This window comes from Aeromonas sp. R7-1 (genome assembly GCF_040908115.1).
GTDB classification, from domain to species: Bacteria; Pseudomonadota; Gammaproteobacteria; order Enterobacterales; family Aeromonadaceae; genus Aeromonas; species Aeromonas caviae.
This window is the reverse complement of the sequence record NZ_JBFODD010000054.1, coordinates 1-57,107: the sequence shown is the minus strand read 5'-3', so window position 1 is coordinate 57,107 and position 57,107 is coordinate 1. Positions and strand designations below refer to the sequence as shown.

The following is a 57,107-nucleotide window of genomic DNA, read 5'->3' as shown; positions in this document are numbered from 1 at the left end:
GGTGCCGGTCTGGCTGCTGGTATTGGCCCTGCCGCTCACCCCGACCCTAGCGCTCTCCGGCCTGTCCGACGGGCCTGCGCTCGCCGCCTGGCTGGCAGCGCTGCTGGCCTTGCAACAGCGCAAGATAGCGCTGGCGGGTTTGCTGCTGGGCCTTATGCTGGCGCTGCGTCCCTCCTACTTCGTGCTGACCCTGCTGCCCCTTTGGCTTGGGATGGCGCAGCAGGGCAACCGCGTCAGATTTGTGCTCCCCATCGCGCTGGTAGGGCTAGCCTGCCTGCTGTGTGTCTGGCAGGCCGACGGCTGGGCCTATTTTGCCGAGGGGCGGCGCTTTACCGACGGCCACTTTACCCTGTGGGGCAACACGGCGGCAGCCCACGGGGATCGACTGCTGAGCTGGGCGAATACCTTCAACGATCAGCTGACCCCACTCTGGCCCCTCTTGATGGGGGCCTTGCTGATACTGCCGCTCTGGCAACGCTCAAAGGATCACAATCCAGCCCCCTCCGTGCTCTGGCCCCTCTACTGGCTCGTTCTGCTGCTGTGGACCCTGGTTGGCCAGAATCCGGACAATCCCCGCCATCTCGCGCCCATCACCCTGCTCGGCCTCGTGCTGCTGGCAGGCTGGCTGCCACGCCGAGGAGTTGGGCTGGTCGCGTTGGCCGGATTGCTGCTGCTCGCGGTGACCTTCACCCCACCCCGCCCATCCGCCATGGTGCAGGCGGCCAGAGTCGCCGAAAAAAACTGCCCGGCGCTGGTGACCCAGTGGGGAGTGAGGCTGCTTAGGGAAACCACAACCCTGCCCGTCACCGACGGCTGGTACCGGGGGGATGCCGCCCTTGCGCTCACCCAGGGGGCCTGCCGCCTCAGCCGCCGCCCCCTGGGGGCAGAGGCGCTACCAGGCCCTTATGACACCCTCTGGTTTGCCCCCCGCTTTCACGCCGAACCCGGCCTCTGGCTCGCCCTGCCCCGCTAAACCGGGCACTTGCGAGGGCATCGCACGACTCGTCTACACTCACAGCCGGGTCTGTCAGGAACCAGTGCAATGGAAAGAAACACGAGCGGAACCGGGGAGGGGATACGGGTCGCGCTGGCCCTGTTGCTGGCCTGCGCCCTGCTGATGCTGCCGCTCTGGTGGCAGGGGGGCAGCCAGGGACACGATCTGTTTCATCACCTGCTCTCCGGCCACTACTTTGCCCGTCAGCTCTGGCAGGGGGAACTCTATCCCCGCTGGCTGATGGCCATGAACGGCGGCTTCGGCAGCCCCACCTTCTTCTTCTATCCCCCGCTCCCCTACTACGTCAGCGCCCTCTTTGCCGGGCCCGGTGCCCTCCCCCAGCAGGCCATCTACCCTTTGCTTGGCAGCGCCACCCTGGCCCTGCTGCTCTCCGGGGTGTTTGCCTATCTGTGGCTGCGTGCCACCACGCCCCCTGGCCGAGCCCTGGCCGCCAGCCTGCTCTATCTGGCGCTGCCCTATCATGTCGCCATGGATCTCTATGCCCGCTTCGCCCTGGCGGAGTTCTGGGCCTTCGCCTGGGCTCCCCTTATTCTGCTGGGGCAGGATCTCGCCCACCGCGAACGACCTCAGGGGTTGCCCCTGCTGATCCTGGGGCTGGCGCTGCTGGCCTTCTCCCACCTCCCCGGCCTCTTGCTCATGATGGGGCTGGTCACCTTGCGCGCCTTCTGGTTCGCCAGACGCACCCGCACTCTGACGCCCTGCTGGCAAGCCCTCGGCGCCCAGGGGGTGGGGCTTTGCATGGCAGCCGCCCTGCTGCTGCCCGCCCTGGCGGATCAGGGGGCCATCTCCATGGAGCTGATGCGCGGCGGCATGTTCGACTACAGGCGCAACTTTCTCGACCGCCTGCCCAGCGCCTGGGAGGACTGGCGTTTTCGCGGTCACCTAGCGTGGCAAAGCATGCTGACCCTGGCCCTGCTGCTCATCGCCTGGGCCGCCGCCCGGGAGCCGCGCCACCCCGAGCTGCTGTGCTGGGGGGCGATCGGCGTCGTCGCCTTCCTGATGATGCTGCCCCCGAGCCAGCCTCTCTGGAGCCTGCTTCCCCCCTTGCAGCGGGTGCAGTTTCCCTGGCGGCTCAACCTGGTGCTCGCCCTTGCCACGGTCGCCGTGGTGGCGCTCGGCACCCAGCCCCATCGTCTCTGGCAGGGGCTCTGGTGGGTAGTATTTCTGCTGACCCTCCTCTCCACCCTGGCCTATGTGCGTCACGCCCCCCTCACCCAGGCCCCCGAACGGGAAGCCATGGCATTCGAGTTCGACAGCAAGCGCAGTGCCCGGGAATACAGGCCAAGGCAGGTGCCGGGGGGCATGTTTGCCCCGACCCTGCTCGCCTGGAAGGAGGAATTCCAGCCGCCCGTCAGCGCCGAACCGCCAGGCGCAAGCTGGACCCTGACCCGCTGGCAACCCCGCGCCCTGGCGCTGGAGATCAAGGCCCGGGTGCCGACCCGGCTGGTCCTGCACCAATACCATTACCCCGGCTGGGAGGCCCGCCTCGACGGGCACCTGGCGCTGACGGTGAGCGCCAATCGCCAGGGGTTGATGCAACTCTGGGTTCCGGCGGGCCACCACAGCCTCACCCTGACCCTGGCGGCGCGCTGGCCGGAGCGCACCGGCAATGCCCTCTCCCTGCTCGGATGGCTTGCCTGGCTCTGGCTGCTCTGGCGCCACACCAGACAAAAGAGCATCGGGCAGGATGCACCTGATCGCGCCCGCCAAAACTGATAGACTCAACACCTGCCTCTTAACCCGGCCCAGCCCACGACTCGGATACCCTATGCCCCAAGCCAGCTCCCTCTCCCCCCGTTTCCTCTTCATCCTGCTCGGCGCCCTGGCGGGCCTGACTCCCCTCGCGGTGGACATGTATCTGCCCGCCATTCCCGCCATCGCCCGGGATCTGGCTACCAGCATCGACGGCGCCCAGCTCACCATCAGCGCCTTCCTGGGGGGCTTTGCCATCGGCCAGCTCTTTTACGGGCCGCTCGCCGACAGCTTCGGCAGAAAGCCGGTGATCCTGGCGGGCCTGACGATGTTTGCCGTGGCCTCCGTGGGCTGCGCCATGGCGGACTCCCTGCCTGAGCTCCTCGCCTGGCGTATGTTGCAGGCCGCAGGGGGCGCCGCGGGTTCCGTGGTGGTCAACGCCCTGCTGCGCGACCTGTTCGAGAAGGATGCGTTTTCCCGCGCCATGTCCTTCGTCATCCTGGTGATGACCCTCGCCCCCCTGGTGGCCCCCGTGGTGGGGGGGTATATCAGCGCTCACAGCGACTGGCGGGTCATCTTCTGGCTGCTGGTGGCCATCAGCCTGCTCATCTGCCTGGTGATGCAGTGGAAGATTGAGGAGACCCTCAAACCCGAGCACAAGCAGCCCCTGCGACTCGGGCAGGTGCTTCGCAACTACTGGGGGGTGCTCTCCCACCGTGGAGCCATGGGCTATGTGCTGTGCGGCGCCCTGTCGAGCTCCGGCATGTTCGCCTTCCTGAGCGCCTCCCCCTATGTCTACATCGAGTATTTCAAGGTGCCGACCGAGCACTACGGCTGGCTCTTTGGCCTCAATATCCTGCTGATGATGGTGGTCACCTTCGCCAACAGCCGGCTGGTGAAAGGGGTGGGTGCCGAGCGCATGCTGCGATACGGCCTGACCGTGCTGCCGCTGGCCGGGGCCCTGCTCATCTACAACGCCTGGAGCCAGACTGGCGGCCTGTGGGGCATCGTCATCCCCGTCGTGCTCTTCGTCGGCCACATCAGCCTGGTGGGGGCCAACGCCATGACCGGCCTGATGGGCCACTTCCCCCAGTCCGCAGGCACCGCCTCGGCACTGGCGGGCACCCTGCGCTTTGGCCTTGGGGCCCTGGTGGGGGTCCTGGTCAACCTCAATCCCCCCGAATCGCCGCTCCCCATGGCCATCGCCATCGCCGGCTGCGGCCTGGGGTCGGCCCTCAGTTACTGGCTGCTGAGCGGCAAGCGCGTCCCCTGATGCCTTGCAATGAAAAAGCCCTGTCCATGGACAGGGCTTTTTGCATCGGGGCGCAGGCCTCAGTCATCGGCCTGCAACCCACTGCGCGCCAGGATCTCGCTCTCCAGCCCGTCCAGGCTTAGCTGGTTCTTCTTGCGCCAGTAGGCCTCTATCCCCTCCTGCCCCTGGCGTGCCGACCAGTTGGCAAGATCCTCCCTGTCTCCCTGATAGTCAAACAGAGGCACCGACATGCCGCACGACGTCTGGACCCGTTCAATGTCCAGCAGGAAGATCTGGCGAGCCGCGACGCTTGGGGGGAACAGCGCCAGCAACGACGGCCACTGCGGATCAGTGCGGTGCAGCACCCGTGCCTGGCCATAGGCCCGCAGAATAAGCGGCGCCCCCTCGAAGGCGCAGAACATCACCGTCATGCGCGGCTGTTGCAGCACCTGGGCCGCGGACTCGTTGCCGCTGCCGGTCAGGTTGAGCCAGGCCAGGGTGTGGGCATCGAGGACGCGCAGCGAATCCCCGCCCTTGGGGGAGAGATTGACCGATCCCTTCGCGGCTGCCGTACCGACAAAGAAGATCTTCTGCCCCTCGATAAAGGTGACATGGCGCGGCGAAAGCGCCTCGAACAGTTGTCCCATCTTGCCTCTCCCTGGTGCCTGGAACCGGGTTGCCTAAAACAGGGCGCTGTTGAGCCACAGGTGCGCCCCTATGCCGACCATATAGCCAAGCAAAATGGCAGGCAACCACTTGAGGTGCCCGACGAAGGTATACATGCCCCTGGCCTGCCCCATCAGAGCCACCCCGGCGGCGGAGCCGACCGAAAGCAGACTGCCCCCCACCCCGGTGGTCAATGTCACCAGCAGCCACTGCCCCGTGCTCATCTGCGGCTCCATGGAGAGCACGGCGAACATCACCGGAATGTTGTCGATCAGGGCGGAGAGCAGGCCGATGGCGACGTTGGCCAGGGTCGGATCGCCGCCGTCGTAGAGGAAATGGGAGGCAAGCGCCAGATACCCCATAAACCCGAGGCCGCCGACGCACATCACCACCCCGTAGAAGAAGAGCAGGGTGTCCCACTCCGCCTTGGCAATCTTGTTGAACACATCGAACGGCACCACCGAGCCCAGACGCAGCAGCCTGGCCTCGTCCCCGGTGCGCTCATACAGCGCCCGTGCCCGGGCCAGGGTGACGGGCTGGGTCTTTCGCAGATAGAAACTGAAAAATTGCAGGTAGCCCAGCCCCATCATCATGCCGAGCACGGGGGGCAACCCCAGGAAGTGATGGCAGGCGACGGCGGTCACTATGGTGAGCACAAAGAGCAGCACGATGACAACGGCGCCGCGCCTTGGCACCACCATCTCGCCCGGCATGGCGGGCACCAGACGGGGCACCATCAGGCTCATCAGGGTGGCCGGCACCAGGAAGTTGAGCAGGGCGGGGATGAAGAGCAGCAAGAACTGCTGGAACGGCACCTTGCCCGCCTGCCACACCATCAGGGTGGTGATGTCGCCAAAGGGGCTGAAGGCGCCGCCCGCATTGGCCGCCACGACGATGTTGATGCAGGCCAGGTTGATGAAGCGGCGCTCCCCGTTGGCCACGTTGAGCACCACTGAACACATCAGCAGCGCCGTGGTGAGGTTGTCCACCACGGGGGAGATGAAAAAGGCGAGAAAACCGGTGAGCCAGAAGAGCGTACGCAGGCTGAAGCCCGCCTGCACCAGGCGTACCCGCAGCACGGCAAACAGCAGCCTGTCCTCCATGGCGTTCACATAGGTCATGGCCACCAGCAAGAAGAGCATCAGCTCGGCATACTCCAGCAGGTTGTGGCGAAACCCGGCCTGAGCCAGCTCGCTGTGCCCCTGCCCCGTATAGACCAGGCCGATGGCTATCCAGATGATGCCGGCGGCCACCAGCACCGGCTTGGATTTTCGCAGCTTCAGGTACTCCTCGGCCATCACCAGGGCATAAGCCAGGGCGAAGATGGCGAGGGCGAAGAGCCCGACCCCGCTGTGGGTCAGATCGAGGGGGCCGTTGCCCGCAGCGGCGGGGGCACTGAGCAGGGCCGCCCCGGGCACGAGGCGAAGGAGTCCAGACATGGCGGCATCTCCTGGCAGGCGTCTGGCATTGAGGCTAGCAGCGCAAAGGGAAGCCGCCTCTTTGTCATCCTGATGAGCGGCCCGCCGCGGGCACTCAGGCAAACATGAGCGAGGCCCGTTGCCGGGCCCCGTCATCAGGAGGTCTTCTTGCCAAAACCCGATTGCTTGAGGGTGTAGCCTGCGCTGTTTTGCCAGGCATCCAGCCCGCTTCGGTTGTTGCCCGCCACCAGGCTCGCGGCCAGGCTCGGGCTGTTGAAGAGCTGATCAGCGGTAAAGATGAAGCCCCCTTCGGGGTGGGGAACGAGCACCCCCTTGCCCAGCAGCTCCTGGCGCAGCTCGATCACCGCCTCGCGCAGGGAGGCCGCATCCTCGCCGTTGGCGGTGGAGCCCGCCTGGACCATGAAACCGGGGTTCTGCCGCTTGCCCACCGGATAACCATGGGCCTCTGCCCCCTTGCCGTTGAAGTGGTAGAGCTCGCGCTCCCCCGGCTTGTTGTCGGAGAGGGCCTTTTGCAGGGTCATCAGCTCGTTGTAGATATCGATGGGGACCACGGCAGCCTGCTTGACGCCCTTGCTGTCGACGATAAAACTGACTTGCTTGTGTAACATCCTTGCTCATCCTGTGACCCATGGAAGGCCCTATTCTAACCACCTCAGGCGAGCGGGATCCAGCGAGGATCCCCATCCCTTTTGCAGGCGCGATCACTAACTGGCATAGTGACGGACATTGTGAAAGCCATTGACCATCAAACGGTTATCCCATGCTTAGCCTGCGCAACCTCAGTAAACGCTTCGCCAACGGCGGCGAGACGCTCCCCCTGTTTGAGGGGCTGGATCTCGCCCTCACCCCGGGGGAAACCTGCCTGCTGCTGGGGCAAAGCGGCTGTGGCAAGTCCACCCTGCTCAACCTCATCGCCGGTCTCATCGCCCCGGACGAGGGGGAGATCTGGCTGGAAGAGACCCGTCTCGACACCCTGCCGATAAACGAGCGGGCCCGGCTTCGCGGGCGCCATTTCGGCATCGTCTATCAGGATTTCAACCTGCTGCCGACCCTGACCGTGGCCGAGAACCTCGCCCTGCCCCTTCAGATAAACAACCTGCCCCAGGACGATGGGCGCCTCGATGCCCTGCTCGCGCGCCTTGGCATGAGCCACAAACGCCACGCCTGGCCGGAACAGCTCTCCGGCGGCCAGCGCCAGCGGGTGGCGCTGGCCCGTGCCCTCATTCATCAGCCCCGTTGGCTGCTCGCCGACGAACCCACCGGGAGCCTTGATGAACACAACGCCGAGCAGGTGATGGCCCTGATGATGAGCGCGGTGCGCGATACCGGCGCCGGTCTCTTGCTGGTGAGCCACAACCCGGGCTATGGCGACCTGGCGGATCGGGTGCTGCGCCTTGAAGGGGGGCAGCTGGTCGAGCTCAAGGGGCGCCGCCATGGCTGACGTCTGCCGGGAGGCCTGCTGATGTTGCCGCTCAAGGCGCTGCTGCGCCTCTATCGCGCTCACCCCTGGCTGCTCTTGATGAGCCTGGCCGGGCTCACCCTCGGGGTCACCCTGGTGGTGGCCATCGAGCTCTTGAACCACAGCGCCCGCACCAACTTCGTCGCCGCCCGCAGCCAGCTCGCCGGGGAGGCCAACTACCGCCTGGCCCCCCAGGGTGGCTTGGATGAGCAAGTCTACGTGAGGCTGGTGCGAAGCCAGCCGAACCTTGACGCCATGCCAGAGCTTCACGCCTGGCTCAAGGACGAGCAGGGGCGCAGCTTCCAGTTGCTGGGGATGGATCTCTTCAACCCCGGCCCCCTGCGCCGCCTCTTTGGCGATGCGCCAGACAGCCAACCCGATGTCTCGTTGAATCGCGGCGACAGTGTCTGGCTGGCCGCCCCCGAGGCGAGGCGCCTTGACTGGCAACCGGGCCAGTCGCGAACCTTTGTGCTGGGGGATGAGGGGCAACGCCCCCTGACCCTGACCCTGGCGGGCACCTTCGAGCCCGGCGCCGTCCCCATGGAGCGGCTGCTGGTGACCGACATCGGCCTCGCCCAGCCCCTGCTTGGCAAGGAAGGCAGACTGGATCGCATCGTCTTCAAACTCAGTGAGCAAGAGGCCAATACCTTGCAAAGAGCCCTGCAGGCGGCCCTGCAATCCTATGCCCCCCATCAGCCCCTCTGGCTCGAGCCCATCAGCCCGGCGCTCGATGCCAGCCAGCTCGGGGATGCGCTGGCCCTGAACCTCACCGCCCTCTCCCTGCTCGCCATGGCGGTGGGATTGTTTTTGGTGTTCAACGCCCAGCGCTTCGTGCAGAGCGTGCGCCGTCCCCTGCTCGCCCAGCTCATCATCCTCGGGATGCCGCCGCGCCGGGTGCTGCGCTGGCTGACCCTGGAGATCCTGATCCTCGCCACCCTCGGCACCCTGCTCGGGCTGCTGCTGGGGAGCCTGCTGGCCCTCGCCCTGATGGGGCAGCTCACCCAGGCGCTGGCCGACCTTTATGGCCCCAACCCCATCGACCTGCTGCGCCTCTCCCCGACGAGCCTTGGCAAGGCGCTGGTGATTGGTCTTCTGGGGATGCTTGCCGCCAACCTGCCCGGCTGGTGGCAACTGCTGCGCCAATCCCCCCTTGCGCTGCGAGAGGGCAACAGTCGCCCGCCGGCTCACCCCTGGCAACGCCGGGGGCTTGCCATCGCCATCCTGCTGCTGTGCGCCCTGTGTCTGTGGCAGCCCTACACTGGCCTTGGCGGCGCCCTCTTCGTGGCCGGGGGCTGGCTGCTCGCCATGGCCCTCCTGCTGCCCGATGCCCTTCGCTCCTTGCTGGGGCGGCTGCGTGCACGCGGCCCCCTCACCGCCCGGCTCGGGGTGGCCGAAACCCTCTATCACCTGGATCGCACCGCCATCGCGGTGATGGCGCTGCAACTGGCCATCGCCGCAGCCATCGGCATCGGGGTCATGGTGTCGAGCTTTCGCTCGAGCGTGGAGATCTGGCTCGGCCAGCGCCTGGCCGCCGATCTCTACGTCACCGCTCCCAAGGGGGTGGCGGGCAGCAGGGGCGCCCTCGGCGAGCAGACCCTCAACACCATCCTCGCCGCGCCGGACGTGCGCGCCGCCTCCCGCCGCGCCGTGCTCCCCGCCCGCTGGCAGGGGCAGCCCATCGAGTGGGCGCAGATGGACTTTATTCCCGAACTCAAAGCCGCCTATCCCCTGCTGGCCGGGCGCTGGCCCGCCGCTCCCGACGAGGTGCTGGCGAGCGAACCGCTGACGGTACGCCTCGGGGTCAGGGTGGGCCAGCGCCTCGAGGTGAGCGGCGAGCAGGGGCCACGCACGCTCACCGTCACCGGCGTCTATCAGGATTACGGCAGCGACAAGGGACAGATACTGCACGCCTTCGAAGGGGGCAAGGTGCAATCCCTTGCCCTCTTCAGCCCGGATCCCGAGCGCCTTGGCGACAGGCTCAGGAGCCAGTTTGGTGAGCAGGTGAACCTGTTGCCCGCCCCCGCCATCCACGCCGCCGCCCTCAGGGTGTTCGACCAGACCTTCGTGGTGACCGAACTATTGAAGTTGCTGATCCTGGGGATCGCCTTCGTCGGCATCGGCTCGGCCTTCATGGTGCTGGGACTGGCCCGGCGCGGCGAGTTGCAGACCCTGCAGAGCCTTGGCCTGAGCCCCCGCCACTGCCGCCGGCTGCTGGTGTGGCAAGGGGCGGGATTGGGGCTGCTCACGGCATTGTTGGCACTGCCGGTGGGCTATGGCCTTGCCTGGGTGCTGATTGAGGTGGTCAACCCCCGCGCCTTCGGCTGGCGGCTGGCCTTCGAGGCCGCCCCCCTGCACGCCGTCACGGCGCTCCTGCTCGCCCCCGTCTGTGGCGCGCTCGCCTCCTGGTACGCCGCAAGGAGAGTGGTATGACATATCGGTTGGCGCTCTGGCTCAGCCATGGCTTGACGTTCCCATTGACCAGATCTCTGTCACCGCACTTGATTCAGCGCAGAGAAGCGCAGAGAGCTGCCGCGAACCATCCCCTCTCCCTTCGGGAGAGGGCCAGGGTGAGGGGGATCTTGTCCTCTTTACAGACCCTGTGGCTTGCAGCCCTCTTGATCCCGCTTGTTGCCATAAGCGGCCACGCGCAGGCCAGCGATCTGGGTGCCATCCTTGGCGGCGGCAACAATCACTTCAAAAAGGCTCTGCCGGGTCAGTCCATCCACCTGCCCACGGATCACGGTGCCCACCCCGACTACCGCTCCGAGTGGTGGTATCTCACCGGCAACCTCAAAGACGAGCAGGGACGCGGCTACGGCATGCAGTGGACCCTGTTTCGCCAAGGCATCGAGCAGGAGATAACATCCGACAACCCCTGGCTCACCCCCCAGCTCTGGCTGGCCCAGTTCGCCATCACGGATGTGAGCAAAGGCAGCCACCAGCAGGACGAGCGCACCAGCCGCCAGGGGCCGGGGCTCGCCGGTGCCAGCGGCGGTGAGTATTGGCTGAAAGAGTGGGTCTTGGCCTCTCAAGGAGAAGCGCTCTTTCCCGCCACCCTCAAGGTGCAGAGCAAGGCGGGGGATCTTGATGTGAAGGTGAGCGCCGCCAAGCCCGCGGTGCTACAGGGCAAAGCGGGTTACAGCGAGAAGAGCCCGGGCAATGCCTCCTTCTACTACTCCTACCCCCGCCTGACCATCAGCGGCACCCTGACCCTGGATGGCGAGACCCGCCACGTCAGCGGTGAGGGCTGGTTTGATCACGAGTGGAGCAGCTCGGTATTGGCCGAGTGGCAATCGGGCTGGGACTGGTTTTCGCTGCAATTTGAGGATGGCCGCGAGCTGATGCTGTTTCGCCTGCGCACCAAGGCAGGACGCACCGAGCCTGAGAACCACTACGGCATCCTGATCGAACGGGACGGCAGCAGCCGGGTATTAAGCCCAGATCGTATCCGTCTCACCCCCGGCAAGACCTGGCGCGGCCCCAAGGGGCAAGCCTACCCCATCGAGTGGCAACTGGAAGCCGCCGAGTTGAACCTGACGATCCGTGCCCGCCAAGCCAATCAGGCCATGACGGGGCGCTTTGACTACTGGGAAGGGGCGGTATCCGTCTCGGGGGATGCAAAAGGCGTCGGTTATCTGGAGATGACGGGGTATTGAACCCAAGGCCTGCCTCATTTCTCGCTGCGTCTCTTTGTGTGTTGCGGGGCGAAGTCTACGCCCCATTACCATCTCTACGGTTTGGTTCTGAGGCAACTTCCCAATAACAGCCAGCACCCAATATCCTGCCCTATCCAATTTCTGATCCCCATCAAAAATACTCACCAACCCACACCCAAAGTAAAACATTTTGCTCAACATATGCTGCTGTACTTGGTACCCTGTTTATGCGCCAGCCCTAAAGGCAGCCAGGGAGCGACTACGGTTCGTACATCCTCAATCAGTTAACCACAGCACAATGGAGGCTATATTCCGTGCGGTAGTCGTGTGATTTAGTGAGTAATGAAATATAACTGGATACCAGTAAACACCATTGTTTTATAGTTAGGCAGGGTTTATAAAATCGAGATTGAGTGTGTTATACGACATGACAATCTCAGTGAGATCCTCCTCTATGTAGAAAGCACCTAGGGATACAAGAATAAAAAATCATTTTCTTTGTCAATCCCTTGTTCATTAACACAGTCAATTCAACATTTGATACCCAGGGAAGAAAATGAAAGGGAAAGTTACTCAATGGAATGATGGCAAGGGCTTTGGATTTATTACGCCAGAGGATGGTTCAGAAAAAATATTCTTCCATATCTCTGCTGTGAACCCTAATGACAGAAGGCCACAGATTAATGACGAGGTGTTGTTTGAGACTGACACCGATAGTCAGCGACGGGTGAGAGCGACAGAAGTTTACTGTGAAGGTTGGACTCTTCGTCCTATCAAACAACCTTCCAAACAAAGCTCTCGTTCTAAGGGAGGGCCAAGTGATAAAAAAATCATACTTGAACCTGTCAGAAAAACACCTCTGGATTATGTTTTTTTAATCTTGGCTATAGTTTTGATAACTTTTACTGGCTTTAAATATTATAAAGAAAAAGACCTTGCGATATCACTTCCTATTGCATTGTTTGCAATGATATTACTTGCTCTCTTCAGTCGTCCCAAAAAACCTTCAAAAAAATTCTTTACCTGTTCTCGTTGTCGCTGCAATGCCCCGTTTGACAATCGCACCATTCGCGCTTGGAATACGGGAACAATGAAACTCTATTGCTCAAATTGCCATGCTGAATGGTTGAGTAACCGAGAAACAACAAATAATGATTTCCACTCATCATCAAACCGGGGTAGCGGCTGCCTTGGTGTTCTAGTAATGATGATCGTTATTCCAGTAGGGTTAGTGTCTATCGCATCTTGGCTGAGTTGAACATTACTTAATGGGAACTTGTCGTGAAGCAGTTAATGGCCAGATAAACTCCCGACTCTTGCACCTACTTCTTTATCTCACCACTTGATCAACCAGATGAGGATACTGTGATAGGGAATACTGTTACCACCTCATTTCTCAGGTGCAGCTGTATTCCATGGCTGCAGGCACGGCAATGGGGAACTCAGAAGTCATTAATCCCTCATCTTCTGTTTGTGCCAAAAAGTGAAAGTACAGGTGAACACTCCGGCATGGCCTTACAACCCTCTTTCGCTTTCTGCCTTGATGGCACCCAGTATCCGGCGCCGGATCAGGCCGCTGACGGGGCGGATCAGATACCAGTAAGGTGCGAACTTGAGGCGGCAGGCCAGATCCGGGCAGAACACCCTTGTCTGGGTGGTCAACCGGGTGGTGCCGTTTGGCTGGCGGCTGGCCGAAAACCCCAGGGCGAGCTTGGCGACGCCTGGCGCCGCAAAGTCCAGATACGCCTGACTGTCCGCCATGGTCACCAGACCAAAGTCCGGCCGCCAGAACCGGCCGACAAGGCCGTAGAGCAGCGTGTTGTCGTCCTGGCTGTCGAGCGGCACGAATCTGTCCAAGCCAAAGGGAGGCGGGCTGGCGCTCTGTTGGCGGCCAAGAAGATGCCCAAGGCGCATCGGCACTTCCCGCAAGCCGATCAGGTGGCGAAAGGCCGGATCCGCTTCCGGTCGATAGTTGGCCGCCGCCTGGATGACGGTGCGCGGGTCGGCGGCAATGTCGCGGGCGTGCTCTTCACAGAAGTGATAGGCAGGCAGATAGTGGTTTAGCGGCGTCATCAATTTTTCCTTACCATCGTTCGTATCAGTATCGGCCCCTTTCATAGCACGTAGCACCAGACAAGTCCCGTTTTTAAGCCACCTTGTTCACCCCATTGAAAACGGCAGGATAGTTATCCTGCCGTTTTTTTCTCTATCTCGCCGCCTGATCCACCAGATAGAGGATGCTGTGATAGGGAATGCCAGCGTGCTGGCTGAGCCCCATTTCACAGGTGCGGCTGTTGCTGAATCCCTGACGGCAATCCCTGGGCACCTGAGCGGGCAGGCAGGCAAGCGCCGCGGCGTTGAGCTCCGGGGTCATCAGCCCCTTGTCGCCGGCAAAGCCGCAGCACTGGATATGCTCAGGGACTATCACCTCCCGGGCACAGGCGCGGGCCACCGCCAGCATCTTATCCCCCAGCCCCATGCGCCGGCTGCTGCAGGTGATATGGAGCATCACTGTCTCATCGATGGGGGTCAGTTCAAGGTGGGGCAGCAGGTGTTCCAGCACAAAGGCAGAGGGCTCGAACACCCGAAGGCCCTTGCCGAGCGCCCCCGACAGCAGTCGCTGCACACAGGGGCTGGTGTCGAGCAGCACGGGCCAGCGCCCCTGCTCGCTTGCCTGCCACAGCGCCTCGGCCAGCTCAGTACGCTTGGCAGCGGCCACCTCGACCATCCCCTTGCTGTCATAGGGCATGCCGCAGCAGAGCCCCTCAACTCTCGCCGGCACGATGACCCGGCAGCCCGCCTTCTTGAGCAGAGATAACACCACATCCGGCAGTGAAGGGGCATCCTCCTGCTGGCCGAATACCCGGCTCGCGCAGGACGGCAGGTACACCACGGCGCGATCCTCTCCAATGTCCTCGCTGGATCCGCCATGGCTCCCCTCCCCTTGCGACCACCGGTAACGGCTCGGCCCCGGCAGGGTGGGCAGCCAGGCGGGCGTGCGCTGGCCGCTCAGATGGCGAACCCCGTTCACCAATCCTGCCAGCGCTTTTTCCCCCAGCAGCTTGCCGGCAATGGCTTTGAGGCCCAGCGCCCCACGGGCCGTGCGGGTGACCCCTACGAAGTGATCGGCGCTCCAGCGGGCAATGGGCACGAAACGCTGGTATTTGTCGGTGCGCAGCTTCTTGATCAGGCTGCCGGTGTTGATGCCGACCGGGCAGCGATCGGCGCACAGCCCAGTGGCGGCACAGGTCTCAATCCCTTGATAGTCAAACAGCCGGGCCAGCTCGCGGGAGGGCTCATCGGCACGATTGCGGCGGGCCAGTTCGCGATAGAGCACGATGCGCTGACGCGGCGACAGTGACAGGGTGCGCGAGGGGCAGACCGCCTCGCAGAAGCCGCACTCGATGCACGGATCCACGATGGCATCGCTCGCCGGCATGGGCTTGAGGTGGGCCAGGTGGGCCTTGGGGTCGTCGTTGATGATGACGCCGGGATTGAGCAGGCCGTCGGGGTCCAGCAGCGCCTTGATGCGGCGCATCAGCGCCATCCCCTCCGGCCCCCATTCCAGCTCCACATAGGGGGCCATGTTGCGGCCGGTGCCATGCTCGGCCTTGAGGGACCCGCCAAAGCGCACGGCGACCAGCTCCGCCACCGCATCCATAAAGGCGCCGTAGCGGGCCACCTGGGCCGGATCGTCGAACCCCTGGGTAAAGACGAAGTGCAGGTTCCCCTCCAGCGCGTGGCCGAAGATGATGGCTTCACCGTATTGGAAGCTATCGAACAGGGCTTGCAGCCCCACCACCCCTTCGGCCAGGCGCTCGATGGGAAAGGCGACATCCTCGATGATGACGGTGGTGCCGGTGGTGCGCACCGCCCCCACCGCCGGGAAAAGCCCCTTGCGAATGGCCCAGAGCCCGGCGCTGTCGCTGGTAAAAGGCACAGAGGCGACCTGGGCGAACTCGGCGGCCATGGCCGTCACCTGCTCGCAGCGATCCACCAGCGCCTCTTTCGATTCCCCATGCACCTCGACAAGCAGGGCGCAGGCGGCCAGATCCAGCGTCTTGATAAAGTCCGGCAGACCGGGCTTGCCCGCCACCGAGCGAAGGGATCGCCCATCCATCAGCTCCACCGCCGCCACCGGCGCACTTTTCAGGCGCGAGGTGGCCAGACAGGCCTGCTCGGCGTCCCGGAACACCAGCAGGGCCGAGGCCTTGTGGGGGTATTCGGGCACGGTATCGAGCACCACCTCGGCGATAAAGCCGAGGGTTCCCTCCGAGCCGATCATCAGGTGGGTGAGGATATCGACGGGATCCTCATGGTCGAGCAGGGCATTGATGGCGTAGCCGGTGGTGTTCTTGAGCCGGTACTTGTGGCGGATCTTGGCGGCAAGCTCGGCGTTCGCCAGCACCTCGGCGCGCAGGGCGGCAAGCCCCGTGAGCAGCTCCGGGCGCACAGCCGCCAAGGCGGCGCGACTGTGAGGGTCGCCACTCTCCAGCACGGTGCCATCGGCCAGCAGCAGGGTCATGGCGTGCAGGGTGTGATAGCTGTTATGGGCGGTGCCGCAGCACATGCCGCTCGCGTTGTTGGCGGCGATGCCACCGAGCTTGCAGGCGTTGATGGAGGCGGGATCCGGCCCAATCTTGCGCCCCAGAGGGGCCAGATAGCGGTTGGCATCGGCGCCGATCACCCCGGGTTGCAGGGCGATGCGCGCGCCATTGTCCAGAATGCGGTGGCCGCGCCAGCTGTCGGTCAGGGTGATGAGCACCGAATCGCTCAGGGCCTGGCCCGAGAGGCTGGTACCGGCGGCGCGAAAGGTGCACGGCAGGCCCAATTCGCGGCACACCGACAGCACGAAGCGCACTTCATCCAAAGAGTCGAGGCGCACGATGCGCTCGGGCACCAGGCGGTAGAAGCTGGCGTCCGTGCCGTGGGCCAGCCGAAGATCCGGGTCGCTCACCAGCCGCTCCGGCGCAATGCGCGAGAGCACGGCGGCGTCAAATTCATTCCAGCGCATCAGCAATCCTCCACCAGCACGACCAACAGGCGGCTCGGGCCGTGGGCGCCGTAGGCCAGGGTTTGCTGGATGTCGGCGGTCTTGGAGGGGCCGGAGACCAGCAACAGATTGGTGGGCATGGCCTGCTGCCAGCGCCCGGCCGCCACCAGCCCCGCCAGGTTGTCGGCGATGGTGGAGGCCGCCAGCAGGGCGATATGGCAGGGGGGCACCAGGGACAAGGTGCGCGGCTCACCGTTATCCGGCAGCAATACGAGCGTGCCGGTGTCGGCGATGGCGCCCGCGCAGTGGGTAATACCCGCCTGACAGACGTCGAACAGATCGTCCTTCCAGCTCGCGAACTCGCCTGCGGGGGTCAGCACAGATCGCCCGGCGCAAGCGGCCGCGACCTCCTCCTGCCAACGGCCGCCCTGACCACAGGCCAGATGCGTTATTGCTTCCCCATCCAGCCAGGCGGCCAGATCCCGGGCAAGGTTTGCCTGTTGGACTGTGAGGATCTCGGCATGGCTGGCGCTGATCCCGGCAACAAAGCGCTCACGCCGCGCGCCGTCATCTGCCCCGCGCCAGGGCTGCCAGCCATGGGGGGCGTGGGCCATGGGGGTAGCGGCGCCGCGCAGGCGGCTTAATATGGCCTCTTTGCTCGACATCTCAGGACTCCTTCTTCTTCTGGCGCAGCAGGGCGTGCAGGCTCTGGGGGGCGGGTTTGGGGGCTTCGCGGCACTGGGTCCAGGGGCCCAGGTGTTTGGGCATCAAGCCCCGCAGGCGACCGGCCACCCCGGTCGCGGCGTGATAGAGGCGCGGGTGGGTGGCGGCAAAGGCAAAGCCCTGCATGGCAAGGGTCTCGAGCCGGCTCTTGGCCGCCCCCTGCCCCGCCAGCGGTTCGTGGCCGGGCTGTGCGTCGTGCTTGGCCTCCCGGCGCAGGCGCTGCAACAGGTCGGGAATGGGGATGCGCACCGGGCACACCTCGCCGCAGGCACCGCACAGGCTGGATGCGGTCACCAGATCGCTCGTGCTTTCCAGCCCCAGCAGGTGGGGGGAGATGATTTTGCCGATGGGACCCGGGTAGATGGTGCCATAGGCGTGGCCGCCGATGCGGGTGTAGACCGGGCAGTGGTTCATGCAGGCGCCGCAGCGGATGCACTGCAAGGTCTTGCGCAGCTCCTCGTCCCGGTAAGCCTGGCTGCGGCCGTTGTCGAGCAGCACCAGGTGCACCTCGTCCGGGCCGTCCAGCTCCCCTGTCCGGCGCGGGCCGCTGATGACGTTGAAGTAGGTGGTGATGGCCTGACCGGTGGCCGAGCGGGTCAGGGCGCTGTAAAGGGGCGGCACGTCGGATAGGCACTCCACCACCTTCTCGATGCCGGTGATGGCCACATGGACTTTCGGCACAGTGGTGCACATGCGCCCGTTGCCCTCGTTCTCCACCAGACAGAGGCTGCCAGTCTCCGCCACCGCGAAGTTGACGCCGGAGAGCCCCATGCCGGCGCGGCGAAACTCTTCGCGCAGGGCCCGCCGCCCGGTCTGGATCAGGGCGTCCACGTCCGTGGTGGGGGTGAAATCCGCCAGATTACCGGCGAAGGTGTCGCTCACCTCCTGCTTGTTCTTGTGGATGGCGGGCATGATGATGTGGGACGGGGTGTCGCCGTCGAGCTGGACGATAAACTCCCCCATGTCGCTCTCAAGGCAGCGGATGCCGTGGCGCGCCATCTCGTGGTTGAACCCAACCTCCTCGCTCACCATGGACTTGCCCTTGACGATGCTGCTCACCCCGTGTTGCTGGGCGATACCGAGGATGATGGCGTTGGCCTCGGCCGGTGTCTGGGCCCAGTGCACCCGGATGCCGTTGCGCTCGCAGTTGGCTTCGAGCTGCTCCAAAAGGTCCGGCAGGCGCGAGAGACAGCGCTGGCGAATTTGCTCCGCCGCATCGCGCACCGCCGCTTCTTCCTGCGGGTCGGCGAAGGCATCCCGGCGCTTGGCGCGCAGGTAATCCATGGCGCCGCGAAAGTTCTGGCGCAGCACGGGGTCGGCCAGGGCCGCCTCGGCCTGGGGATGGAAGCGGCGCGGCGAATACTTGGCGTGATCAGACATGGGGCTGGGCCTCTTTGGTATGAGCCAAATCGCTAACAGCGGCGCCGTTATGAGCTATTTCGTCACTGTCGGGGCGGCTGTGGGCGAGCAGGAAGCTCGCCAGGTGGGTGGCAGGCAAGATCCTGCCCTGATAGGCCAGGGATCCCTTGATGTTCAAGAGGCACCCCCAGTCGGCGCTCACCAGGGTGTCGGCGCCGGTGGCCAGCAGGTGGCGGGTCTTGTCCTCCACCATGGCCTGGCTGATGTGGGGGTGGCGCACCGAGAAGGTGCCGCCAAAGCCGCAGCACTCGCTCTCGTAGGCCTGTTCATGCAAGGTGACGCCATCGAGCTGCCCCAGCAGGCTGCGGGCCGTGGTGTGTACCTGCATCTCGCGCCGGCCCGAGCAGGAGGTGTGCATGACGATGCTCGCCTCCCCCACCCCGTGCCAGCGCACCCGGCAGACCCGGGCCAGAAACTCGGTGAGCTCGAACACCCGATCGCAAAAATCGGCCACCTCGGGGCTCTCGGGGAAGAGGCGGCGGTAGTGGTGGTGCATCATGCCGCCGCAGGAGCCCGACAGCACCACCACCGGCCAGGGCTCGGGGAAGAGCGCCATCTGGCTTTGCGCCACCTTGCGCGCCTCCTCCTCGTGACCCGAGGTGTAGGCCGGCTGCCCGCAGCAGGTCTGTTTCTCGACAAAGTGCACCCTTATCCCTTCCCGCTCGATCAGGGCGATGGCATCGAGCCCCGCCACCGGGTCGAACAGGTCCACCAGACAGGTGGCGTAGAGATAGACATCGGCCGGCTTGGCCGGGTAGACCCGCATTACCTTCATCACTTGCTCTCCTTACTTGAGCTGCAGCAGTGCGTCCGAGATGTGGAAGCTGTACATGAGCGCCAGCCCGATAAGGCCGGTGACCAGCAGGTAGTAGAGGGTCGGCAGCGCCGTCTTGCGCAGCGTCGCCCCCTCACGACCGAGCAGCCCCACGGTGGCCGAGGCCGCCACCACGTTGTGAATGGCAATCATGTTGCCCGCGGCGGCGCCGACTGCCTGCAGGGCCAGCATGGCGGCGGTGGAGACCCCAAGGGTCTGGGCCACCTCGAACTGGAACTGGCTGAACATCATGTTCGATACCGTGTTGGATCCGGCGATAAAGGCCCCCAGCGCGCCGATGGTGGCGCTGAGGGCCGGGAAGAACTCCCCCACCAGCCCGGCGGCAAAATTCGCGGTGGTCACCGGCATGCTGGCGAGATCCGCCCCGTTGACGCCGGAGTTGATGAAGATGCGCACCATGGGCACGGTGAAAATCAGCACGAAGCCAGCGCCGATCAGGGTGCGGCTGGACTCCCCCAGTGCCCGCCCGAAGGGGGCGAGGGAGCGCGACTGCAGCCAGGTGGCGAGCAGGGCGCAGAGCACCAGCAGGCCCCCCGGCAGGTAGAGCGGCTCAATGGAGGCGCTGACCCCCGTCTCTCCCAAAAGGTCCGTGAAGGCGAGGCTCACCGACAGGAGGCTTGCCTTGAACTCCGGGCTCACCCGGCTCGCCACCAGCAGGAGCGCCAGCGCCACATAGGGGAGCCAGGCCAGCATGAGCGACATGGGGCGACCGGCGGCCTCTTTGAGATCGAGCTTGAGGGAACCCAGCCACTCGGCGGGCCACTCGTTCTCGGGGGCGAAATCCCAGGAGTTCTTGGGCACCAGAAAACCGGCTCGCGCCGCCGTCACCACCAGGGCCAGCCCCACCAGGCCGCCGATGAGGGACGGGAACTCGGGGCCGAGCAGCATGCCGGTGAGGGCATAGGGGACGGTGAAGGCGAGCCCGGCGAAAATCGCAAACGGCAGGATGGAGAGCCCTTCGGTCCAGCTGCGGTTGCGGCCGAAGAAGCGGGTCAGCATCATCACCATCAGCACCGGCATCAGGGTGCCGACGGTGGCGTGAATGAGGGCCACGTTGGTGGTCACCTGCTGCAGGTAGATGTCCCAGCTGCTGCCACCGGCGCTCAGGGTCTGGCCGATGGACTGGTTATCCAGCCCCTTGTGGATCCCCACCAGGATGGGGGTGCCCACCGCGCCGAACGACACCGGGGTGGACTGGATCATCATGCCGAGCAGCACGGCGGCGAGCGCCGGAAAACCGATGGCCACCAGCAGCGGCGCGGCGATGGCGGCCGGAGTGCCAAAGCCCGAGGCCCCTTCGATAAAGGCGCCGAAGCACCAGGCGATGATGATGGCCTGGATGCGCCTGTCCGGCGAGATGTTGGTGAAACCGCCGCGAATGGCGGTGATGGCACCGGTGTGTTTCAGGGTGTTGAGCATCAGGATGGCGCCGAACACGATCCAGAGCACGGTCACCGTGATCACCAGCCCCTGCAGGGTGGAGGCGAGCACCCGGGTCGGGCTCATCTGCCAGCCCCAGAGGGCGATGAACACGGTCAACAGGAAGGCGACGGGCATGGCGCGCTTGGCGGGCCAGTTGAGGCCGACCAGCAGCACGGCGGCCACCACGATCGGCGAGAAGGCCACCAGGGCCAACAGGGTGTCTGTCATCATTGCGTCCTTGTCCGAGCGGTGCAGAGGCGCACCTTGTTGTTGTTTTGTTAAGCGGACGTGACCTTACCCTGTTCTTTTTTCGCGATATATGGAAATAATGAACAACATTCGTTCCAAAAATCGATAAATATGGCCAGTACTGACGACCTCATCCTCTTCGCCCAGGTGGTGGAGGCCGGCTCCTTCAGCAAGGTAGCGGAACAAAATTCCCTGACAAATTCAGTGGTTAGCAAGCGGATCGGGCGTCTTGAGGAGGAGCTCGGGGTCCAGCTCCTCTATCGCACCACCCGCCGGCTCACCCTGAGCGAGGCGGGCAAGGCGCTCTATCAAGGTGCCAAAAATGTGAAGGCCGCCGCACTGGATGCCTTCGACGCGGTGGCGGGTTTTGGTGAAAAGGTGAGCGGTCATGTGCGGATGTCGGTGCCCACCATCTCCGGCGAGCTGCTGCTGGCCGATGCGGTGGCCGATTTTTGCCAGCAGCACCCCGGGCTCACGGTGGAGATGTCGCTGGACAACCGCTTCGTCAACCTGGTGGAAGAGGGGTTCGACCTGGTCATTCGCACCGGTTATCTGGATGACTCGAGCCTGATTGCCCGCCACATTCTCGACTCCCAGTGGGTCATCTGCGCCGCCCCCGCCTATGTGCGCCGCTTCGGGGCGCCGCGCGAGCCATCAGATTTGCTCACCCACAACTGCCTGCGCTACGCCTACCAGAGCACGGGGGCCTCGGAGTGGGCCTTCAAGGGGGAAGAGGGCAACTATCTGGTGTCGGTGTCGGGGAGCTTTTCAACCGACAACGCCGGTGCCCTGCGCAAGGCGGCGCTGGGGGGGCGCGGCATCGTCTATGTGCCGCGCTGTCTGGTCTATCACGACCTGATGCAGGGGGATCTGGTGGACTTGTTTCCCGACCGGGTGGGCAAGAAGCTCGGCATCTACGCCGTCTACCCCTTCACCCGCCAGCCGCCGCGCAAGATAAGGCTGCTCATCGAGCACATCCGCCAGCGCTATCTGGAGATTGGCCACTACTTCATCTGAGGCCCTTGTCGGGCTTCAAAGAGCGGACGACGCCGCCTGACGGGAGAGAAACGCCAGGGACTGGCGGTTGAAGTGATCCGGCTGCTCCACGTTGCAGACGTGGCCGCACTTTTCGATGATTTCGAGGCGGCTGTAAGGGTCGCGGGCCACCTGCTCACGCACCGGGGCGAGGAACATGTGATCCTCCTCCCCCATCACGTAGAGGGTGGGAATGGGCAGGGCCCGCTCGCGAAAGTAGCGCATCAGGGGGTTCACCTCGGTGGCGAGACGGAACCAGCGCTTGAACTCCTTCTGGCACAGCTTTCTGGCCTCGCGCACGAAGAGGTTGCGGGACTCCTGATGGTGCTGGCGCGGCATGATGATGAAGGCGAACAGGCGGTAGAGCCACATGTAGGGCAGGAAGTGCTGGCCGAGGCGGCCAAGCTGCACCAGCACCCGGGAGCGGATGTCGAGACGCAGGATGGCGCCGCCGAGCACCATGCTCTTGACCCGCTCGGGGCGAAGCTCCGCCAGGTGGCGGATGAGGATGGTGCCAAGGGAGATGCCGACAAAATGGGCGTGGGGGATGCGCAGGTGATCCAGCAGGCGCAGGATGTCCTCGGTCACGGCCCGAAAGCTGTAGTGCCCCTTTACCACCTGCTGCAGCTGGTTGGACTGGCCGTGACCGCGAAGGTCCAGCAGCAGCACGTTGAAGTGCTCCCGGTAGGCCCGCAACTGCTTGAACCAGATGGAGGAGCTGCCGCCCGCACCGTGCACGAACACCACCCAATCCCGATCGGGACCCAGTTCAAAGGTCTTGTGGTACAACATCTCATGGGCTCCCGGGGTGATGGGGGGTATACTCGGCGCGCATATTAACAGAAGGCTCACCCCGGTGAACATGCTTCCACCATGATCGGACCAGCCTGGAGTCCCCATGACCCTCGTTCAATTGCGTGAATTTTTGCTCAGCCAGCCCGGCGCCACCGAGGACACCCCCTTCGGCCCGGAGATCCTGGTCTACCGCATCGCCGGCAAAATGTTTGCCCTGGTGGACTGGCAGGCGGAGCCCCTCTCCATCAACCTGAAGTGCGAACCCGAGCTCGCCCTGCTGCTGCGGGAGATCCACCCCGAGGTGAAACCGGGCTGGCACATGAACAAGCAGCACTGGAACACGGTGACCCTGAGTGAAGGCCTGTCTGACGATCTCTGGCAGGGCTGGGTAGTCCACTCCTATGAGCGGGTGGTGGCGGGTCTGCCCAGGGCGAAGCGGCCCCAGGCCCCCCGCGCGACCATCAGGGAGGATTGATCCATGCCGTCTCCTTCTTCTCCTCGCATCGTCCCCCTCGAGGAGGCGCACATACCAAGGCTGCTGGATCTGTTCGAGCAGTCGGTACGCCGCCTGGGGCCTGCACACTACAGCCCGGAGCAGGTGGAGCAGTGGGCCAGGGGCGCCCATCACCCGGGGCTTGCCAGCCAGTTGCGCGAGCACCATGGCTGGGTCATCGAGCAAGACGATGTGCCCCTTGGCTTTGCCACCCTGAGCGATGACGGTCATCTCAGCCTGCTCTACGTGAGCGCGGATCATCCGCGCCAGGGGCTCGGCACCCTGCTGCTGGAGCGGGTGCTGGCAGCCGCCAGCCAGATGGGCCTTGGCAGCCTCACCACGGAGGCGAGCGCCTTCAGCCTCGCTCTCTTCCTGCGTCACGGCTTCCTGCTGACCGGATTGGAGACGGTGGAGCGCGGCGGTGTCCAATTTATCCGCCATCGGCTCCACTGCCGCTTGCCATGACGGGTTCAGCCACTAAAATACGCACCATTTCCCCAAGGCAATGAAGAAAGGGCAGCCATCATGGTGGTAGAGAGCGACGGTTACATTGCGCTGATCGAGTATCTGGTAGAGAGTCTGGGTCTGTTCGAGAGCCAGCAACAAGGCGGCGGTGCCCAGACCATCGAGGATCTGGTGAGCAGCCGGGTGGCCGACAACCTGATGGCCATCTGCGAGCAGAACCCCCAGCTCGACCCCAAGGTGCGCTTCCTGATCATGCAGGAGGCCGATGCCGTGGTCGCCGACCTGGAAGAGGTGCTCTCCGCCGTCTGGTTGTCCGCCCCCAGCGAAGCCCAGCAAGCCTTCCTCATCGAGTTCATCGACCTCATCAAGAACCTGTTCGACAGCACCATCAGCTGATCCCATCCCTGCCGTGACGGCAAGGGGACGAGATGCAATGAGGCGAGGAGTGAGGCGGGACGCCCAATGAAAAGGGCCGCCTCATCGGGCAGCCCTGCTTGCTAGCATTGTCAATTCATCGCGCTTGTCAGAGTAATGAATTTCGGGGCAAAAAAATGTGTCTGGTCTTGGCAACCATCCGTGGTCGCTACCCTGTTGGTCAGCCAGGGTTCAGTTTAGTTCCCCACCTGACGCATTTTTTTCAATTATTTTTCATCACAATGACACGGGGGCCTGATGGCCCCCGTGGTATGCAATGACGCCTCAGCGATTCAGGCTGGGAGGCAGGCAGACGCCGATGCCCCCCAGGCCGCAATACCCCTCGGGATTCTTCTCCAGATATTGCTGGTGATAATCCTCGGCATAGTAGAAGGGGGCCAGCGGCAGGATGCGGGTGGTGATGGTGCGCCCGTCACCGCTCGCCGTCATGGCCTGCTGGTAGGCGGCCAGGCTCTGCTGGGCAATCGCCTCCTGGGTGTCGTCCCCGACGAAGATGACGGAGCGATACTGGGTGCCGATGTCGCCACCCTGGCGCATCCCCTGGGCCGGATCATGGTGTTCCCAGAACAGCTTGACGAGATCCCCATAGCTGATGACCTTGGGATCGAACACCACCTGCACCGTCTCGGCGTGGCCGGTCAGGCCGCTGCACACCTCCTTGTAGGTTGGATTGGGGGTCAGCCCCCCCTGATACCCGGCGGCGGTGGAATAGACCCCGGGCTGCTGCCAGAACAGACGCTCCACACCCCAGAAACAGCCCATGCCGAACCAGGCAAGCTCCATCCCCTCGGGCCAGGGCCCCTGGGTCGGGTGACCGTTTACCGCGTGCACCTGGCCAATCTCCAGCGCTTCCCGCCGTCCCGGCAGCGCCTCTGCCGGTGAAATAATCTGCTCCATATGCCCTGTCCTTGTATAAAACCCCGCGCAATGCGGCTGACGAAAAGGAACACCGAAGATATCAGGTTATAAGCCCGGATCAACCAGGGAGCGGCCCCCGGGGCGACCCTCCCGCCCTCGCCTGCATCTTCCCCTCCCCGCCCGCACTGGTCAAAATGGCGACAAAAAAACATCAAGTCGATATTTAGTCTTGATTTGTGAATTTATTTTCATATATTGGGCGAATTGCTGCTTTTTTATGGAATGAAACACGTGCGTGAACGCGAACCCAGCCTGGTCCATGCCTTTCGGCAATCCACCCCCTATGTCAATGTGCACCGGGGTGCCACCTTCGTCCTGATGATCGGCGGGGAAGCCATTTGTCACCCCAATTTCGCCAACATCGTCAGCGACATCGCCCTGCTGCAGACCTTGGGGATCCGCCTGGTACTGGTGTTTGGTTCGCGTCCGCAAAATGACGAGGCCCTGGCCCGTGCCGGCATCCAGGCCCAGTATCACAAGCGGATCCGGGTCACCGACGATGCCAGTTTCGCCATCATCAAGCAGGTGTGCGGCGGTCTGCAATACGACATCACCGCCCAACTCTCCATGGGCCTCGCCAACACCCCCATGCAGGGGGCCCGCATCAGCGTGGTGAGCGGCAACTTCGTCACCGCCCAGCCGCTGGGTGTGGATGACGGCATCGACTTCTGCCACAGCGGCCGGGTGCGTCGCATCGATGTGGAGGGGATCACCCGCCAGCTGGATCAGCACGGCCTGGTGCTCATCTCCCCCATCGGCTGCTCGGTCACGGGCGAGAGCTTCAACCTGAGCTCGGAAGAGGTGGCCCGCCGGGTGGCGGTGGATCTCAAAGCCGACAAGCTCATCTGCTTCAGCAGCACCCAGGGGGTAATGGACAGGCACGGGGAGGCCATCTCCGAGCTCTTCCCCGAGCAGGCCGAAGAGCTGCTGGTGGCGCTGGAGCAGGCGGGGGAAGAGATGTCAGGCACCGCCCGCTACCTGCGCGCGGCCATCGCCTCCTGCCGGGGTGGCGTGCCCCGCTCCCACCTGGTGAGCTATCAGGACGACGGCGCCATGCTGCAGGAGCTGTTCAGCCGCGAGGGACTAGGTACCCAGATCGTGCGCGAAAGCGCCGAGCGGGCGAGGGCCGCCACCATTGAGGACATCGGCGGCATCCTGGATCTCATCCGTCCGCTGGAGGAGGAAGGGATCCTGGTGCGCCGCTCCCGGGAGCAGCTGGAGATGGAGATAGACAAGTTCACCATCATCGAGCGGGACGGCCTCATCATCGGCTGCGCGGCGCTCTATTGTTTCATGGAAGAAGCCATGGCCGAGATGGCCTGCGTCGCCATCCACCCGGAGTATCGCAACTCCAACCGGGGAGACACCCTGATCGCCAAGGTGGCCGAGCGGGCCAAGCGGCTCGGCATCCGTCGCCTGTTCGTGCTCACCACCCGCTCCATCCACTGGTTCCGGGAGCGGGGCTTCGATCCCCTGGAAGTCGAAGATCTGCCGGTGGAGCGCCAGCGCTTCTACAACTGGCAGCGTCGCTCCAAGGTTTTGTCCAAGACCATTTCGTAACTGATTGATCTTGTGCCTGGTTACCGTCAATTTTGTTCTTTTTTACGAACTCGATTGACAGTGCAATCCAGACCAAGGTATTTGTACATGCACGCCACCTGTCACAGGTGGCACCAGAAGAGGAGCGCTGCCCAGGCAGCCCAAGGGAGGACACCAGTGTCCGGTGAACTTGGGTCAGGGGGAGCAGCGCCGAGACGAGGCGAGTGACTGGACACCGCCACGTCGGCTGCGGGGGCTGAATCCCCCGGGTTGTCATCGGTAGTGGTCATCCCACACCGCGCCCCACTTGGGGCGGGTACGGGATGGGCTCTGCAGGTGGAGTGCTTCTGGCCGGGATCCTCGCGTTTTCCTGCCATTTTTTGCCTCCTCCTCTCTATTTGCCCGATGAAACCGGATTTTCACCTTGAGACAGGAGTATGCAATGAACCCGATCAATGTCGCCAAGTTTGGCGGAACCAGCGTCGCCAATGCCGCGGCCATGAACCACTGCGCCGACGTGGTGCTGGCCAATCCGGCGACCCGGGTGGTGGTGCTGAGCGCCAGCGCCGGCGTCACCAACCTGCTGGTGAGCCTGGCTCAGGGTGAACTGGACGAAGCCGGACAGGATGCCCAGCTCGCCAGGCTTGCCGACATCCAGCTGGCCATTCTGGCCGCCCTTGGCAACCCGAGCGACGTGAGCGCCCTCATCCATGCCCAGCTCGGCGACATTCGCACCATGGCCCGTCAGGCCAGTCAGCACACCGACGCCGAACTCGCCGATCGCCTCATCGCCTGCGGCGAGCTGATGTCCACCCGTCTCTTTACCGAACTCCTGCACCAGCGCGGCGTCAATGCCCAGTGGCAGGATGCGCGCCAACTGCTGCGCACCGACAGCCGCTTTGGCAAGGCCACCGTGGATCTCGCGGCGACCCGCGCCCTCTGCCAGCAGGCGGTGGGCCCGTTGCTGGGTGACAGCCTGGTCATCACCCAGGGCTTCATCGGTGCCGACGGCGATGGTCGCACCACCACCCTCGGCCGTGGCGGCTCCGACTACAGTGCGGCCCTCCTGGCCGAGGCACTGGACGCAGGCAGCATCGAGATCTGGACCGACGTGCCCGGCATCTACACCACGGATCCCCGCCTGGTCACCCGCGCCCGCCCCATCCCCGAAATCAGCTTCGTGGAGGCGGCGGAGATGGCCACCTTCGGCGCCAAGGTGCTGCACCCGGCCACCCTGCAACCCGCGCTGCGCCAGGACATCCCGGTGTTCGTGGGCTCCGCCAAGGATCCCGCCGCCGGTGGCACCTGGATCCGCGCCACCACCCGCAGCAACCCGCTGTTCCGGGCCGTGGCCCTGCGCCGCCAGCAGGTGCTGGTGACCCTGCACAGCCTCAACATGTTCCACGCCTACGGCTTCCTGGCCGAGGTGTTCGGCATCCTGGCCCGTCACCGCATCTCGGTGGATCTCATCACCACCTCCGAGGTGAGCGTCTCCCTGACCCTGGATCACACCGGCAGCCAGAGCAACGGCGAACCCATCCTGAACGACAAGGTGCTGGCGGAGCTCGGCCAGCTGTGCAAGGTGGAAGTGGAGACCGGTTTCGCCCTGGTGGCGCTCATCGGCAACCGCATGAGCGAGGCGGCCGGGGTGGGCAGCCAGGTGTTCGACGCCATCCGCGAGCACAACATCCGGATGATCTGCTACGGCGCCAGCGCCCACAACCTCTGCTTCCTGGTCAAAGAGGACGAGGCGGGCCACATCGTCAACTGCCTGCACCGGGAACTGCTCGACTGAGTCGCCCCGGCGCTGGCACACAGCGCGCCTCGTCCGCCCCATCACACCCGGGGCGGCCTTCCCCACTCAGCAAAGAGGGGCGCCGCGGCGCCCCTCTTGTCACTCTTCTTTCACCATCAGCTGGTGACCAGGGTGGCCCGGGTGGGCAGCAGATTGGCCCGGATCTGCTCGCGCAGCCCTCCCAGCCGTTGCAGCAACCCGGCCTGACCGAGCCCCGCTTCGTCAGGGGCCAGATTGTCCACCAGGGCCGGGAAGTGGTCCCGTACCGCCTGCTCCAGCCAGTCGAGGCGGCGCAGGGTGAGCGGGCCGCAGCTCTTGCCGCTGAGGTCGTCCAGGATGTCGAGCCGATGGCTGCGGTACATGTCGCGCCACCAGTTGGCCGCCAGCGCCTCGTCGCTTGCCAGCGCCGCACTCCACTCCCCCACCAGTCCCTGCATCCGCGCCAGCACGGGGGCGCTCGCCCCCTCCCGCGACAGGTATTGCAGCTCTCCCCTGGCCCAGGCGAGGCAGAGCTCCCGCCAGCGGCGAAACAGCGGCAAGGGATCCGCCTCGTCCAGCCAGAGCCCGGAGAGGGTGCGGGTTTCCAGCCGCTCAGGCACATGGAAGTCGGGATCGGTGAGGCCGTTGGAATTGAACTCGTGCAGGGGATCGAAGGGCCACATGTAGCCAAAATCGAACACCGAGATATGCTGGCCGTCATCCAGCAGGTTGCCCGGGCTCGGATCCCAGTCAAACCAGCCCCAGCGGGCCAGCTCCGCCTCCACCGCCAGCATCTGCGCCAGGTTGCGCTCGCAGAGCGTGCGCACCGGCTCCCCCCGCAGCCAGGGGGAGACCAGCACCCCGGCCCGGGCGGAGCCGAAACTGGTACAGACCACGTTGGAGAGGATGGTGGGGTGCAGCTCCCGCAGGCTCTCTATCTCCCGGCGCCGCTCCAGCTCGGTGAGAAAGGCGGTCTTGCCGTCCACATTGGCCACCAGAGAGTCCTGGCGGCAGCGTTTCAGGCACCAGTGGTGCCCCTCCACCTTGAGATGGAACACCTCGGCGGTGAGCCCGTGACCGTAGACCTTGACGACGTCCGGGTGATCTTCGGTCAGCCGGACGAGCTGGGGCAGCGGCAGGGGGCAGTCCCGCTCCCGCCCGATCCGGATCTCTTCTTTGCTCTCCAGCATCTGGAGCAATCTGGCCTGACGCGCCGCAACTTTGGGATTCATACATGTACCTCCAACCGTTACTGAGAGACTAAACAGCGCCCCCCTCCCAGACCAGCAGCAAAGGCTCATGATGACGCTTTCATCACAGAATGAGTGCCCCTGGCGGATCGGGATCACAAATTGCTTCACTGTGCTCATCACGGAATATTCATCTTGTTGTCATTAAATTGACATCAAGGAACAAGCCACGCACCATCGGGTCAAAATAGAGGCAGTCGTCGCTGCCATGACCGCTCCAAGGATGAGCCCTTATGAATGCCCCCGTCACCGGCCACCGCCCCGCCTCCCAGCCCCTGGCCGGGCTGTTGCTGGGTCTGCTGACCGCCCTGCTGCTGCTGACCCTCGCCCTGCCGCTGCTCAACCCCGTCAGCTGGCTCGGGCGTGCCGCCCCCCTCATTCTGGGCCCGGCGGATCAGCCCATCGCGACCCTCCATCGCTACAGCCTGCTCTACAAAAGTGACAACCGGGGCTTCTATCTGGTGGTGCGCAGCCAGTGGCAACTGCTCAAACCCCTGCAGGAGGGGGACAAGGTGCGGGTGGAGCTGCTCAACGACAAAGGGGTGCGCATCGACCAGCTGAGCCAGGCGGTGGACAAGCGCCAGAAGTGCCGCAAGGAGCGCTGCACCCTGAGCCTCAACAGCGCCCTGCGCGCCCCCGACGACGCCCTGGACAGCCGCTACCAGCTGCGCATCGGGCTGCTGCTGGCAGACAGGCCGGAGAGCGCCGAATACAGCCAGATCCTCCAGACCCTGCCGGAGCGCGGTTTCAACCTCCTCTACCTGATGACCAGCCTGCTGCTGGTGTTGCTGGTGAGCGCCGCCGTGCTCAAGGCCCTGCTGCCGAGGCTGCGCCGAAGCTACCGCGCCCGGGTGGCAGGCAGCCTGCTGCTCGGCAACCTCACCTTCGTGCTGCTGCACGGCTTCGTGGTGTTCAAGCTGGGGGAATTCCTGTTCTGGTCGGGCTTTCGGCCCGAGCACTACTACCTCGCCTGGGGCAGCATGGTGCTGGGCTGGAGCCTCTGCGCCCTCGCAGGCTTCAGCCTCTATATGGGGCTGCTCTTCACCGCCCTCTCGGGCATCGGGCTGCTCGCCAACTTCATGAAGATCGCCATCTACGGGGTGCCGCTGGGGGGGGACGATCTGGGCAACCTGCTGGCCCTGCTGCACATCCTGCTCGATCAGCACCCTGTGGTGCCGGTGCTCGTCGTGCTGGGGCTCCTTTTTCTGGTGTGGCGCTTCGCCCTCTCCCGCTGGATCCTGCGGGGCTTGCTGCGCACCGCCGCCGCCACCGCCGCCTTCTTCGCCCTCTGCGTGTTCGCCACCCAGACCGGCAACAAGCTGCTCGGGGCCAACATCCGCTACGTGGACAGGGCGGTGAACTACCACAGGGACATCATCCGCGCCGGCCCAGGCCTCTACCTGTTCAACCTGGTGGACGAGATGCTGCAAAGCGGCAACGTGTTTCGCTACCCCTTGCAGATCAACGAGCGCACCCCGGAGCTGAGCCTGCCCGCCCAGCCCAGGGCTCCCCGCTTCGATCTGGTGATCGTGCTGCAATACGAGTCACTCTGGCTTGACTGGCAGGGCCGTCTCTGCGCCCCCGCCCCCACCTTGAGCCTGCCCGCCAGCGTGGCCCAATGGCGCAAGACCATCCACTCCCCCACCACGGGGGGCATGACGGTACTGGCGGAGTTCGAGATGAACACCGGCCTGCCGGTGGGCCTGCTCAAACAGGGGGTGGTGCCCTACTACTACCTCTCGGACAAGGTGCCCGGCCTTGCGCGCAGCGCAGCCCAAAGCGGCTACCAGACCCTGTTCGCCCACCCCTATGTGGAGAAGTTCTGGGGCCGCGCCAAGGCGATCCCGGCCCTCGGCTATGAGGAGCGCTGGTTCGATACCCGCTTCACCGCCCTCGAGCACAAGGGGCTCTACATCTCCGACGATGCCCTCATCGATCACCTGCTCAAACGCAGCAACCAGGACGATCAGCCCCTGTTCGCCTACGCGGTCACCATGCAGGGGCACGGCCCCTTCGACGGGGATCGCTACCGGGCCCAGCAGCGCAGCGGCGCCTGCCCGGATCAGAGCCCGGCGGATACCCAGTTGCTCAACACCTACTACACCGGGGTGGTGGATGCCATGGCCTCCCTGGAGCGGCTGCTCAAGACCCTGGACAACTCCGGCAAACGCTACCTGGTGGTGGCCTTCGGGGACCACCAGCCCTTCCTGATGTCGGCGGGCAAGGGTATCCACGGCGCCAAACCGCCACGGGATGCCAGCTACCAGATCCCCATGATGGCCTTCAGCCGGGCCGGGGACGGGCTGGATCTCGCCCGCCAGTTCGACCCGGTGCGCCAGCTCTACCAGATGGGCCAGGCCACAAGGCAGCTGCTGGCGGGGGACCTCACCCCCATCCGGGACCAACCCCTGCTCCACCCGGTGCTCGGGGAGGAGAAAGGCTTCGACCCCTCCCCCCTGGTGCCGCAGATCCGCGCCAGCTTCCGGCCCGATGCATTGCCCTGATCGATTGAGACACGAGGGACACAGATCCTTGCAACACCTTCCGGCCCGATGCCCTGCCCTGATCCACAGCGAAGTAGCAGACGACAAAGAGGTCGCCCGGGCGACCTCTTTTTATGGGCGGGATGCGAGTACAGTGCCGCCTGCACCTCGCCATGTTCGTCCCGACCTGGGCTCTACGACCCCTGACAGGTCATTTTTTGTTTAGACATATCAAACGATAACTCATTATCGAATAGTAAAATTGAACAACTTTGCCGACCTTCAGGCCCTGTGCCCCCCCATGTTCCCGCACCTTCTCCGGGCCGGGCCGCTTTTTCTCTCATTCCCGACCAGCCCAGAACCATCGGGGCATTCGATACGTTCAGGCCTTGAGCCCCACTCACTTGCACCCACCTTTGCGCGCCACACCCGACAAAAAGCCGACCTCGGGGTCGGCTTGTGACGGGGCGTTTGGCCATGCAGGGCCGGGCACTGGCGGGCTAGATCACCACGGCGGTGCCGCTGATGCTGACCATCAGCATGCTGCCGTTCTGGCCCACCACCTCGTAGTCGATGTCGATGCCCACCACGGCGTTGGCCCCCAGCGCCTGGGCACGCTCCTTGAGCTCCTCGAAGGCAATCTCCCGGGCCCGGGCCAGCTCTTTTTCGTAGGCGCCGGAGCGACCGCCGATGATGTCGCGGATGCCGGCGAACAGATCCTTGAAGATGTTGGCGCCGAGGATGGCTTCGCCCACGACGATGCCGCGGTACTCGCGAATGGTCTTGCCTTCCAGGGTGGGGGTGGTTGAGAGGATCATGAGGTCTCCTGTGAGTTGGGCTGGGTGCGCGAAGCACCGTTGCCGTCATGGTAGCAAGGCGCTGGCCAAAGCATAAGCCCGGCGTGGCGGGGCGCCCCGTGCATCGTGCCCGCCACGCTCATCAAGGTGCCATCTATACTGCCTGTGTCGTGCCACTTTCCCCGGGAATGCAAGGATGGGCACCGACGCTGGGGAGAGGGCTTCTCAGCCACGATGAAAGAGGGACCTTGATGAAACGGACACTGCTGCTGTTGCCCCTGACCGCCATGTTGAACGCCCCCGCCGAGGGGGCCGGTCTCTACCTGTACGAAACCGGCACCAATGATCTCGGCCTGGCCGCCGCCGGCATGGCCGCCAGGGCCCAGGATGCCACCGTGCAACTGGTGAACCCCGCCGGCCTGACCCGGCTGGAGGGGCGCCACCTCACCCTCGGCGGGCAACTGCTCTACGGGGACCTGCCCTACGATCTGGACGATCCCGCGAAGGGGGATGTCGATACCGTCGTCGGCTGGTTCCCCGCGGCCTCCGCCTACTACAGCCAGCAGCTCGATGATCGCTGGTCGGCGGGCCTGGCGCTCTATGGCAACTTCGGGCTGGGGCTCGATTTTGGCGACTGGGCTGGCAAGCAGCTCATCAAGAAGGCCACCCTGATCGGCCTCACCCTGCAACCATCCATCGCCTATCGCCTCGACGAGCACTGGTCGCTCGGGGCCGGGGTCGGCATCAACTACGGCCTGTTCTCCCTCACCCGGGAGGGCAGTGGCGGGGAGCAGAAGCAGGACGACGGAGACTGGGCCCTCAATGCCAAGCTGGGGCTCCTCTATGAGCGCAATCCAGAGACCCGATTCGGGCTCGGCTATGCCAGCGAGGTGACCTACCACTTCGCCATCGACCGCACCATCACCTTCTCGCGCCCCAACCTGCCCGGCATCAGCGCCACCCTGCCCCTGTCCGGCATGGTCAACAGCCCCCAGCAGCTGATGGTGAGCGCCTTTCATACTCTGGCCCACGACTGGGCCATCATGGGCAATCTGGGCTGGCAGGACTGGAGCCGCTACAACGACAACGAAGTCACCATCTTTGACCGCCCCGCCCCGCAGAAGGGGCTCTATCAGGACAGTTACCACCTGGCGCTCGGGCTCCAGCACGCGCTGACGCCCCAATGGACCCTCAATGGCGGCGTAGCGTACGACACCAGTGCCTACCGGGATCAAGATCACACCTCCCTCACGGCGCCAAGCGGCAGCGCGTTGCGGCTCGGCACCGGTGTCACCTATGCGCTCACCCCTCAGGAGACCCTGGGAGCCGGGTTTGAGTACATCCACATGGAGAGCGCCAGCGTCGATGAGCGGGATCTCTCGGGCCGCTACCCCACCCCGGCCCTCTACTTCTTCGCCCTCAACTACGGCAGACGTTTCTAGCGTCGCCCCGCGTCGGCCATAAAAAAAGGAGAGGCAAGCCTCTCCTTTTTGATGTTCGCAGCGGCAGCCGCCATGCACTCAGTGCAGCTTCATGCTCGGGCGCAGCACCCGGTTGATGCGGCCCACCAGCATGATGAGGCCGGTCTTGATGTAGCCGTGCAGGGCCACCTGGTGCATCCGGTAGAGGGAGATGTAGACGAGGCGCGCGATGTAGCCTTCTACCATCATGGAGCCGCGCATCAGGTTGCCCATCAGGCTGCCCACGGTGGAGAAGCGGCTCAAGGAGACCAGGGAGCCGTGATCGTGATAGCGGTAGGGCTTCATCTCGCCGCCGTTCATCTTGGCCAGGATGTTCTTGAACGCCTGGGTCGCCATCTGGTGGGCGGACTGGGCGCGGGGCGGCACGAACTTGCCGTCCGGCTGCGGGCAGGCGGCGCAGTCGCCGATGACGAAGATGTTCTCGTCCCGGGTGGTCTGCAGGGTCTCGTGGACCACCAGCTGGTTGATGCGGTTGGTTTCCAGGCCCGCGATCTCCTTCATGAAGTCCGGCGCCTTGATGCCCGCGGCCCACACCATGAGGTCTGCTTCAATCAGCTCCCCATCCTTGGTGTGCAGACCCTCAGCGGTGGCTTCGGTGATCATGGTGGCGGTGCGCACGTCCACGCCCAGCTTCACCAGCTCCTGATGGGCGGAGCCGCTGATGCGCTCCGGCAGGGCCGGCAGGATGCGGGGGCCCGCTTCCACCAGGGTCACCTTGAGGCTGTCGGTGGTGAGGTTCTTGAAGCCGTAGGCGTAGAGCTGCTCCACCGCGTTGTAGAGCTCGGCGGAGAGTTCGACGCCGGTGGCGCCGCCGCCAACGATGGCGATCTTCACCTTGTCACCGGGCTGGTATTCGGTGGCGAACTGCAGGAAGCGGTTCATCATGCTGTTGTAGAAGCGGTGCGCCTGGGAGGGGCTGTCCAGGAAGATGCAGTGATCCTTGATGCCCTTGGTGTTGAAGTCGTTGGAGACGGAGCCGATGGCCATCACCAGCACGTCGTAAGCCACTTCCCGCTCGTTGACCACCAGGGCGCCGCTGTCGTCGTGGATGGGGGCCAGCACGATGCGTTTCTCGTCGCGCTTGATGTCGGTCAGGCTGCCGAGCTGGAATTCGAAGCCGTGGTTCTTGGCGTGGGACTGGTAGCTCAGGGCGTCGATGCCCGCATCCATGGAGCCGGTGGCCACTTCGTGCAGCAGGGGCTTCCACAGGTGGGTGCGATTGCGATCCACCAGGGTGATCCTGGCCTTGTTCTTCTTGCCCAGCTTGCGGCCCAGGCTGGTCGCAAGCTCGAGACCACCGGCGCCACCGCCTACAACGACAATATTCATCATGATGATTTTCCTTGGTTCCTCAAAACGAAAGGGAGCCATTGGCTCCCTAAAACGAAATCGGTTGACGTGATGGCTCAGGCTTCTTTGAAGGCCTTCATCCGTTGCAGATGGTGCGAGATGTTCTTGAACTTATGGGTCTCGCGCTCATCCCATACGATGTCGTAATAGTTCTTCAATTCACGTTCAGTGTCCCGATTATCGCGGATTTCATCCTGAACGGAAAGGATGCACAGGCAGTTTCCTGAATTTTTATTACGAAATTCGGTTACACACTTGGTGCCGATGTCCTCGTACTCCTCCGGCCTGTCGATCTTGCCCTGCATGTTCTCTTCCGGGTGCAGATTGGGGTTGAAGACCACCTGCTTGATGCCGCACAGAAACCCGATCCGCTCGCTCCAGTAGCCACCCAGGCCCACGCCGCAGATGAGGGGTTTGGGATCCGTGCTCATGTCGAGCTGCTTCTTCACTTCCTTGAGCAGGTGGCTCATGTCGTGGCGGGGGTGAACCGTGCTGTAGTGCACGAAACGCACATCATCATCGATAAACTGCAACTGCAGCACTTTTTCATGATTGCCGGGGCTGGTGGCATCAAAGCCATGCAGATAGATGATCATGGACAAGACCTCAAAAACTGTGTCGGTTCTATCGAAACTACCCCAGCGACAGGGCCTTGCGCCACCAAAACATCCCACTTTCTTGCTTTGGATCACGCCCCTTCGGGCCACCAAACCGCGCGTCGGGGCCGCTGTGGCAGCGCCATGCCCCGGCGGGACATGGCGCAAACCGGGTCTGGCGAGGTTAACTGCCGCACTGGGCGAAGCGCGCCACCGCCGCTTCCACCAGGGCCAGGCTCCCCTGCCAGAAGGCGGGCTCGCGAATGTCCTGCCCCAAATGCCGTTCGACCAGTTCTTCGGCGCTCATGCGACCTGTGTCTCGCAGCAGGGCGCGGTAGGCCTCGGCCACCCCCTCCTCCCCTGCGGCCTGGCGGCTCATCAGCTGCTGATAGACCCCGAGGCTGAACAGATAGCCAAAGAGGTAGGGGTAGTTGTAAAAACCGAAGCCCGCGATGGAGAAGTGCGCCTTGGCGGCCCAGAACAGGGGGTGATAGCGGTCGAGGCTCTGCTCGTACCAGCGTCCCCAGGCCTCGTCGGTGAGCCCCTTGAGCCGGGCCGACGACACATAGCCCTGCTCGCGCTCGGCCACCAGGGCCCGCTCGAAGTCGAAGCGGGCCGGGATGTTAACCAGGAAGGTGGCGGCGCCGTCGGCATCCGCCCAGGCGATGGCCAGACGCTCCTCGGCGCTTCGGGCCTGCTCGTAGAGGGCGCTGCGCACCAGGGTCTCGGCGAAGATGGAGGCGGTCTCCGCGAGGGTCATGGGGTAGCTGCGCTGGCTCATGGGCAAGTCGCGGATGAGCCAGTTGTGCCAGGCGTGACCGAGCTAGTGGGCCAGCGTGATGACGTTGTCCATGGTGCCCGCATAGGTGATGAAGACCCGCGGCTCCACCGGCTCGGCAAACTTGGTGCAATAGGCCCCGGTGCGCCGGTTGGGGGTGGGGGCGGCATCAATCCAGCCGCGCTCGGCCATCATGCGGGCAAAGTCCCCCATCTCGGGGTCAAAGCGCGCGAAGGCCTGGGCGATGATGTCGACCGCCTCCTCGAAGGGGATCTCCCGGCGGCTGGCGGCAGGGGGCGGCGCAAAGAGATCCTCCGGCCCCAGCACCTCGAGGCCGAGGTGACCGGCCATCAGCCCCAGGGCTCGCTGGCCCAGATGGCGGGCCTGCCAGGTCTCCGCCATCAGGGTATCCAGGGTCGCCCGCTCGATGTGGCTCTGGTGGCAGGAGAGAGCCAGGGCATCGAGGCGCCGGTGTTTGCCGCGCTGGCGCGAGAGCTCCAGGCGCCAGCCGTTGAGGGCGTTGAGGATGGCTGCCACCGTCTCCTGCTCCCCTTCCCAGCCGGCGCTGATGGCATCGAAGGCCTCTTTGCGCAGGGCCCGATCCGGGCTGGAGAGCAGGTTGCTCGCCTCCGCCAGCCCCATCTCGCGACCCGCGATCACCAGCCTTATCTTGCCCACCAGATCGTTGTAGAGGTTGCCCCAGGCATGCAGGCCGTCGGTGCCAAGGCCGATGACCAGCTGCTCCGCCTCCACCGGCAGCCGCTGATCCTGCAGGCGGCGCTCGTGGCGCAGCCGGTACTCCTCCTCCCCGAGCAGGGGGTCGGCCATCAGCTGTTCAAACTCGGGCGCAGGCAGCCCCAGCATCAGATCTTCGATGGGGGCAAGCGTCTTGAACAGATCCGCATTGAGGGCACGGGCCCGGGAGGCAACCTGCTTGGCGAGGGGATCCCGGGCGTCCTGGCTCCCCTTGCAGGCGGCCAGCACGGCGATGTTCCAGCCGATGTCGCGAATGCGCCGGGCCCGCAGGCGTACCTCCCTGAGGAAGTCCTGCAAGGCGCCTGGGGTGCGAGGAACCTGGGCCAGTCCCTCGATAAAACCGCTCAGCTCGGCCAGGCTGGCGCGGGCCAGGCTCATGTCCGCCTCGAGGACACAGCTGTCGAGGGAGGGGTAGATGTGATCATTTTGCCACTGCTGTGGATAGACTCGTTGTTGCATCGAACGCTCATCGTCAGGGACGGGCATCGCCCGTCGTGAAATCCAGGTGGCCAGAGCCACCACCTTCGCGGGCAGGCATCACACCAGCCGCTCGAGGCGCACCACCGCCTCTTCCACATAGCGCAGGCTCTCCTGCCAGAACCCGGGTTCGCGGATGTCGACCCCCAGGTGCTTCTCCACCAGGGCCTCGGCGCTCATGCGGCCGGTATCTCGCAGCAGGGCGCGATAGGCGGGCACAAACTCGCCCCCGGCCCGCGCATGCTGGGCATAGAGCCCCAGGCTGAAGAGATAGCCAAACAGATAGGGGTAGTTGTAGAACCCGGACTCGGCGATGGAGAAGTGACCCTTGCTGGCCCAGAACAGCTCGTCATACTGGCTGAGGGCGTCACCATAGCACTGCTGCTGCGCCGATTTCATCATTTCCCGCATCTGGCTCGCCCCCACGTAACCCGCCTCCCGCGCCGTCACCAGGGCGTGCTCGAAGGCAAAGCGGGCGGGGATGTCGAGGAGCAGGCTCGCGGCCCGCTCCCCGTCCAGCCAGGCGATGGCCCGGCGCTGCTCCACCTTGTCGGTGGCGGCCAGCAGGGCATCGCGCACCAGGATCTCGGCAAAGAGGGAGGCGGTCTCCGCCAGCGTCTTGGGGTAGCCCCGCTGCTCGAAGGGAAGATCCCGCAGCAACCAGCTGTGCCAGGCGTGGCCGAGCTCATGGGCCAGGGTGATGACGTTGTCCATGGTCCCCTCGAAGGTGAGGAAGACCCTTGGCTCGGGCGGATCGGCATACTCGGTGCAATAGGCGCCGCTTCGCCTGTGCTCGCTCGGGGCCGCATCGATCCACCCCTTGTCGGCCATCATGCGGACAAACGCCCCCATCTCGGGATCGAAGGCGGCAAAGGCTTCCATCACCAGATTCAGCGCCTGCTCGAAGCCGAACTTGCCGTGTACGGCCTGAGGCGCCGGAGCAAAGAGATCCCAGGGGGCGAAGTCGGTGATCTGCTGGGCACAGGCCATGGCCCGCAAGGCGCGGCGCCCGAGCTCCCTGTGCTCCCCGGCCGCCGCCATCAGGGTCTCCAGGGTCGCGCCCGTGATGTGCTCCTGATGGCAGGTGACCTCGAGGGCATCCAGCCTGCGCCCCTTGCCGCGCTGGCGGCCGAGCTCGTTGCGCCAGCCGTTGATGGCGTTGAGAATGGCGGCCACCGTCTCCTGCTCCGCCTCCCAGGCGCCCTGGATGGCGTGCCAGGCACTGGCGCGCCGCGCCCTGTCCGGGTGGGCGAGCAGGTTGTCCGCCTGGGCAAGCCCCATGGGCACCCCCTCCACCACCGGCAGCAGCCGCCCCACCAGGTTGTCGTAGAGATCCCCCCACCCCTGCAGGCCGTCCACCGCCAACCCCTCGATGAGCTGCTCGCTCTCGAGCGAAAGCCACTGATCCTGCAGCGCTCTGTCGTGATGGATGTGGTAGGCCAGCTCGAAGAGTTCGGGATCTTGCAGCAGGGTGCGCACCAGTGACTCGGGGGCGCGAACCCAGAACAGGTCCACCGGCTTGCTGCGCTGGGCCAGGGTCGCCTCCAGCTGCTGGCCCCGGGAGAGCAGTACTCGGGCCTCCTCGTCGCGCCCGTTCTGGCTCAGCCGGTTGTAACCATAGACCTGGCTGTTCCAGGCCAGGGTCTTCACCCCGTTGGCCTCGCGGCGGATGGCCCGCAACAGGTGGCGCAGGGCATTGGCATCCGCAACGGGATGGGCGGGATCCGGCAGGTCCGCCAGGAGGGCGTCAAGCCGGGTAAGGGCACGGGCAGCCTCCTGGAAGGCGGCCTCGATGGCAGGATCGTCGGGGGCGGCATAGATGTGATCATCTCGCCAAACGGGTGGTTTCATGGTTGTCCTTGTCTGTTTGCGTCCATATCGGGTCACCCCGCCTCTGCGGGCGGGTGAAACCGGATAGTACGAAGGGGGCCAGGCACTTGCCTAGCCCCCATTCGAGGCAACCAGCAGAAGAGCGCCCCCGGGTGCGACGGCCCCTGTCGGCCCTCCCCCGACAAGCGACCTATTTGGCGGGCTGAAGCTTGCTCACCAGGGTCATGGCCACCACCAGCACCAGCCCTGCCACCACGCCGGCCAGAGCGCTCAGCAGGGTGGGCGTCACCACGGCCAGTACCCCGCCGACCCCGGGCAGGGCGGCCACCATGTCCGCCGTCCCTTCGATGAGGTGATGGAGGAAGGGCCAGCCATGGACCAGAATGCCGCCGCCGACCATGAACATGGCGATGGTGCCCACCAGGGCAAGCAGGTGCATCAGACGGGGCGCCGTCACCAGCAGCCCCTGCCCCACCGCCCGGCGCACGGCGCCTCCATCGGGCTTTTGCAGCAGGTGCAGACCGATGTCGTCGAGCTTGACGATGAGCCCCACCAGGCCATAGACCCCGACGGTCATCAGCAGGGCGATGCCCGCTACCACGGCGATCTGCAGGCCCAGGCTCGACCCCTGCACGGTACCGAGGGCGATGACGATGATCTCCGCCGAGAGGATGAAATCGGTGCGAATGGCCCCCTTCACCTTCTGGCGCTCATAGGCCGCCAGATCCTCGGGCACCGGCGCCGCCTGATGCGCCTCCTCCTCGTGGGGCAGGAACTTGTGGACCAGCTTCTCCGCCCCCTCGAAACAGAGGTAGGCCCCCCCCAGCATGAGGAGCGGAGTGATGAGCCAGGGGATAAGGGCGCTGATGGCGATGGCGGCAGGCACCAGAATGAGCTTGTTGCGAAACGATCCCTTGGCCACCGCCCACACCACCGGCAGCTCACGCTCGGCCCGCACCCCGGAGACCTGTTCTGCATTGAGGGCGAGATCGTCCCCCAGCACCCCGGCCGTCTTCTTCGCCGCCACCTTGGTCATCAGGGCGACATCATCGAGCACGCTGGCAATATCATCGAGCAGGGTCAACAAACTGGCTCCGGCCATATCTGGCATTCCTTCTATTGAGTGGGACACATCCGAGCTGCCCCGGTCAGGGTGATGAGGAGATCAGGGGACCACGGGCCCATCTGGGGATCACCCTTTGGGGCAAAAGATGGCACAGTGTAACGGGAAGCCGCCACGGCGGCAGCCCCCCATGGCAGATCCCCTGCTCCGTTTTCACCTCACGGCCACCGGCCCAAGGAGTTCCCATGCAACCCTGGCAACCTCTGCTCGATTTCTGGTTTGGCGATGACGCAGACGACGCTCCCCGTGCCGCCCGTCAGGCCCCCCTCTGGTGGGGCAAGAGCAGCGAGACCGATGCCCTGCTGGCCTCACGCTTCGGCGAACTGGCGGCCCGTGCCGCAGCGGGCGAGCTCGCCCATTGGGAGGACGATCCCGCAGGGCGCCTGGCCCTCATCCTGCTGCTGGACCAGCTGCCGCGAAACCTTCACCGCCACACCCCCGCCGCCTTCGCACAGGACGACAAGGCCAGGGCGCTGTGCCTCAAGGGGCTCACCCTCGGGGTCGACAAGGGGCTCTCGCCGCTGGCCAGGGTCTTCTTCTATCTGCCCCTCGAGCACGCGGAGTCCAGAGAGCAGCAGGCCAGAAGCGTCGCCCTGTTCGAGGCCCTGGCCGACGAGCAGGCCACAGGCCCGGCCCGGGCCACCTTCGAAGGCTTTGCCGACTTTGCTCGGCGCCACCAGGTGATCGTCGAGCGCTTTGGCCGCTTCCCCCACCGCAACGCCATCCTGGGCAGGGCGAGCACGGAGGAAGAGGCCGCCTTCCTGCAACAGCCCGGTTCGGGGTTCTGACATAAAAAAATCCCCGCCATGAGCATGGCGGGGAGAGAACAACCGATCCGCGCATCACTGGATGCGATAGCGGGAGATCTGCTGGTGGATATTCTCCGTGGTCACGTTCAGCTCCTCTGCGGCGGCGGAAGTCTCCTCCGCCGTGCTGCTGGTCTGCTGCACCACCTGGGCTATCTGCTCGACCTGGAGGGCGATGGATTCCGCCGCCGAGGTCTGCTCGCGGATGGCCAGGGTGATCTCGCCGACCTGATCCATGACGCGATGGGAGGCCTGGCGGATCTGGGTGATGATGGCCCCGCTTTCCGTCGCCATGGCCACCCCTTGCGCCACCTTCTCCTCCACCAGGACCATTCTGGCCACCGTGGCCTCGGACCCTTGCTGGATAGCCTCCACCGTCCTTGAGATCTCCTGGGTCGACTGGGCCGTCCGCTCCGCCAGCTTGCGCACCTCGTCGGCGACCACCGCAAAGCCGCGTCCCTGCTCACCGGCCCGCGCCGCCTCGATGGCGGCGTTGAGCGCCAGCAGGTTGGTCTGCCCCGCCACATCGTTGATGACGTTCACCACCCCACCGATGCGGGAGATCCCCTCCCCCAGCGCCGTCACATCGCGGGAGGCCTGACGAATGGCGTCGGCGATGTCGTTGATGGCGAGCACAGTGCGCTCTATGGTGGCCCCGCCGTCACTGGCAAGCTTGCCGGATTCATTGGTTATGCGGCTGGTCTCCTGGGTGCGCTGGGAGATGTCCGTGATGCTCACGCTCATCTCCTCCACCCCGGCGGCGATAAGGCTGGTGGCGTCATTGGCCTGACTCGCCGACTCCGCCATGTGCTGGGCCGCCTGGGAGAGGGACTCTGCCGTGCTCTTGATCTGCAGGCTGCCCACCGAGAACTCGGTGAAGGTCTGCTGCAAGGTGTCCAGCAGGCGGTTGACCGCCGTCAGCGTCTGGCCGATCTCGTCCTGCTGGCTAACATTGGCCCGCAGGGTGAAGTTCAGGTCGCGCTGGATCTCGGACAGGGTCGCCATGGCCAGACGGAGGGGATTGGCGACCTGCCTGAACAGCCAGAGAAAGAGCACCAGCGTGAGGGCACCCGTACCCACCGAGATGAACAACAGGGCCTGCATGCTGCTATCGGCATTCTGCTCGCCTCGCAGCTTGACGGCGTCACCTTGCTGGATGTTGAAGTGGACGTGCTTGTCGATGGCCTGGGAAAGCTGCTCAAACAAGGGGGCAAGCTCCTTGTCGATCGCCTCTCTGGCCTCCACATTCTTGTTCTCGCGGGACAGGCGCAGGACGTCTTCAGAGGCCTTGCCGTACTGGGCAACCAGGCGCCGATCATCGGCGACGAGCTGCCTGTCCTCCTCATTGGAGATCATCCCGCTTTCATACTGGCTCAGCAGGGCGTCCATCTTGGTGTGAAGGGATGCAATGCTCTGCTCTATCTGACTCATCTTGCCGTCGTCGGTGTTGAGCACGTGCGCCTGGATCAATGAATGCAGGGCGTAGAAGTCTGTCTGTATCTCCTTGATCGTGGAAATGCTGGGGACGGTGTTGTCTGTTACATAGCTGAGATCCGCATTGGCGGAGGAGAGTCTGCTGATGCTGAACCAGCTGAGACACCCCAGGGCCAGCATGACCAGCAGGGCAATGAGTTGAAGCCGACGAGCGATATTCATGAGTGCTTACTCCATCCATAGACTCCCTGCCAGTGTAGCCGATGCGGGCCCCGAAAATAGCGCCTAAAACATGCATTTCATTACACTTTTCAACTTCTGCTCGGCCGCGTCACACCCGCCGCCCCAACCCGGCCTTCGGGACCGCCGCCCCCTCTGGCAGAATGGAAAAAGGAAGGCATTCGCCTTCCTTTATTTGCCCGGGGCGGCCACACTGGCCGCCCATGTGCCCCGTGACGGGGGGCTCGGCGGTCACGCCGCCTCGGCCAGCTCCTCCTCTTTTTTCTGGTAGGCCTGGGGGGAGAGCCCCAGCAGCTCCTGCACGGTGGAGGCCACCGTGATGGAGGAGAGCGTCCCCACCAGGATGCCGGCGAACAGGGTGAAGGAGAAGCCGTAGAGGGCGTCGCCGCCGAACAGGAGCAGGGCCCCCACGGTGAAGAGGGTGGTGCCCGAGGTGATCATGGTGCGGCTGAAGGTGGCCTTGATGGCCACGTCCGAGCACTCGTGGATCCCCATGCGGGTACGCGACCCCAGCAAGTCCCGCAACCGGTCCGAAATGACGATGCTGTCGTTGAGGGAGTAGCCTATCACCGCCATCAGGCCCGCGATGACGTTGAGGTCGAACTCGATGTCAAAGAGCGCGAGCAGCCCGATGGCCACCAGACCGTCGTGCAGCACCGACACCAGGATGCCGATGGCCTGGCGCCACTCGAAGCGCACCGCCAGGTAGGCGGAGATGGCGAGCGAGGCCACCAGCACCGCCAGCATCCCCTGCTGGAACAGCTCCGCGCCCACCTGGGGCCCGACGATGGTGGTGCGCAAGAGCTCCACCGGCAGGGCGAGTTGCTGCCCCAGCATGGTCGCCAGATCCTCCGCCGCCCAGGGCAGTGCGTGGGGGGGCAGCTTGATGAGCCACTCGCCGGGCACACCGGCGCCGTGCAGCTCCACCACCCCCGCCAGGGGCGCCGTCAGCAGAGCGTTGAGCTCATGGGCCTCCTTCAGGGTCTGGATGCGAAACTCCAGCAGGATCCCGCCGGTGAAATCGAGCCCGAGGGCGAGCCCTTTTGTCGCAAGGACGGCCACGCAGGCCAGGGTCAGCAGCACAGAGGCCCACAGCCCGATATAGCGCCAGCGGGTCAGCCCCATGGCCAGGATCATTCTCAGCATTGTTCTTCCCTCGACGTCAGGTGGTACAGGCTTCCCGGCAGGAAGCGGTCGGTGCGCAGGTCATGCAGACTCACGGGCGCGGCGTCATGGTGATGAAGTCGGTTCATGGTCATACCCTCAGCAGCTTGGCGCGGCTGTTGCCCCACAGGGGGTTGATGATGGCGCGGGTGCCCCAGATGCCGGTCACCATGCTGGAGATGAGCCCCAGGATCAGGGTGATGGAGAAGCCCTGCAGCGGCCCGGAACCGATGGCATAGAGCACCACGGCGCAGATGAGGGTGGTGATGTTGGCATCGAAGATGGTGCGAAACGCCGAGCGATAACCAAAGTCGATGGCGTTGGCCAACGAACCCCCTTCCCGCAGCCGGTCCTTGATCCGCTCAAAAATCAGCACATGGGTATCCACCGCCATGCCGACGGTGAGCACCAGACCGGCGATCCCCGGCAGGGTCAGCACGGCCCCCGGCAATACCGCCAGCATGCCCACCTGCATCAGCAGGTTGGCCACCAGCGCCGTGATGGCGACCCAGCCGAACTTGCGATACCAGGCCATCATGAACAGCATCATGCCCGCCATGCCGAACGCCAGGGCGGTGAAGCCCGCCTCGATGTTCTGCAGACCCAGGGTCGGGCCAATGCTGCGCTCCTCCAGGATCTTCAGCGGCGCGGTGAGGGCCCCGGCCCGCAGCAGCATGGCAAGCTCCTGGGCCTCCGGCAGGCTGCCAATCCCGGTGATGCGGAACTGGTTGCCAAGGGCGGTCTGGATGGTGGCGACGTTGATCACCTCGCTTCGGGCGCGCAGCTTGCCTTCGGCGTTGGTCTTGTACTCGGTGAAGACGGTGGCCATGGGCTTGCCCACGTGCTGGCGGCTGAACTGGTTCATCTTGCTCCCCCCCAGGGTGTCGAGCACGATGTTGACCTGGGGCTGCCCCATCTCCCCCATGTTGGCGCGGGCATCGACGATGTGCTCGCCGCTCAGCACCGGCTGGCGGGCCAGCCCCACTGCCTGGCCGCTGCGATCCGCCATGAAGAAGCGGCTGTCGGCCTTGGCTTCATAGAAGGCCAGGGACGCGGTGGCGCCGATCACCTCTTTCGCCTGCTTGGGGTTGTGCACCCCCGGCAGCTCGATGCGGATGCCGTCCTGCCCCTGACGCACCACCGAGGCCTCGACGATGCCGAGCTCGTTGATCCGCTTTTTCAGGATCGACAGGTTCTGGGTCACGGCGTTGTTCACCAGCAGGGTGCGCTCGGCGTCGCTCAGCACCAGGGTCAGTGCATTGCCGGAGCGGCTCAGTGTCCACTGATCCTGGCGGGTACCGGCACTCTCCTTGATGATGGAGAGCCAGGCCTCCTGCCCCGCCACGTCGGGCAGGGTGACGGCCACGCTCCCCTGGGCGGTGCGCATCACGCTGGCGCCGCGCAGGTTGGCCTCGCGAAAACGGGTGCGCAGGGTATCCACCAGGTTCTTGGTCTGGTTATCGATGACGAAATCCACGTCCACCCCGATCAGCAGCTGGGAGCCACCGCGCAGGTCCAGCCCGAGCTTGATGGGGTCGGCGCCGAGCCGGCTGATCCAGGCCGGGGCGTTGGAGTAGAACTCCAGGGTCAGGGCGGCGCTGTCCAGCCCCTGCTGCTCCAGCAACTGCTTGGCCAGTTGCTGCTCCCCCTGGCTGGCGAACACCAGCGCCATCCGGCCACCCTGGGCGATCTGCTTGAGGGGGTCGATGTGGTTCTCGGCCAGCAGGGTGCGCTGCGCGTCGCTCAGGCGCGACTGGCCGTGCAGACCGAGGGAAGGCTGCTCACCGAAGAAGGTGGGCAGGGAATAGAACGCGAACGTGACCAGCATCAGCAGCAACAGGGCGTACTGCCACAGGCTCATGCGGTTCAACACGGTATGACTCTTTTTTCTCATGAAATCGGCCTCTGTCAGGCGATGGCAAGGGGCGACACCGGGGTCGCGCCGTGCAAAAAAATGAAACAAGACAGCCTAGCCGTTCACTAAAAGTGAACAGCAACAGAGAGAAGATGAGGCAACAGGTGGCAAGCTGACCCCATCGGGGTCAGGCAAGGAAACTCTGGGCGAAGCGGTACTGCAGATGCCGGCGCTGCAGGCGGCGCCTGTGAATGCCGGCGAAGTGATCGCGAAAGCTCGTCCCCGGGTAGAAGAGGGCGGCATAGAACAGCAGGCCGCACAGCAGCAGCAGGATGGCCTGCTGGGACCAGCTCATCACCAGCTCGTAGACCACGCTGCCGGGCTGATGATCGCGGCTCAGGGAGTGCTCGAGGCGCAGCAGGTGATTCTGGTGGGAGCCGACGAACTTGACGATGCCATCGTCACTGCCGCTGACGCCGTGGGCCGCCGGGCTTGCGTCGGCAGGCGCCGCCCCCTCCGCCAGCGAGTGTACCTGCTGGGCCGAGGGCTGGAACGCGGGTACCTTGACCCCCTCCACCGAGAGGGTAGAGAACAACAGTGCGAGGGTGATGAGCAGGGTCATCGCCGCCAGTTTCACGTTGTCGGTCAGGTTCAAAAGTTAATTCCCACACAATAGAAAGGGCAAGCTACCACAGCCTGCCCCACAAGAACAAGGGCGGCAGGCCCGGGGCCCGCCGCCCTTGTGTTGTCTCACCGCGTCCTCAGCGGCTGCGGGTCATGCCCTCGAAGTCCTCGGCATAGTCCTTGAGCAGGGTGTAGAGGTGGGCCCGCTGGGAGAGATCCATGGAGTGGCTGAGATCGCTCAGCCACTGGATGGTACGCTGGCGGGACTGGTCCGTGTAGCCGGTGAAGCGGCCATCCATCAGGCCGTCCCCCTGCTGGAGCAAGCGAGTCAGCTCCTGGCCGAAATCCGGACTCTGGCGCTGTTTCATCAGCCGATCCAGCTCCTTGGTCCAGGCCTCCTGAAAGTCGAGCCAGGGGGCCATCATCTCGTATTGCCACTCGGCCCACTGCGTGATGAGGGGCTCCTGGGCCGGCTTCACCTTGCCAATCCAGAACACCAGGCGCTCGTTCATCTTCTCCCGAAAGCCCTTGATCATCTCGGCCTTCGACTGGGTGGCAAAATCGTGCTGGCGCTCCTGCTGGCGCTTCACCCGATCGGCCATGAAGCGAGCCACCTGCTCGTCGGTCAGGGTCTTGGCAAGGCGCACCGTGCGGGGAATGGCGTTCTCCAGAGTACGGGTCAGGCTCGCCTGGGTTCTGTCCAGATGCAGGGTCACCTGGGCCGGGCTCATGGGGCTGGCCACCGCCTTGGCCAGGGCGTCGAGATCCCGGGCATAGATGGGCAGCTCATGCTGCCGGTGCCAGGCCATCAGCCCCTTCACCTCCTGGTCAAGCAGCTTCTTCTGGCTGCGGTCCAGGGAGAAGTAGTCGTCCAGTTGCCAGACGATGGCCGAGTCGAGCCAGTAGTAGATCACCCGGGTGGCGCAACCCGTCAGCAGCAGGCAGAGCAGCAGCAGGCTCCAGCTACGCGGTTGACGCCATGAGAATGTGGTCACCATGCATGCCTCCCATTCATTGAATACACGCGTCGCGCGGGCCGTTGCCTGGCATCACTCCAGGCGCTGGCGGTTGATGTCGATCAGGGCCTGATACTCGGGCCCGGGTTGCTGTTCGGCCATCAGCAGCGCCCACAGCAGGCCGATGTAATCGACCCAGGGCAGGAAGGCATCGGCCTGGAATCCCCGGGGCCCCAGCCCCGTCGCTGCCCCGTCCATGGCTTCAAGATAGCAGCTCTCCAACTGGCACCGCTGCTCTTCGCTCCAGCCGTGGGTGCGCTGAATGCTGGCGACCTCGAACCCAGGATGACCGGCGGCGCCGTACTCCCAGTCGATGACCCAGGGCCGCGACCCCAACAAGTTAGCCGGATTGAGATCGTGATGGCAAGGGAGCCAGCAGTCGTCCGGCTCCCGGCTCGCGAGCAGGGCCCGCTCCAGCGCGGGCAGCCAGGGAGGGATATGGGCCAGACGCTGCCGATACCCGCCGCTGTGAGCCCGCACCGCCATCACCACGGTCGGCACCGGCAGGCGGTGCAGCCGCACCAGCACCTCCGCCATCAGGCGGGGTTGCACGGCGAGAGGCGGCGCCTGCTCGGCCCAGTTGGGTTCGTCGCACCACGCCAGCAGCATCAGGCCGGTGGCGGGATCGCCGTGATGACAGGGCAACGCCAGCCCCTGCCCCACCGCCCCCTGGTAGAGCTGCCACTCGGTGGCCCGGTCGATGCCAAGGCGCACCGGATCAGGATGACCGCGGCGCAGGAAGGCCTGCTCGCCAGTGGGGAGGCAGAGCCGGTAGTTGCCGTTGGTCAGGCCCTGGCCAAGCGGCTCAAGGCGCCCCTGATCCCAGGGCGCCGGCAGGCTGGCGAGGAGCGCCAGCTCCGCCAGATCCCCCTGCCCCCGCGGGTCCTCACCAGCCAAAGGTGGACTTCTTGGCCTGTTTGCGGATCTCTTTCTGATCGGCCCACAGCAGCTCGCCGTTCTCCACATCCATCAGGTTCATGGTCATCTGGTAGTAGACGTCCTTCACCTTGCCGTTGTCCTTGACGATGCTGGCGAGGTTGCCATAGACCATGTAGCGGGCACCGGTCTGCTTGCCGAGCCGCACCATGGTGGCGGGATCCACCATGCCGCTGCCCTGCTGGTATTCGAGCTGCTGCTTGACCGCCGCCACCTTGCTCATGTCCACGAAGCGGAACTTGCCCGAGCGCAGCAGCTTGGTGCGGATGGTGTCGGTGATGGCCTCGGTGTCGATGTGCTCCGAGGTCTTGTTGCGGATGGAGTCCATGAACATCACGGGGCGGCCCCCGGCGGTGATCTCGCTGGTGGCCGGGGACGCCAGCATGGAATCCGCCATCTTGTCGGCGATGGCCTGCAAGTCGGAGGAGCCGTAATCGACGGTCACCGTCTCGGTCTCGGTGGGATCGCCATAGCTGACGGTGGTGCTGGAGCAGCCGCCCAGCAGCAGGGCGCCGGTCAGGATCAGCAGGGCATGATTCATTTTCATCAGTAGGATTCCTCCATCACTTCGCGAACGTAAATCCGGTAACCCCGTGCAGCCGGGCTCGGCGCCAGGGCGGACAGGGTGCGGGTCTGGTAGCCATGTAGCTTGAGGGGGGTCCAGCCGCGGCCATCGCTGGCCACCTCCTGCCCCGCGTCGTCATACCAGTAGAAGAGATATTGCAGCGTGTGGTCACCACGCTGGGTGCTGGCCGCCGCCACGTTGACCTGCAACAGGCCGTTCTGCTGGCGCCGGCTGAGTTCGGTCAGGGTGACGTTGACGTTTTGATGCTGCTCGGCCACCGCCGCCGCACCGGCCGCGCCATAGAGCGCCACGCCGGAAGTATTGGTGGCACAGCCCGTCAGCAGCAGAACCAGGCCCAGGGCCAACTCTTGTGCTTTCATCTTGTTCTCCTTGCCGGTGGCCGTCGGCCTGACCGGTCATTCATCTGAGTTGCCATATCCGGTTCCCCCTAGAGGGGCATCACCCGGGTCGTGAGACCGCTCCCCAGGCGCTGTACCCACACCAGGGTGGTGCGCCCGGCGTGGACGCTGAGTGGCAGGGTGCGCATGGCGCTGCCCGCCCCCAGGGTCAGGGTGACGTTCCCGGCCGGGACCATCCCCTGCCAGCTCGAGGCCTTGGCGGGCAGCGTCAGCCAGCTGCGGGTATCCGCCCGCTCCGAGAGGGTGTTGAAGATCCCCACCAGGATGTTGCCCACATCCCCTCCTTCCTTAGCGGCAGTGCGCCGCACCTGCTCCTTGGCCACCAGCCGCAGGGCCTGCCGGGTCAGCATGCCAGGCAGCCGCTCCTGCAGATCCTTGGCCGCCAGCGCCTCCAGCCTCACCAGCTCGCTGGTCTGCGCCACCCCCTTGCCCACCGACAGGGTGAGCGGGGCGCCGTCGCTGGCCCGATTGTCGTAATAGGGCACCGCCACGGTAAAGGTACGAAAATCGCCGCTGGAGGTGGAGATGGGCAGCGGCAGGAAGAGCTCCCGGCGCGCCGGGATGAGGCCATCTTCAAACAGCACCACCAGCTGGCCCTGATCCTTGGCCAAGGGCGGCGCCTTGCGGCCCATCCGTTGCTCGGTCTCCTTGAGCTCCTCGGGAGAGCCGCGAAGCCGGGCCAGGCGCAGCAAGGCATCCTGCAGGCTCTGGTTGTCCGGCGCTATCTGATAGCCGCGCTGGTAATCGACCCAGGCGTCGTTGAGATCCCCGGCCGCCTCGTAGAGCACGCCGGAGAAATAGAAGGTGTAGGCGTTCTGGAAACCGTTTTTCACCTGGCCTATCAGGCGATCGAGCTCGGGGGCGCCGCGCGACATCAGCTGGCGCATCTCCCCGGCTTCGTCCTCCTGCTCCCCCTCCTGCGCGGCCTTGCGCACCTCGTCGGCCCGCCGTTTAAGGGCCTGCTCCTGCACCTGGTTGGCACGGCGTACCTCTACCAGGGCGCCGTCGGCATCCCCGCGCTGCAAGTAGTTGAGCGCCAGATAGTGGTGCAGCATGGTGCGCTCGTAATCGGGCGCCTGGTAAGCCAGGGTCTGATCGTTGGTGAGCAGGCTGCCCGCCTGGGCCAGTCCCTGGCTCAGGCGGTACTCGGCCTGACTGTCTTCCCACACAAGCCGGCTGTCGGCGGCGGCAAAGGCCTGCTTGCTGGGGCCGTCCTGACCCGCCAGCCAGGCGATGCGCCCCTTCTCCAGCTGGTCGAGCACGAAGGTGTCGTCCCCCGGGGTCGATTCGCGCACCTCGGGCAGGGCCTCGGCGGCATGGCCCAGCAGCAGCTGGTTGCGCAGGGGCACCATCTGATCCGAGTAGGAGACGAACATGTCTTTCCACTGGGAGGCACAGCCCCCCAGCAGCAGACCGGCCAACAGCAGGCCGGTCGACGGGACGAGGCGCATCACAGGCTCAGCAGGGGTCCCAGGGGCTCGCCACCGACCAGGTGCAGGTGGATGTGATAGACCTCCTGCCCGCCGTGGCGGTTGCAGTTCATGATGAGGCGGTAGCCGTCCTCGGCGATGCCCGCGTCGCTGGCGAGCTTGCGGGCCACGGTGAACATCCGGCCCAGCGCCAGCTCGTGATCCGGCTCCACGTCGTTGACGGTGGGGATGAGGACGTTGGGAATGATCAGGATATGGGTCTTGGCCTTGGGCTGGATGTCGCGAAACGCGGTCACCAGATCGTCTTGATAAAGGATGTCGGCGGGGATCTCCTTGCGGATGATTTTGCTGAAAATGGTTTCTTGCGCCATGGGTAACTCCTTTATAGGAAAAAGAAAATTCAATACAAAGCTCAAGCGGCTCCCAAACAGGCCGCCGCAACGCGCCAAGTGTGACACAAGCCGACATTTGGCACAGCCGTTGTCCCAATCGCTTCAGTTATTGTGAAGAATACCGATAGCGAGGAGACGTCCCGCGAACCACAACGGCATCCCCCTCGGGGCATGCAGGGTATCAAAGGGACGGGGTACTCAGGCAAGGGACTTTTGCACAGACAGCGGGACAATAATGAAACAAACAATGTCAGACCTCTCGATCTTACAGAGAGTCTATCTGGGCTTTGCCATCCTGGTCGCCGTCATGGTCGCCAGTGCGGTACTGACCTTTCGCGGCCAGAGCGAACTCAGCGGCGCCCTGGATCAGGTGACCCAGGAGTCCATGCCGCTGGTACTCGCCAGCAGCCAGACCCAGATAAGCCTGCTCAGCGCCAACAAATGGCTCACCGACGTGCTGACCGAGCAGGATCTCAAGCAACTGCCGGCGGAAGTGGCCGAGTTGCAACAGGCCAAGGGCCAGGTCGACAAGATGGTCGCCAGCCTCAAACAGCAGGTGGCGGTTCATCCCCAGTTGCAGGCGGACATGACTGCCCTCGTCAAGCTGGTGGATGACTACCTGCAACTGACCCAGACCCTGCCCGGCGAACACGAGGCCCTGCTCACCCGGCTGCACAAGGTCAATCAGGCCAAGGGCCAGTTCCAGGTCAGCCTGCCCCAGTTCAAGAAGAACCTGGGGGACATGATGGTCACCATCGACGACAGCTTCATCAAGATGCTCTCCGAGACCCTGACCACCAAGCTCTCCGCCATCGAGCTCTCCACCATGGATGCCCTCAACCAGAGCATCCCCGCCCCCATCGAGGCGGCGCTCAAGCGCAACAAGATGCAGATCGAGGGCTTCAACAGCACCATCAAGGATCTCCAGGGGGAGCTCAAGGACTTCGACAACAACATGGGCCACTACGTCCATGGCTTCGTGCGCGACACCACGGGCAATGACGGCGTGCTCTCCCAATACCTGGCCCTGATGAAGCAGCAGCAGGCCATGCGCGAGCAGAGCAAGCAGGCGAGCCAGCTCATCCTCAGCATCCAGAACAAGCTGGAGGGGATCACCGCCCAGAGCCAGCAGCTGATGAACGCCAGCATCCAGGCCTCCGATCGGGTGCAGACCCAGAGTACCCTGACCCAGGGGATCAGCATCGCCATCGCCATCTTCGTCGCCATCCTGGTGGCCTTGACCCTGGGCAAGGCCATCCGCCGCCCCCTGAAAGAGCTGCTGCGGGTGCTGACCGAGGTGACCCAGGGTGACATGACCCAGCGCGTCGGCTTCAAGAGCCAGAACGAATTCGGCCAGCTCGCCAGCCAGATCAACCTGCTGATCCACCAGATGGGGGATGTGCTCAAGCAGCTCTCCCAGGCGTCGACCCAGCTCAACAGCGCCGCCCACGACAACCGCCACACCACCGAATCGGTGCGGGCGGATCTGGAAAAACAGCGTCAGGAAACTGCCTCGGTCGCCGCCGCCATGACCCAGATGGAGGCCTCGGTGCGGGAGGTGGCCCAGGCCGCCAACCAGACCCTGGAGCGGGTGCAGGATGTGGAGAAGGCCTCCGAGATGGGGCGCAAGGTGATGGCAGGCAACATCACCACCACCCATCAGCTCGCGGGCAAGCTGCAGCAGACCGGCAAGGTGATTGGCGACGTGAGCGCCATGAGCGGCCAGATTGGCAACATCCTCGACGTCATCCGCGGCATCGCCGAGCAGACCAACCTGCTGGCCCTCAACGCCGCCATCGAGGCGGCCCGTGCCGGCGAGCAGGGACGCGGGTTTGCGGTGGTGGCCGACGAGGTGCGCAACCTGGCTGGCCGCACCGCCCAGTCCACCAGCGAAATCCAGACCATGATCGAGAACCTGCAGCAAGGCGTCGCCCGGGCGGTCAACGTGATGCAGGAGTGCTCCCGCGAGATGGACAGTTGCGTGGATCAGAGCTCCCAGGCCAACAACGCCATGGAAGAGGTGCAGGGCATCGTGGTGCTCATCAGCGACATGTCCAGCCAGATAGCCTCCGCCGCCGAGCAGCAGCAGGCCACCAGCGCCGACATCGCTACCAACCTCAACCGCATCTCCGACATCTCGGATCTCAACTATCAGGGCATAGAGCGGGTCGCCGAGACCAGCCAGCAGCTCGACTCCCTTGCCGAGCAGCAGGAGGGGCTGGTCCAGCGCTTCCGCCTCAGTGCCTGATGGCCACGACCCGATACGACAAGGCCCCGCATTGGCGGGGCCTTGTTTTTTACTGGCATGCGGCGCGGGATCAGGCGTAGGCGATGGCGCCCTTGCCGACCCCTTCATAGGCGACAATCTTGACGAACTTGTCCCCTACCTGCTTCTTCACTTCGCGGGCGATGTAGTGGGCCAGCAGCTCGATGGTGGTGTCGGTATCGATCATCTCCACCTCCGCCGCCGGCATGGCGAGCTGGAACAGCCCCTGGGGCGCCACGTACTTGAAGCCGATGTAGTGAGCGTTCCCTTCTTTCAGTGACGCCTCGGCCCGCTCGCTCAGGACGAGTTCGCCAAGGGCCACCCTGTCCTCTTCGGTGCCCAGGTAGATGTCGGCCCAGCGCTCGGCCCAGTTGAACTCCAGCTCCTCGTCACGCTCCCCGTTCACCAGGATCTCGATGGGAGAGCGGTGGCCGTGGGCGATGCGCTGGCAGTTGCCGTCGTGCTTCTTGAGGCCGTGGCTGTAGTGGTAGAAGGCGCCCTCGATGCGCTCCTGGCGCAACGTCAGGGAGAGATCCTTGATGTTGCCGGGCAGGCGCTTGGCCAGTACCCCCAGCAGATAGCGGGTCACCGACTCTTTATCCACCTGGGGGGCCGGAATGAAGGCAAAGCCCTGGGCCGGGCAACGCAGGTGAATGGCGCGACCCGGACGCAGCAGATCCACGGTGCTCTCGTCGTTGTCCAGCGCGTGGACATGGACCAGGGGACATTCCGTCGGCACCAGCAGCTTGTGATCCACCTCTTCATCGATGATCGACTTGATGAGCTTCTTCACCCGACCGAAGTCCAGCAACATGCTCATCTCGTTGAGCTCGCCACTCATCTCGATGTCCACCAGCCAGCTCTCGCCCACCATGCCGCGGCGCTCGCATAAATAGCTGGAATCGATCACAGTCAAATCTCTAACAAATAACTTCATTACTCAGGCCTTGCTACAGAGAAAGTGCAGTTTGCGATATTATGACCCCGGATTATCGGCAAAGGAACTGGAACCCCCCATGAACAAATTGCTTATCAAGAATGCCACCCTGGTCAACGAAGGCCGCATCTATGCCTCCGACGTCCTGATCGAGGGTGAGCGGATCGCCCGCGTCGCCCCGGACATCAGTGCCCCCGATGCCGTGGTGATCGATGCAACGGGCCGTCATCTCATCCCCGGGATGATCGATGATCAGGTCCACTTCCGGGAGCCCGGCCTGACCCACAAGGGAACCATCGCCAGTGAATCCCGGGCCGCCGTGGCCGGTGGCACCACCAGCTTCATGGAAATGCCCAACGTCAATCCCCAGACCACCACCATCGACGCCCTCGAAGCCAAATACCAGATCGCCGCCAACTCCGCCGCCGCCAACTACAGCTTCTATCTGGGTGCCACCAACGACAACCTGGAAGAGATCAAGAAACTCGATCCCAAGCAGTCCTGCGGCATCAAGATCTTCATGGGGGCCTCCACCGGCAACATGCTGGTGGACAACCAGGAGACCCTGGCAGCCATCTTCCGCGAAAGCCCGGTGATGATCGTCACCCACTGCGAGGACACCCCGTCCATCAAGGTGCTGGAAGACGAAGCTCGCGCCAAGTGGGGCGAAGACGTGCCCATGCGCGAGCACGGCCGCATCCGCAGCGCGGACGCCTGCTACAAATCCTCCAGCATGGCGGTCTCCCTGGCCAAACAGTACGGCGCCAAGCTGCACGTGCTGCACCTGACCACGGCGAAAGAGCTCTCACTCTTTACCGCCACCCCGGATCTGAAGGATCTCAAGGACAAGAACATCACCGCCGAAGTGTGCGTACACCACCTCTTCTTCAACGAGGCGGACTACGACACCCTGGGCAGCCAGATCAAGTGCAACCCGGCGGTGAAGAGCGCTGCCGACCAGCACGCCCTGCTGGATGCGGTGCGCAACGACGTGCTCGACATCATCGCCACCGACCACGCCCCCCACACCTGGGAAGAGAAGCAGAACAGCTACTTCAAGGCGCCGTCCGGCGTGCCCCTGGTGCAGCACTCCCTGCAGGCGCTGCTGGAGCTCTACCACAACGGGGTCTTCAGCCTGGAAACCATCGTCAAGAAGACCTCCCACGCGGTGGCCGAGCGCTTCCAGGTGCAGGATCGCGGCTACATCCGGGAAGGCTACTTCGCCGACCTGGTGCTGCTGGATCTCGGCAAGCCCTACGTGGTCACCGACAGCAACCTGCTCTACCTGTGCGGCTGGTCCCCGTTCAACGGCTACCGCTTCCAGAGCACCATCGAGATGACCCTGGTGAACGGACAAATAGCCTGGCAGAACGGCCAAGTCACCGACAAGGTATTGGGCAAGCGACTCACCTTCAACCGCTGATCTGGATGATGACCGCTTCCAGCGCGCCCTGCTTGAGATGACCCTGGTGAACGGCCAGATTGCCTGGCAGAACGGTCAGGTCACCGACAAGGTATTGGGCATGCGCTTGACCTTCAACCGCTGATCTCGACTTGAGAGCATCACGCCAAACGGCCACCTCCGGGTGGCCGTTTTTCCTGCAAGACAGCGGTGAGGTGCCGACAAAATGCACCACTGGTCGCACTTTGATCCGAAGTTGCTCGCAAAGCAGGCAAACGATCTCGAACCTGAATTTCCCCTGTTGACAGGGTCGGGGCATCTCCATAAACTCCCTCCCCGTCAGCCGAGCTGACTCCGTCGGTGTGTAGCGCAGCCAGGTAGCGCATCTGCATGGGGTGTAGAGGGTCGGAGGTTCGAATCCTCTCA

Annotated in this window: 47 protein-coding genes, 1 pseudogene and 1 riboswitch (1 of these 49 running past the window's edge); of the genes and pseudogenes, 18 read left to right on the top strand and 30 right to left on the bottom strand. The window is 64.4% G+C overall.

What is annotated here, in order from left to right; genetic code table 11:
• From AB5Y51_RS15945 to AB5Y51_RS15935, 3 genes are all read left to right on the top strand, one after another.
• Positions 1-973, top strand: the 3' portion of a protein-coding gene (locus AB5Y51_RS15945) for a hypothetical protein (protein ID WP_368178734.1). The gene continues 290 nt to the left of window position 1, outside the view; only the last 973 of its 1,263 coding nucleotides appear in the window; its start codon lies beyond the left edge, outside the window; the stop codon is at positions 971-973.
• 69 nt (positions 974-1,042) lie between these two features.
• The gene (locus AB5Y51_RS15940; RefSeq protein WP_368178727.1) at positions 1,043-2,731 is read left to right on the top strand and encodes a 6-pyruvoyl-tetrahydropterin synthase-related protein; all 1,689 of its coding nucleotides are present in this window, start codon (positions 1,043-1,045) and stop codon (positions 2,729-2,731) included.
• Positions 2,732-2,783: 52 nt separating this feature from the next.
• Positions 2,784-3,980: a Bcr/CflA family multidrug efflux MFS transporter gene (locus AB5Y51_RS15935; protein ID WP_010674385.1), complete on the top strand. Its 1,197-nt coding sequence runs from the start codon at positions 2,784-2,786 to the stop codon at positions 3,978-3,980.
• 59 nt (positions 3,981-4,039) lie between these two features.
• Here AB5Y51_RS15935 and AB5Y51_RS15930 read toward each other — a convergent pair whose 3' ends face one another.
• The 3 genes from AB5Y51_RS15930 to AB5Y51_RS15920 all read right to left on the bottom strand — a co-directional run bounded on the left by AB5Y51_RS15930 (position 4,040) and on the right by AB5Y51_RS15920 (position 6,672).
• Positions 4,040-4,606 (bottom strand): pyridoxamine 5'-phosphate oxidase family protein, encoded by a 567-nt coding sequence (locus AB5Y51_RS15930; protein WP_042863680.1) that lies wholly within the window; start codon positions 4,604-4,606, stop codon positions 4,040-4,042.
• Positions 4,607-4,639: 33 nt separating this feature from the next.
• Entirely contained in the window at positions 4,640-6,064 is a 1,425-nt protein-coding gene (nhaD, locus tag AB5Y51_RS15925; protein ID WP_368178726.1) for a sodium:proton antiporter NhaD, read from the bottom strand.
• 134 nt (positions 6,065-6,198) lie between these two features.
• Entirely contained in the window at positions 6,199-6,672 is a 474-nt protein-coding gene (locus AB5Y51_RS15920) for a DUF4357 domain-containing protein (RefSeq protein ID WP_010674381.1), read from the bottom strand.
• 152 nt (positions 6,673-6,824) lie between these two features.
• On the opposite strand from AB5Y51_RS15920, the gene AB5Y51_RS15915 reads away from it, so the two are divergent.
• The 4 genes from AB5Y51_RS15915 (at position 6,825) to AB5Y51_RS15900 (ending at position 12,437) form a co-directional block, all read left to right on the top strand.
• Positions 6,825-7,505, top strand: a complete 681-nt coding sequence (locus AB5Y51_RS15915) for an ABC transporter ATP-binding protein (RefSeq protein WP_323889448.1) — start codon at positions 6,825-6,827, stop codon at positions 7,503-7,505.
• A 21-nt stretch (positions 7,506-7,526) separates the two neighbouring features.
• Positions 7,527-9,953: an FtsX-like permease family protein gene (locus AB5Y51_RS15910; RefSeq protein ID WP_368178725.1), complete on the top strand. Its 2,427-nt coding sequence runs from the start codon at positions 7,527-7,529 to the stop codon at positions 9,951-9,953.
• 185 nt (positions 9,954-10,138) lie between these two features.
• Entirely contained in the window at positions 10,139-11,179 is a 1,041-nt protein-coding gene (locus AB5Y51_RS15905) for a lipocalin-like domain-containing protein (protein ID WP_368178733.1), read from the top strand.
• 556 nt (positions 11,180-11,735) lie between these two features.
• Positions 11,736-12,437, top strand: coding sequence for a cold shock domain-containing protein (locus tag AB5Y51_RS15900; RefSeq protein WP_368178724.1), 702 nt, complete (start codon positions 11,736-11,738; stop codon positions 12,435-12,437).
• A gap of 257 nt (positions 12,438-12,694) precedes the next feature.
• On the opposite strand, the gene AB5Y51_RS15895 is transcribed toward AB5Y51_RS15900, so the two are convergent.
• The 6 genes from AB5Y51_RS15895 to AB5Y51_RS15870 form a co-directional block, all read right to left on the bottom strand.
• Positions 12,695-13,252, bottom strand: coding sequence for a hypothetical protein (locus AB5Y51_RS15895; protein WP_266135999.1), 558 nt, complete (start codon positions 13,250-13,252; stop codon positions 12,695-12,697).
• A 133-nt stretch (positions 13,253-13,385) separates the two neighbouring features.
• Positions 13,386-16,193 (bottom strand): FAD-binding and (Fe-S)-binding domain-containing protein, encoded by a 2,808-nt coding sequence (locus AB5Y51_RS15890; protein ID WP_368178723.1) that lies wholly within the window; start codon positions 16,191-16,193, stop codon positions 13,386-13,388.
• Entirely contained in the window at positions 16,193-16,837 is a 645-nt protein-coding gene (locus AB5Y51_RS15885; protein WP_368178722.1) for a lactate utilization protein C, read from the bottom strand. Before AB5Y51_RS15885 ends, AB5Y51_RS15890 begins: the two co-directional genes overlap by 1 nt.
• A gap of 1 nt (position 16,838) precedes the next feature.
• A complete protein-coding gene (locus tag AB5Y51_RS15880) occupies positions 16,839-18,275 on the bottom strand; it encodes a LutB/LldF family L-lactate oxidation iron-sulfur protein (protein WP_368178721.1) in 1,437 nt (478 codons plus the stop codon).
• The gene (locus AB5Y51_RS15875) at positions 18,268-19,089 is read right to left on the bottom strand and encodes a (Fe-S)-binding protein (RefSeq protein WP_319862804.1); all 822 of its coding nucleotides are present in this window, start codon (positions 19,087-19,089) and stop codon (positions 18,268-18,270) included. Before AB5Y51_RS15875 ends, AB5Y51_RS15880 begins: the two co-directional genes overlap by 8 nt.
• Positions 19,090-19,101: 12 nt before the next feature.
• Entirely contained in the window at positions 19,102-20,799 is a 1,698-nt protein-coding gene (locus AB5Y51_RS15870) for an L-lactate permease (protein WP_368178720.1), read from the bottom strand.
• A 60-nt stretch (positions 20,800-20,859) separates the two neighbouring features.
• Between AB5Y51_RS15870 and AB5Y51_RS15865 the strand changes: the two genes are divergently transcribed.
• Positions 20,860-21,837 carry a LysR family transcriptional regulator gene (locus AB5Y51_RS15865; RefSeq protein WP_368178719.1) on the top strand — a complete coding sequence of 326 codons (978 nt, stop codon included), beginning with the start codon at positions 20,860-20,862 and terminating at the stop codon, positions 21,835-21,837.
• Positions 21,838-21,852: 15 nt separating this feature from the next.
• On the opposite strand, the gene AB5Y51_RS15860 is transcribed toward AB5Y51_RS15865, so the two are convergent.
• Positions 21,853-22,647: an alpha/beta fold hydrolase gene (locus AB5Y51_RS15860; RefSeq protein WP_010674369.1), complete on the bottom strand. Its 795-nt coding sequence runs from the start codon at positions 22,645-22,647 to the stop codon at positions 21,853-21,855.
• A 106-nt stretch (positions 22,648-22,753) separates the two neighbouring features.
• Here AB5Y51_RS15860 and AB5Y51_RS15855 point away from each other — a divergent pair, with 106 nt between their 5' ends.
• The 3 genes from AB5Y51_RS15855 to AB5Y51_RS15845 are packed head-to-tail and all read left to right on the top strand — an operon-like array spanning position 22,754 to position 24,004.
• Positions 22,754-23,125 (top strand): MmcQ/YjbR family DNA-binding protein, encoded by a 372-nt coding sequence (locus AB5Y51_RS15855; RefSeq protein WP_182935564.1) that lies wholly within the window; start codon positions 22,754-22,756, stop codon positions 23,123-23,125.
• Positions 23,126-23,128: 3 nt separating this feature from the next.
• Complete coding sequence (locus tag AB5Y51_RS15850; protein ID WP_041215401.1) at positions 23,129-23,608, top strand: GNAT family N-acetyltransferase; 480 nt, start codon at positions 23,129-23,131, stop codon at positions 23,606-23,608.
• 60 nt (positions 23,609-23,668) lie between these two features.
• Positions 23,669-24,004 carry a DUF3802 family protein gene (locus AB5Y51_RS15845; RefSeq protein ID WP_010674366.1) on the top strand — a complete coding sequence of 112 codons (336 nt, stop codon included), beginning with the start codon at positions 23,669-23,671 and terminating at the stop codon, positions 24,002-24,004.
• Between the two features lie 303 nt (positions 24,005-24,307).
• On the opposite strand, the gene msrA is transcribed toward AB5Y51_RS15845, so the two are convergent.
• Positions 24,308-24,940, bottom strand: coding sequence for a peptide-methionine (S)-S-oxide reductase MsrA (gene msrA / locus AB5Y51_RS15840; protein WP_010674365.1), 633 nt, complete (start codon positions 24,938-24,940; stop codon positions 24,308-24,310).
• A 252-nt stretch (positions 24,941-25,192) separates the two neighbouring features.
• Here msrA and argA point away from each other — a divergent pair, with 252 nt between their 5' ends.
• Together argA and lysC are read left to right on the top strand one after the other, a co-directional pair.
• Complete coding sequence (gene argA, locus AB5Y51_RS15835) at positions 25,193-26,521, top strand: amino-acid N-acetyltransferase (protein ID WP_041215931.1); 1,329 nt, start codon at positions 25,193-25,195, stop codon at positions 26,519-26,521.
• Between the two features lie 109 nt (positions 26,522-26,630).
• Positions 26,631-26,855: riboswitch (Lysine riboswitch) on the top strand.
• An 87-nt stretch (positions 26,856-26,942) separates the two neighbouring features.
• Entirely contained in the window at positions 26,943-28,295 is a 1,353-nt protein-coding gene (gene lysC, locus AB5Y51_RS15830; RefSeq protein WP_201927058.1) for a lysine-sensitive aspartokinase 3, read from the top strand.
• A 116-nt stretch (positions 28,296-28,411) separates the two neighbouring features.
• On the opposite strand, the gene AB5Y51_RS15825 is transcribed toward lysC, so the two are convergent.
• Complete coding sequence (locus AB5Y51_RS15825) at positions 28,412-29,506, bottom strand: hypothetical protein (RefSeq protein WP_124814254.1); 1,095 nt, start codon at positions 29,504-29,506, stop codon at positions 28,412-28,414.
• 251 nt (positions 29,507-29,757) lie between these two features.
• Here AB5Y51_RS15825 and AB5Y51_RS15820 point away from each other — a divergent pair, with 251 nt between their 5' ends.
• Positions 29,758-32,028 (top strand): LTA synthase family protein, encoded by a 2,271-nt coding sequence (locus AB5Y51_RS15820; RefSeq protein WP_368178718.1) that lies wholly within the window; start codon positions 29,758-29,760, stop codon positions 32,026-32,028.
• Positions 32,029-32,507: 479 nt separating this feature from the next.
• On the opposite strand, the gene AB5Y51_RS15815 is transcribed toward AB5Y51_RS15820, so the two are convergent.
• Positions 32,508-32,825 carry a heavy metal-binding domain-containing protein gene (locus AB5Y51_RS15815; protein ID WP_010674360.1) on the bottom strand — a complete coding sequence of 106 codons (318 nt, stop codon included), beginning with the start codon at positions 32,823-32,825 and terminating at the stop codon, positions 32,508-32,510.
• 230 nt (positions 32,826-33,055) lie between these two features.
• On the opposite strand from AB5Y51_RS15815, the gene AB5Y51_RS15810 reads away from it, so the two are divergent.
• On the top strand, positions 33,056-34,246 hold the full coding sequence (locus AB5Y51_RS15810; protein ID WP_368178717.1) for an OmpP1/FadL family transporter: 1,191 nt from the start codon (positions 33,056-33,058) through the stop codon (positions 34,244-34,246).
• A gap of 78 nt (positions 34,247-34,324) precedes the next feature.
• Here AB5Y51_RS15810 and AB5Y51_RS15805 read toward each other — a convergent pair whose 3' ends face one another.
• The 5 genes and pseudogenes from AB5Y51_RS15805 to AB5Y51_RS15785 form a co-directional block, all read right to left on the bottom strand.
• A complete protein-coding gene (locus tag AB5Y51_RS15805) occupies positions 34,325-35,617 on the bottom strand; it encodes an NAD(P)/FAD-dependent oxidoreductase (protein WP_368178716.1) in 1,293 nt (430 codons plus the stop codon).
• Positions 35,618-35,691: 74 nt separating this feature from the next.
• A complete protein-coding gene (gene ycfP, locus AB5Y51_RS15800; RefSeq protein ID WP_005331594.1) occupies positions 35,692-36,231 on the bottom strand; it encodes an alpha/beta hydrolase YcfP in 540 nt (179 codons plus the stop codon).
• Positions 36,232-36,415: 184 nt separating this feature from the next.
• Positions 36,416-38,224, bottom strand: a pseudogene (locus tag AB5Y51_RS15795) (M3 family oligoendopeptidase).
• A 78-nt stretch (positions 38,225-38,302) separates the two neighbouring features.
• The gene (locus tag AB5Y51_RS15790) at positions 38,303-40,093 is read right to left on the bottom strand and encodes a M3 family oligoendopeptidase (RefSeq protein WP_201927064.1); all 1,791 of its coding nucleotides are present in this window, start codon (positions 40,091-40,093) and stop codon (positions 38,303-38,305) included.
• Between the two features lie 169 nt (positions 40,094-40,262).
• Complete coding sequence (locus tag AB5Y51_RS15785) at positions 40,263-41,174, bottom strand: DUF808 domain-containing protein (protein ID WP_277856847.1); 912 nt, start codon at positions 41,172-41,174, stop codon at positions 40,263-40,265.
• Between the two features lie 206 nt (positions 41,175-41,380).
• Between AB5Y51_RS15785 and AB5Y51_RS15780 the strand changes: the two genes are divergently transcribed.
• Positions 41,381-41,983 (top strand): DUF924 family protein, encoded by a 603-nt coding sequence (locus AB5Y51_RS15780; RefSeq protein WP_042017230.1) that lies wholly within the window; start codon positions 41,381-41,383, stop codon positions 41,981-41,983.
• A 54-nt stretch (positions 41,984-42,037) separates the two neighbouring features.
• On the opposite strand, the gene AB5Y51_RS15775 is transcribed toward AB5Y51_RS15780, so the two are convergent.
• From AB5Y51_RS15775 to hinT, 10 genes are all read right to left on the bottom strand, one after another.
• Positions 42,038-43,657: a methyl-accepting chemotaxis protein gene (locus tag AB5Y51_RS15775; RefSeq protein WP_210556715.1), complete on the bottom strand. Its 1,620-nt coding sequence runs from the start codon at positions 43,655-43,657 to the stop codon at positions 42,038-42,040.
• 249 nt (positions 43,658-43,906) lie between these two features.
• Complete coding sequence (gene secF / locus AB5Y51_RS15770; protein ID WP_029314368.1) at positions 43,907-44,821, bottom strand: protein translocase subunit SecF; 915 nt, start codon at positions 44,819-44,821, stop codon at positions 43,907-43,909.
• Between the two features lie 109 nt (positions 44,822-44,930).
• Positions 44,931-46,733, bottom strand: a complete 1,803-nt coding sequence (secD, locus tag AB5Y51_RS15765) for a protein translocase subunit SecD (protein WP_029314367.1) — start codon at positions 46,731-46,733, stop codon at positions 44,931-44,933.
• A gap of 148 nt (positions 46,734-46,881) precedes the next feature.
• Positions 46,882-47,349 carry a hypothetical protein gene (locus tag AB5Y51_RS15760; protein ID WP_042863667.1) on the bottom strand — a complete coding sequence of 156 codons (468 nt, stop codon included), beginning with the start codon at positions 47,347-47,349 and terminating at the stop codon, positions 46,882-46,884.
• A gap of 106 nt (positions 47,350-47,455) precedes the next feature.
• Positions 47,456-48,316: a DUF6279 family lipoprotein gene (locus tag AB5Y51_RS15755; protein ID WP_041215412.1), complete on the bottom strand. Its 861-nt coding sequence runs from the start codon at positions 48,314-48,316 to the stop codon at positions 47,456-47,458.
• Between the two features lie 51 nt (positions 48,317-48,367).
• Positions 48,368-49,231 carry a phosphotransferase gene (locus AB5Y51_RS15750; RefSeq protein ID WP_368178715.1) on the bottom strand — a complete coding sequence of 288 codons (864 nt, stop codon included), beginning with the start codon at positions 49,229-49,231 and terminating at the stop codon, positions 48,368-48,370.
• Entirely contained in the window at positions 49,221-49,817 is a 597-nt protein-coding gene (gene lpoB, locus AB5Y51_RS15745; RefSeq protein ID WP_010674346.1) for a penicillin-binding protein activator LpoB, read from the bottom strand. The genes AB5Y51_RS15750 and lpoB overlap by 11 nt, the downstream gene beginning before the upstream one ends.
• The gene (locus AB5Y51_RS15740; protein WP_160839394.1) at positions 49,817-50,215 is read right to left on the bottom strand and encodes a YcfL family protein; all 399 of its coding nucleotides are present in this window, start codon (positions 50,213-50,215) and stop codon (positions 49,817-49,819) included. Before AB5Y51_RS15740 ends, lpoB begins: the two co-directional genes overlap by 1 nt.
• Positions 50,216-50,283: 68 nt before the next feature.
• Positions 50,284-51,705, bottom strand: a complete 1,422-nt coding sequence (locus AB5Y51_RS15735) for a COG3014 family protein (protein WP_368178714.1) — start codon at positions 51,703-51,705, stop codon at positions 50,284-50,286.
• The gene (gene hinT / locus AB5Y51_RS15730) at positions 51,705-52,055 is read right to left on the bottom strand and encodes a purine nucleoside phosphoramidase (RefSeq protein WP_010674343.1); all 351 of its coding nucleotides are present in this window, start codon (positions 52,053-52,055) and stop codon (positions 51,705-51,707) included. The genes AB5Y51_RS15735 and hinT overlap by 1 nt, the downstream gene beginning before the upstream one ends.
• Positions 52,056-52,311: 256 nt before the next feature.
• Here hinT and AB5Y51_RS15725 point away from each other — a divergent pair, with 256 nt between their 5' ends.
• Positions 52,312-54,324 (top strand): methyl-accepting chemotaxis protein, encoded by a 2,013-nt coding sequence (locus AB5Y51_RS15725; protein ID WP_201894746.1) that lies wholly within the window; start codon positions 52,312-52,314, stop codon positions 54,322-54,324.
• A gap of 70 nt (positions 54,325-54,394) precedes the next feature.
• On the opposite strand, the gene AB5Y51_RS15720 is transcribed toward AB5Y51_RS15725, so the two are convergent.
• The gene (locus AB5Y51_RS15720) at positions 54,395-55,279 is read right to left on the bottom strand and encodes a 6-carboxytetrahydropterin synthase (RefSeq protein WP_368178713.1); all 885 of its coding nucleotides are present in this window, start codon (positions 55,277-55,279) and stop codon (positions 54,395-54,397) included.
• Positions 55,280-55,358: 79 nt separating this feature from the next.
• Between AB5Y51_RS15720 and AB5Y51_RS15715 the strand changes: the two genes are divergently transcribed.
• On the top strand, positions 55,359-56,702 hold the full coding sequence (locus AB5Y51_RS15715) for a dihydroorotase (protein WP_039038976.1): 1,344 nt from the start codon (positions 55,359-55,361) through the stop codon (positions 56,700-56,702).
• On the opposite strand, the gene AB5Y51_RS15710 is transcribed toward AB5Y51_RS15715, so the two are convergent.
• A complete protein-coding gene (locus AB5Y51_RS15710) occupies positions 56,692-57,006 on the bottom strand; it encodes a hypothetical protein (protein WP_368178712.1) in 315 nt (104 codons plus the stop codon). The two genes, AB5Y51_RS15715 and AB5Y51_RS15710, sit on opposite strands and share 11 nt — an antisense overlap.
• Between the last annotated feature and the right edge of the window lie 101 nt (positions 57,007-57,107).

Excerpts from the sequence above, each read along its gene's own strand:
- AB5Y51_RS15940 (WP_368178727.1), top strand. The coding sequence starts at position 1,043 with ATGGAAAGAAACACGAGCGGAACCGGGGAGGGGATACGGGTCGCGCTG.
- AB5Y51_RS15935 (WP_010674385.1), top strand. The coding sequence starts at position 2,784 with ATGCCCCAAGCCAGCTCCCTCTCCCCCCGTTTCCTCTTCATCCTGCTC.
- AB5Y51_RS15930 (WP_042863680.1), bottom strand. The coding sequence starts at position 4,606 with ATGGGACAACTGTTCGAGGCGCTTTCGCCGCGCCATGTCACCTTTATC.
- nhaD (WP_368178726.1), bottom strand. The coding sequence starts at position 6,064 with ATGTCTGGACTCCTTCGCCTCGTGCCCGGGGCGGCCCTGCTCAGTGCC.
- AB5Y51_RS15920 (WP_010674381.1), bottom strand. The coding sequence starts at position 6,672 with ATGTTACACAAGCAAGTCAGTTTTATCGTCGACAGCAAGGGCGTCAAG.
- AB5Y51_RS15915 (WP_323889448.1), top strand. The coding sequence starts at position 6,825 with ATGCTTAGCCTGCGCAACCTCAGTAAACGCTTCGCCAACGGCGGCGAG.
- AB5Y51_RS15910 (WP_368178725.1), top strand. The coding sequence starts at position 7,527 with ATGTTGCCGCTCAAGGCGCTGCTGCGCCTCTATCGCGCTCACCCCTGG.
- AB5Y51_RS15900 (WP_368178724.1), top strand. The coding sequence starts at position 11,736 with ATGAAAGGGAAAGTTACTCAATGGAATGATGGCAAGGGCTTTGGATTT.
- AB5Y51_RS15895 (WP_266135999.1), bottom strand. The coding sequence starts at position 13,252 with ATGACGCCGCTAAACCACTATCTGCCTGCCTATCACTTCTGTGAAGAG.
- AB5Y51_RS15890 (WP_368178723.1), bottom strand. The coding sequence starts at position 16,193 with ATGCGCTGGAATGAATTTGACGCCGCCGTGCTCTCGCGCATTGCGCCG.
- AB5Y51_RS15885 (WP_368178722.1), bottom strand. The coding sequence starts at position 16,837 with ATGTCGAGCAAAGAGGCCATATTAAGCCGCCTGCGCGGCGCCGCTACC.
- AB5Y51_RS15880 (WP_368178721.1), bottom strand. The coding sequence starts at position 18,275 with ATGTCTGATCACGCCAAGTATTCGCCGCGCCGCTTCCATCCCCAGGCC.
- AB5Y51_RS15875 (WP_319862804.1), bottom strand. The coding sequence starts at position 19,089 with ATGAAGGTAATGCGGGTCTACCCGGCCAAGCCGGCCGATGTCTATCTC.
- AB5Y51_RS15870 (WP_368178720.1), bottom strand. The coding sequence starts at position 20,799 with ATGACAGACACCCTGTTGGCCCTGGTGGCCTTCTCGCCGATCGTGGTG.
- AB5Y51_RS15860 (WP_010674369.1), bottom strand. The coding sequence starts at position 22,647 with ATGTTGTACCACAAGACCTTTGAACTGGGTCCCGATCGGGATTGGGTG.
- AB5Y51_RS15855 (WP_182935564.1), top strand. The coding sequence starts at position 22,754 with ATGACCCTCGTTCAATTGCGTGAATTTTTGCTCAGCCAGCCCGGCGCC.
- AB5Y51_RS15850 (WP_041215401.1), top strand. The coding sequence starts at position 23,129 with ATGCCGTCTCCTTCTTCTCCTCGCATCGTCCCCCTCGAGGAGGCGCAC.
- AB5Y51_RS15845 (WP_010674366.1), top strand. The coding sequence starts at position 23,669 with ATGGTGGTAGAGAGCGACGGTTACATTGCGCTGATCGAGTATCTGGTA.
- msrA (WP_010674365.1), bottom strand. The coding sequence starts at position 24,940 with ATGGAGCAGATTATTTCACCGGCAGAGGCGCTGCCGGGACGGCGGGAA.
- lysC (WP_201927058.1), top strand. The coding sequence starts at position 26,943 with ATGAACCCGATCAATGTCGCCAAGTTTGGCGGAACCAGCGTCGCCAAT.
- AB5Y51_RS15825 (WP_124814254.1), bottom strand. The coding sequence starts at position 29,506 with ATGAATCCCAAAGTTGCGGCGCGTCAGGCCAGATTGCTCCAGATGCTG.
- AB5Y51_RS15820 (WP_368178718.1), top strand. The coding sequence starts at position 29,758 with ATGAATGCCCCCGTCACCGGCCACCGCCCCGCCTCCCAGCCCCTGGCC.
- AB5Y51_RS15815 (WP_010674360.1), bottom strand. The coding sequence starts at position 32,825 with ATGATCCTCTCAACCACCCCCACCCTGGAAGGCAAGACCATTCGCGAG.
- AB5Y51_RS15810 (WP_368178717.1), top strand. The coding sequence starts at position 33,056 with ATGAAACGGACACTGCTGCTGTTGCCCCTGACCGCCATGTTGAACGCC.
- AB5Y51_RS15805 (WP_368178716.1), bottom strand. The coding sequence starts at position 35,617 with ATGATGAATATTGTCGTTGTAGGCGGTGGCGCCGGTGGTCTCGAGCTT.
- ycfP (WP_005331594.1), bottom strand. The coding sequence starts at position 36,231 with ATGATCATCTATCTGCATGGCTTTGATGCCACCAGCCCCGGCAATCAT.
- AB5Y51_RS15790 (WP_201927064.1), bottom strand. The coding sequence starts at position 40,093 with ATGAAACCACCCGTTTGGCGAGATGATCACATCTATGCCGCCCCCGAC.
- AB5Y51_RS15785 (WP_277856847.1), bottom strand. The coding sequence starts at position 41,174 with ATGGCCGGAGCCAGTTTGTTGACCCTGCTCGATGATATTGCCAGCGTG.
- AB5Y51_RS15780 (WP_042017230.1), top strand. The coding sequence starts at position 41,381 with ATGCAACCCTGGCAACCTCTGCTCGATTTCTGGTTTGGCGATGACGCA.
- AB5Y51_RS15775 (WP_210556715.1), bottom strand. The coding sequence starts at position 43,657 with ATGAATATCGCTCGTCGGCTTCAACTCATTGCCCTGCTGGTCATGCTG.
- secF (WP_029314368.1), bottom strand. The coding sequence starts at position 44,821 with ATGCTGAGAATGATCCTGGCCATGGGGCTGACCCGCTGGCGCTATATC.
- secD (WP_029314367.1), bottom strand. The coding sequence starts at position 46,733 with ATGAGAAAAAAGAGTCATACCGTGTTGAACCGCATGAGCCTGTGGCAG.
- AB5Y51_RS15755 (WP_041215412.1), bottom strand. The coding sequence starts at position 48,316 with ATGGTGACCACATTCTCATGGCGTCAACCGCGTAGCTGGAGCCTGCTG.
- lpoB (WP_010674346.1), bottom strand. The coding sequence starts at position 49,817 with ATGAAAATGAATCATGCCCTGCTGATCCTGACCGGCGCCCTGCTGCTG.
- AB5Y51_RS15740 (WP_160839394.1), bottom strand. The coding sequence starts at position 50,215 with ATGAAAGCACAAGAGTTGGCCCTGGGCCTGGTTCTGCTGCTGACGGGC.
- AB5Y51_RS15735 (WP_368178714.1), bottom strand. The coding sequence starts at position 51,705 with ATGCGCCTCGTCCCGTCGACCGGCCTGCTGTTGGCCGGTCTGCTGCTG.
- hinT (WP_010674343.1), bottom strand. The coding sequence starts at position 52,055 with ATGGCGCAAGAAACCATTTTCAGCAAAATCATCCGCAAGGAGATCCCC.
- AB5Y51_RS15725 (WP_201894746.1), top strand. The coding sequence starts at position 52,312 with ATGAAACAAACAATGTCAGACCTCTCGATCTTACAGAGAGTCTATCTG.
- AB5Y51_RS15720 (WP_368178713.1), bottom strand. The coding sequence starts at position 55,279 with ATGAAGTTATTTGTTAGAGATTTGACTGTGATCGATTCCAGCTATTTA.
- AB5Y51_RS15715 (WP_039038976.1), top strand. The coding sequence starts at position 55,359 with ATGAACAAATTGCTTATCAAGAATGCCACCCTGGTCAACGAAGGCCGC.
- AB5Y51_RS15710 (WP_368178712.1), bottom strand. The coding sequence starts at position 57,006 with ATGGAGATGCCCCGACCCTGTCAACAGGGGAAATTCAGGTTCGAGATC.